Source organism: Amycolatopsis benzoatilytica AK 16/65 (assembly GCF_000383915.1).
Lineage (GTDB): Bacteria > Actinomycetota > Actinomycetes > Mycobacteriales > Pseudonocardiaceae > Amycolatopsis > Amycolatopsis benzoatilytica.
The window spans coordinates 832,622-889,067 of sequence record NZ_KB912942.1; the positions used below are offsets into that span (position 1 = coordinate 832,622).

53 protein-coding genes and 2 pseudogenes (2 of these 55 cut by a window edge) are annotated in these 56,446 nt (G+C 70.9%); 31 read left to right on the top strand and 24 right to left on the bottom strand.

Annotation, left to right across the window (positions count from 1 at the left end; all coding sequences use genetic code 11):
• Both AMYBE_RS0103900 and AMYBE_RS0103905 read right to left on the bottom strand, forming a co-directional pair.
• Positions 1-567: pseudogene (locus AMYBE_RS0103900) on the bottom strand (response regulator transcription factor); it reaches 151 nt to the left of the window's first position.
• A 673-nt stretch (positions 568-1,240) separates the two neighbouring features.
• Positions 1,241-1,804: a DUF3000 domain-containing protein gene (locus AMYBE_RS0103905; RefSeq protein WP_020658029.1), complete on the bottom strand. Its 564-nt coding sequence runs from the start codon at positions 1,802-1,804 to the stop codon at positions 1,241-1,243.
• A 155-nt stretch (positions 1,805-1,959) separates the two neighbouring features.
• On the opposite strand from AMYBE_RS0103905, the gene hemE reads away from it, so the two are divergent.
• The 4 genes from hemE to AMYBE_RS0103925 are packed head-to-tail and all read left to right on the top strand — an operon-like array spanning position 1,960 to position 6,561.
• Positions 1,960-3,042 (top strand): uroporphyrinogen decarboxylase, encoded by a 1,083-nt coding sequence (gene hemE, locus AMYBE_RS0103910; RefSeq protein ID WP_020658030.1) that lies wholly within the window; start codon positions 1,960-1,962, stop codon positions 3,040-3,042.
• Entirely contained in the window at positions 3,039-4,448 is a 1,410-nt protein-coding gene (gene hemG, locus AMYBE_RS0103915; protein WP_020658031.1) for a protoporphyrinogen oxidase, read from the top strand. Before hemE ends, hemG begins: the two co-directional genes overlap by 4 nt.
• A 47-nt stretch (positions 4,449-4,495) precedes the next feature.
• Positions 4,496-5,188: a hydrogen peroxide-dependent heme synthase gene (hemQ, locus tag AMYBE_RS0103920; RefSeq protein WP_020658032.1), complete on the top strand. Its 693-nt coding sequence runs from the start codon at positions 4,496-4,498 to the stop codon at positions 5,186-5,188.
• Positions 5,189-5,193: 5 nt separating this feature from the next.
• Entirely contained in the window at positions 5,194-6,561 is a 1,368-nt protein-coding gene (locus AMYBE_RS0103925) for a CoA transferase (RefSeq protein WP_027927353.1), read from the top strand.
• 34 nt (positions 6,562-6,595) lie between these two features.
• Here AMYBE_RS0103925 and AMYBE_RS0103930 read toward each other — a convergent pair whose 3' ends face one another.
• The 8 genes from AMYBE_RS0103930 to AMYBE_RS0103965 form a co-directional block, all read right to left on the bottom strand.
• Complete coding sequence (locus tag AMYBE_RS0103930; RefSeq protein WP_020658034.1) at positions 6,596-6,922, bottom strand: SCO6045 C-terminal-like domain-containing protein; 327 nt, start codon at positions 6,920-6,922, stop codon at positions 6,596-6,598.
• A complete protein-coding gene (locus AMYBE_RS0103935) occupies positions 6,919-7,722 on the bottom strand; it encodes an MbnB/TglH/ChrH family RiPP precursor modification enzyme (protein WP_020658035.1) in 804 nt (267 codons plus the stop codon). The genes AMYBE_RS0103930 and AMYBE_RS0103935 overlap by 4 nt, the downstream gene beginning before the upstream one ends.
• Positions 7,715-8,560 carry a TIGR04222 domain-containing membrane protein gene (locus tag AMYBE_RS0103940; protein WP_020658036.1) on the bottom strand — a complete coding sequence of 282 codons (846 nt, stop codon included), beginning with the start codon at positions 8,558-8,560 and terminating at the stop codon, positions 7,715-7,717. The genes AMYBE_RS0103935 and AMYBE_RS0103940 overlap by 8 nt, the downstream gene beginning before the upstream one ends.
• Before the next feature lie 34 nt (positions 8,561-8,594).
• On the bottom strand, positions 8,595-9,554 hold the full coding sequence (locus AMYBE_RS0103945; protein WP_020658037.1) for a TIGR04222 domain-containing membrane protein: 960 nt from the start codon (positions 9,552-9,554) through the stop codon (positions 8,595-8,597).
• 311 nt (positions 9,555-9,865) lie between these two features.
• Entirely contained in the window at positions 9,866-10,297 is a 432-nt protein-coding gene (gene msrB / locus AMYBE_RS0103950; protein ID WP_020658038.1) for a peptide-methionine (R)-S-oxide reductase MsrB, read from the bottom strand.
• Positions 10,298-10,316: 19 nt separating this feature from the next.
• A complete protein-coding gene (locus AMYBE_RS0103955; protein ID WP_020658039.1) occupies positions 10,317-10,622 on the bottom strand; it encodes a hypothetical protein in 306 nt (101 codons plus the stop codon).
• 72 nt (positions 10,623-10,694) lie between these two features.
• Positions 10,695-12,365, bottom strand: coding sequence for a serine/threonine-protein kinase (locus tag AMYBE_RS0103960; RefSeq protein WP_211226913.1), 1,671 nt, complete (start codon positions 12,363-12,365; stop codon positions 10,695-10,697).
• Between the two features lie 117 nt (positions 12,366-12,482).
• On the bottom strand, positions 12,483-13,157 hold the full coding sequence (locus tag AMYBE_RS0103965) for a TVP38/TMEM64 family protein (protein ID WP_027927355.1): 675 nt from the start codon (positions 13,155-13,157) through the stop codon (positions 12,483-12,485).
• 486 nt (positions 13,158-13,643) lie between these two features.
• Here AMYBE_RS0103965 and AMYBE_RS0103970 point away from each other — a divergent pair, with 486 nt between their 5' ends.
• Together AMYBE_RS0103970 and AMYBE_RS0103975 are read left to right on the top strand one after the other, a co-directional pair.
• Positions 13,644-14,036 carry a DUF6221 family protein gene (locus AMYBE_RS0103970; RefSeq protein ID WP_020658042.1) on the top strand — a complete coding sequence of 131 codons (393 nt, stop codon included), beginning with the start codon at positions 13,644-13,646 and terminating at the stop codon, positions 14,034-14,036.
• A 76-nt stretch (positions 14,037-14,112) separates the two neighbouring features.
• Positions 14,113-15,123 (top strand): MsnO8 family LLM class oxidoreductase, encoded by a 1,011-nt coding sequence (locus tag AMYBE_RS0103975; RefSeq protein WP_020658043.1) that lies wholly within the window; start codon positions 14,113-14,115, stop codon positions 15,121-15,123.
• 28 nt (positions 15,124-15,151) lie between these two features.
• Here AMYBE_RS0103975 and AMYBE_RS0103980 read toward each other — a convergent pair whose 3' ends face one another.
• Positions 15,152-15,808, bottom strand: coding sequence for a maleylpyruvate isomerase N-terminal domain-containing protein (locus AMYBE_RS0103980; RefSeq protein WP_027927356.1), 657 nt, complete (start codon positions 15,806-15,808; stop codon positions 15,152-15,154).
• Positions 15,809-15,850: 42 nt separating this feature from the next.
• Positions 15,851-17,443, bottom strand: coding sequence for a PucR family transcriptional regulator (locus tag AMYBE_RS0103985; RefSeq protein ID WP_020658045.1), 1,593 nt, complete (start codon positions 17,441-17,443; stop codon positions 15,851-15,853).
• Between the two features lie 115 nt (positions 17,444-17,558).
• On the opposite strand from AMYBE_RS0103985, the gene pruA reads away from it, so the two are divergent.
• Both pruA and AMYBE_RS0103995 read left to right on the top strand, forming a co-directional pair.
• A complete protein-coding gene (pruA, locus tag AMYBE_RS0103990) occupies positions 17,559-19,196 on the top strand; it encodes an L-glutamate gamma-semialdehyde dehydrogenase (RefSeq protein ID WP_020658046.1) in 1,638 nt (545 codons plus the stop codon).
• Between the two features lie 13 nt (positions 19,197-19,209).
• Complete coding sequence (locus AMYBE_RS0103995) at positions 19,210-20,139, top strand: proline dehydrogenase family protein (RefSeq protein WP_020658047.1); 930 nt, start codon at positions 19,210-19,212, stop codon at positions 20,137-20,139.
• Between the two features lie 100 nt (positions 20,140-20,239).
• Here the strand turns inward: AMYBE_RS0103995 and trxA are convergent, their stop codons facing one another.
• Positions 20,240-20,611, bottom strand: a complete 372-nt coding sequence (gene trxA / locus AMYBE_RS0104000) for a thioredoxin (RefSeq protein ID WP_020658048.1) — start codon at positions 20,609-20,611, stop codon at positions 20,240-20,242.
• Between the two features lie 93 nt (positions 20,612-20,704).
• Between trxA and AMYBE_RS0104005 the strand changes: the two genes are divergently transcribed.
• Positions 20,705-20,944 carry a DUF2630 family protein gene (locus AMYBE_RS0104005; RefSeq protein ID WP_020658049.1) on the top strand — a complete coding sequence of 80 codons (240 nt, stop codon included), beginning with the start codon at positions 20,705-20,707 and terminating at the stop codon, positions 20,942-20,944.
• 235 nt (positions 20,945-21,179) lie between these two features.
• Here AMYBE_RS0104005 and AMYBE_RS0104010 read toward each other — a convergent pair.
• From AMYBE_RS0104010 to AMYBE_RS0104045, 8 genes and pseudogenes are all read right to left on the bottom strand, one after another.
• Positions 21,180-21,494: pseudogene (locus tag AMYBE_RS0104010) on the bottom strand (zinc-binding dehydrogenase); the annotation flags it as partial.
• Positions 21,495-22,026: 532 nt separating this feature from the next.
• Positions 22,027-23,595 carry an alpha/beta hydrolase gene (locus AMYBE_RS0104015; protein WP_020658052.1) on the bottom strand — a complete coding sequence of 523 codons (1,569 nt, stop codon included), beginning with the start codon at positions 23,593-23,595 and terminating at the stop codon, positions 22,027-22,029.
• A gap of 114 nt (positions 23,596-23,709) precedes the next feature.
• Positions 23,710-24,783, bottom strand: coding sequence for an ATP-dependent DNA ligase (locus tag AMYBE_RS0104020; RefSeq protein WP_020658053.1), 1,074 nt, complete (start codon positions 24,781-24,783; stop codon positions 23,710-23,712).
• A gap of 26 nt (positions 24,784-24,809) precedes the next feature.
• On the bottom strand, positions 24,810-25,409 hold the full coding sequence (locus AMYBE_RS0104025) for an alkaline shock response membrane anchor protein AmaP (RefSeq protein WP_020658054.1): 600 nt from the start codon (positions 25,407-25,409) through the stop codon (positions 24,810-24,812).
• Positions 25,406-25,942 carry a DUF6286 domain-containing protein gene (locus tag AMYBE_RS0104030; RefSeq protein WP_020658055.1) on the bottom strand — a complete coding sequence of 179 codons (537 nt, stop codon included), beginning with the start codon at positions 25,940-25,942 and terminating at the stop codon, positions 25,406-25,408. The genes AMYBE_RS0104025 and AMYBE_RS0104030 overlap by 4 nt, the downstream gene beginning before the upstream one ends.
• Positions 25,942-26,328: an Asp23/Gls24 family envelope stress response protein gene (locus AMYBE_RS0104035; protein ID WP_020658056.1), complete on the bottom strand. Its 387-nt coding sequence runs from the start codon at positions 26,326-26,328 to the stop codon at positions 25,942-25,944. Before AMYBE_RS0104035 ends, AMYBE_RS0104030 begins: the two co-directional genes overlap by 1 nt.
• Positions 26,325-26,501 (bottom strand): hypothetical protein, encoded by a 177-nt coding sequence (locus AMYBE_RS44590; protein ID WP_020658057.1) that lies wholly within the window; start codon positions 26,499-26,501, stop codon positions 26,325-26,327. Before AMYBE_RS44590 ends, AMYBE_RS0104035 begins: the two co-directional genes overlap by 4 nt.
• A gap of 181 nt (positions 26,502-26,682) precedes the next feature.
• Positions 26,683-27,138, bottom strand: coding sequence for an Asp23/Gls24 family envelope stress response protein (locus AMYBE_RS0104045; RefSeq protein ID WP_020658058.1), 456 nt, complete (start codon positions 27,136-27,138; stop codon positions 26,683-26,685).
• A gap of 329 nt (positions 27,139-27,467) precedes the next feature.
• Between AMYBE_RS0104045 and zapE the strand changes: the two genes are divergently transcribed.
• Positions 27,468-28,511 (top strand): cell division protein ZapE, encoded by a 1,044-nt coding sequence (zapE, locus tag AMYBE_RS0104050; RefSeq protein WP_020658059.1) that lies wholly within the window; start codon positions 27,468-27,470, stop codon positions 28,509-28,511.
• Here the strand turns inward: zapE and AMYBE_RS0104055 are convergent.
• Positions 28,453-29,034 carry a phosphatase PAP2 family protein gene (locus tag AMYBE_RS0104055; protein ID WP_027927357.1) on the bottom strand — a complete coding sequence of 194 codons (582 nt, stop codon included), beginning with the start codon at positions 29,032-29,034 and terminating at the stop codon, positions 28,453-28,455. The genes zapE and AMYBE_RS0104055 overlap by 59 nt on opposite strands.
• 221 nt (positions 29,035-29,255) lie before the next feature.
• On the opposite strand from AMYBE_RS0104055, the gene AMYBE_RS0104060 reads away from it, so the two are divergent.
• Positions 29,256-29,606 carry a hypothetical protein gene (locus AMYBE_RS0104060; protein ID WP_020658061.1) on the top strand — a complete coding sequence of 117 codons (351 nt, stop codon included), beginning with the start codon at positions 29,256-29,258 and terminating at the stop codon, positions 29,604-29,606.
• A 167-nt stretch (positions 29,607-29,773) separates the two neighbouring features.
• Here AMYBE_RS0104060 and rocD read toward each other — a convergent pair whose 3' ends face one another.
• Entirely contained in the window at positions 29,774-31,012 is a 1,239-nt protein-coding gene (gene rocD, locus AMYBE_RS0104065) for an ornithine--oxo-acid transaminase (protein WP_020658062.1), read from the bottom strand.
• 185 nt (positions 31,013-31,197) lie between these two features.
• Here rocD and AMYBE_RS0104070 point away from each other — a divergent pair, with 185 nt between their 5' ends.
• The 13 genes from AMYBE_RS0104070 to AMYBE_RS0104130 all read left to right on the top strand — a co-directional run bounded on the left by AMYBE_RS0104070 (position 31,198) and on the right by AMYBE_RS0104130 (position 50,297).
• Positions 31,198-32,052, top strand: coding sequence for a PPK2 family polyphosphate kinase (locus AMYBE_RS0104070; protein WP_020658063.1), 855 nt, complete (start codon positions 31,198-31,200; stop codon positions 32,050-32,052).
• 12 nt (positions 32,053-32,064) lie between these two features.
• Complete coding sequence (locus AMYBE_RS0104075) at positions 32,065-34,176, top strand: S9 family peptidase (protein ID WP_020658064.1); 2,112 nt, start codon at positions 32,065-32,067, stop codon at positions 34,174-34,176.
• The gene (locus tag AMYBE_RS0104080) at positions 34,176-35,129 is read left to right on the top strand and encodes an LLM class F420-dependent oxidoreductase (RefSeq protein WP_020658065.1); all 954 of its coding nucleotides are present in this window, start codon (positions 34,176-34,178) and stop codon (positions 35,127-35,129) included. The genes AMYBE_RS0104075 and AMYBE_RS0104080 overlap by 1 nt, the downstream gene beginning before the upstream one ends.
• A 532-nt stretch (positions 35,130-35,661) precedes the next feature.
• Positions 35,662-37,188 (top strand): pyridoxal phosphate-dependent decarboxylase family protein, encoded by a 1,527-nt coding sequence (locus tag AMYBE_RS0104085; protein WP_020658066.1) that lies wholly within the window; start codon positions 35,662-35,664, stop codon positions 37,186-37,188.
• A complete protein-coding gene (locus AMYBE_RS0104090; protein ID WP_020658067.1) occupies positions 37,185-38,477 on the top strand; it encodes a lysine N(6)-hydroxylase/L-ornithine N(5)-oxygenase family protein in 1,293 nt (430 codons plus the stop codon). Before AMYBE_RS0104085 ends, AMYBE_RS0104090 begins: the two co-directional genes overlap by 4 nt.
• The gene (locus AMYBE_RS0104095; protein ID WP_020658068.1) at positions 38,474-40,267 is read left to right on the top strand and encodes an IucA/IucC family protein; all 1,794 of its coding nucleotides are present in this window, start codon (positions 38,474-38,476) and stop codon (positions 40,265-40,267) included. Before AMYBE_RS0104090 ends, AMYBE_RS0104095 begins: the two co-directional genes overlap by 4 nt.
• Positions 40,264-41,577: a type I glutamate--ammonia ligase gene (locus AMYBE_RS0104100; RefSeq protein WP_027927360.1), complete on the top strand. Its 1,314-nt coding sequence runs from the start codon at positions 40,264-40,266 to the stop codon at positions 41,575-41,577. Before AMYBE_RS0104095 ends, AMYBE_RS0104100 begins: the two co-directional genes overlap by 4 nt.
• A gap of 59 nt (positions 41,578-41,636) precedes the next feature.
• Positions 41,637-43,073: a Si-specific NAD(P)(+) transhydrogenase gene (sthA, locus tag AMYBE_RS0104105; protein WP_020658070.1), complete on the top strand. Its 1,437-nt coding sequence runs from the start codon at positions 41,637-41,639 to the stop codon at positions 43,071-43,073.
• 65 nt (positions 43,074-43,138) lie between these two features.
• On the top strand, positions 43,139-45,109 hold the full coding sequence (locus AMYBE_RS0104110) for an intein-containing Rv2578c family radical SAM protein (RefSeq protein ID WP_154676116.1): 1,971 nt from the start codon (positions 43,139-43,141) through the stop codon (positions 45,107-45,109).
• Positions 45,110-45,249: 140 nt separating this feature from the next.
• Positions 45,250-47,046: an aspartate--tRNA ligase gene (gene aspS, locus AMYBE_RS0104115; RefSeq protein WP_020658072.1), complete on the top strand. Its 1,797-nt coding sequence runs from the start codon at positions 45,250-45,252 to the stop codon at positions 47,044-47,046.
• A gap of 31 nt (positions 47,047-47,077) precedes the next feature.
• Positions 47,078-48,019, top strand: coding sequence for a DUF389 domain-containing protein (locus tag AMYBE_RS0104120; RefSeq protein ID WP_020658073.1), 942 nt, complete (start codon positions 47,078-47,080; stop codon positions 48,017-48,019).
• 58 nt (positions 48,020-48,077) lie between these two features.
• Complete coding sequence (locus AMYBE_RS0104125) at positions 48,078-49,265, top strand: hypothetical protein (protein WP_020658074.1); 1,188 nt, start codon at positions 48,078-48,080, stop codon at positions 49,263-49,265.
• Positions 49,266-49,439: 174 nt separating this feature from the next.
• Positions 49,440-50,297 carry an SGNH/GDSL hydrolase family protein gene (locus tag AMYBE_RS0104130; protein WP_027927362.1) on the top strand — a complete coding sequence of 286 codons (858 nt, stop codon included), beginning with the start codon at positions 49,440-49,442 and terminating at the stop codon, positions 50,295-50,297.
• Here AMYBE_RS0104130 and AMYBE_RS0104135 read toward each other — a convergent pair.
• The gene (locus AMYBE_RS0104135) at positions 50,263-51,018 is read right to left on the bottom strand and encodes a metallophosphoesterase family protein (RefSeq protein ID WP_020658076.1); all 756 of its coding nucleotides are present in this window, start codon (positions 51,016-51,018) and stop codon (positions 50,263-50,265) included. The genes AMYBE_RS0104130 and AMYBE_RS0104135 overlap by 35 nt on opposite strands.
• Positions 51,019-51,089: 71 nt before the next feature.
• Between AMYBE_RS0104135 and AMYBE_RS0104140 the strand changes: the two genes are divergently transcribed.
• The 7 genes from AMYBE_RS0104140 to alaS all read left to right on the top strand — a co-directional run.
• A complete protein-coding gene (locus tag AMYBE_RS0104140) occupies positions 51,090-52,475 on the top strand; it encodes a replication-associated recombination protein A (RefSeq protein WP_020658077.1) in 1,386 nt (461 codons plus the stop codon).
• Between the two features lie 119 nt (positions 52,476-52,594).
• Positions 52,595-53,140: a cupin domain-containing protein gene (locus tag AMYBE_RS0104145; RefSeq protein WP_020658078.1), complete on the top strand. Its 546-nt coding sequence runs from the start codon at positions 52,595-52,597 to the stop codon at positions 53,138-53,140.
• A gap of 37 nt (positions 53,141-53,177) precedes the next feature.
• Entirely contained in the window at positions 53,178-54,029 is an 852-nt protein-coding gene (locus AMYBE_RS0104150; protein WP_027927363.1) for an NAD(P)-dependent oxidoreductase, read from the top strand.
• 35 nt (positions 54,030-54,064) lie between these two features.
• Positions 54,065-54,394: a hypothetical protein gene (locus AMYBE_RS0104155; protein WP_034286741.1), complete on the top strand. Its 330-nt coding sequence runs from the start codon at positions 54,065-54,067 to the stop codon at positions 54,392-54,394.
• Between the two features lie 183 nt (positions 54,395-54,577).
• Entirely contained in the window at positions 54,578-54,982 is a 405-nt protein-coding gene (locus AMYBE_RS0104160; RefSeq protein WP_020658081.1) for a DUF948 domain-containing protein, read from the top strand.
• Positions 54,979-55,281: a hypothetical protein gene (locus tag AMYBE_RS0104165; protein WP_020658082.1), complete on the top strand. Its 303-nt coding sequence runs from the start codon at positions 54,979-54,981 to the stop codon at positions 55,279-55,281. Before AMYBE_RS0104160 ends, AMYBE_RS0104165 begins: the two co-directional genes overlap by 4 nt.
• A 75-nt stretch (positions 55,282-55,356) precedes the next feature.
• A protein-coding gene (gene alaS, locus AMYBE_RS0104170) for an alanine--tRNA ligase (RefSeq protein ID WP_020658083.1) crosses the window boundary here: on the top strand, positions 55,357-56,446 show its 5' end (the start). It continues 1,574 nt past the right edge of the window; the window shows 1,090 of its 2,664 coding nt (coding positions 1-1,090); it begins with the start codon at positions 55,357-55,359; its stop codon lies beyond the right edge, outside the window.

The window sequence follows — 56,446 nt, forward strand, 5'->3', positions numbered from 1 at the left end:
GCGACGAGCTGGAGCACCTCCACCTCACGAGCGGACAGCTCGCGCGGGGTGTTGTCGGTGCCCGCGACTCGCGTGCCGGTCGCCAGGACCGGGGCCACGCTCGGGTCGGCGTACACGCCGCCTTCGAGAACCCGGCGCACGCCGTCGGTGACTACCACCGGCGAAGCCGACTTCAGCAGGTATGCCTGAGCGCCGGCCTGGAACGCGGAGCGCACCGCGTACGGGTCGTCGGAGGATGCCAGGACCACCACGCGCGGCCAGCCGTGGCTACGGAGTTCCGTAACCAGTTCGATGCCGCTGCCGTCCGGCAGTCCGAGATCGAGGATCGCCAGGTCGCACGGGCCGGTGGCCTGTGCTCGCGCCCTCGCCTCGGCCACCGTGGCGGCCTCGTGGACAGTGCCCGCACCCATCTGTGCGAGTCGTGCTGAGATTGCCTCCCTCAACAGCGGGTGGTCATCGACCACCAACACGGAAAAAAAGTTCTTCCCGCGGGTGCGGAACCATGCTCGCCGGCAAAGCACCGGCTGGCGTGGATCGGACGGCCTGCGATAAGCCGACGGTAGCCACGTCACTACCTCCCTGGAGTCGGTCGTGCCCCCCGACCGGCACCGGGACCTTCGGCCGTTCAGCCGCGCCAGCTTTAGACCGAAAGTGGTGTCGTCCCAGGCACTGTAGCCGCCCGGACGCCGTTACGGGGGGATCGAACGGGTATCTATCCGAAACAGTTCGTCACTCAGCGCGGTCGTTGTCACACGATCGGACTAACGATCGGCAACTTGTTAACAACTGTCGAGCTCGCCGCGATGCACCTGAGTTACCGGCAATGAAACGGGCGTGCAGATGGCACGTGCACCTGCGGGTGCTGCCGGGGCGAGCCGGTCCGGCCGGTCGGTCCGGCCCGGAAATGGGCCTCGGCCGGGGCAAGATCACTTTCTTTCATGTTTCGCCGCGGGCGCGGCTCGTCCGGCCGTCCCCCAGCGGACGCCGCTGCGCAGGGTCCGGGAGCCGGTCCGGGGCGGTGACCTGGGGTTGACTGCCTGTGATCGCGCGCGGCCACGAACGGGCAGCCGTGGCCTCCCGGGCCGCTGACGTCCACCGTGGACGGTCCGCGCCAACCCGCGGAAACGTGCGCCGGCGCCGTCGGAGGCCGCCGGAGAGTGCTGCCGAGCGGTTCAGAACTCGCTCGTGCGCGCGTGCAGAGGCGCCGGACGGGCGGCCCGTCCGGGTGAACTTCGCGAAATCAGGAGCTCTGGCGCTGCTCGAACAGCGTGACGCCCACCGGCGGCAGCCCCACGACGCTCGCCATCACCTGGCAGAACGCGAGCCCGTGCGGCCCGAGCGCGCCGTCGGTCGGGGTCCAGGACGCCCGGAGTTCCAGGTCGTCGGTGCGCGCCGGCCCGGAGATGTCGCCGAACCGGGCCGAGGACGTCTCGGTGACCGTGCCGCCGAGCGCCTTCCACGCCGCTCCGGACGCCTCGAGCGCGTCGGTGAGCCAGGACCAGCCGACCGCGGGCAGGAACGGGTCGGTGGCGAGCTCATTGTCCAGCTCCGCGCGCACGTACATGACCAGCCGCAGCACGCCGTCCCAGCCTTCCTGGCCGTCCGGATCGTGCAGCAGCACCAGCCGGCCGGACGCCATCACGTCGGCCGGTCCGGACACGTCGCAGCTCAGTGCGTACGACCACGGCGCGAGCCGCTGCGGCGCGCGCATGGTTTCCAGCCGGATCTCCGGGCGGGGCCGGACGGCTTGCAGCGCCGCGACAGCTTCGCGGAAGAGCTCGGGCACTGGCGTCATCGCGGTCACGCATCGACTGTAGGGCGGCACCGCCCGGTTGCGGACGCAGGCGCGCCGAGCGAGGCTGGTGCGCCCCGGGATAACGGGCATCCCGGGCGATTGCCCGGGAGAAGGACCGAGGCTGGCCTGGGGCCGCCCGAGGGCATCCGGTCCGCGGTGGGACCATGGGGTTCGTGCCTCAGGTTTCGTCCGCGCCCGTCGGCGCCCCGCCCGTCCCGAAGCGCCGCGCTCTGCCCGGCTCCGCCTTCCTCGCCGCCGCGCGCGGCGAGCGGCCGGCGCACGTGCCGGTGTGGTTCATGCGCCAGGCCGGCCGTTCGCTGCCGGAATACCGCGCGCTGCGCGAGGGCGTTCCGATGCTCGACGCGTGCTTCGACCCGGAGATGCTCGCCGAGATCACCATCCAGCCGGTCCGGCGGCACGGCGTCGACGCGGCAGTGCTCTTCAGCGACATCGTGGTCCCGCTCAAGGCGGCTGGCCTCGACATCGACATCGTCCCAGGCACCGGGCCGGTCGTGGCCTCGCCGATCCGCGATGCGGAGGCGGTGCGCGCGCTGCCGAAGCTCGAACCCGATCAGGTCGCGAAGGTCGCCGAAGGCGTCGGGCTGCTGGTCGAGCGGCTGGGCGAGACCCCGCTGATCGGGTTCGCCGGCGCGCCGTTCACCCTCGCCAGCTACCTGATCGAGGGCGGGCCGAGCCGCAACCACGAGCACACCAAAGCGCTGATGCACTCGCAGCCCGAGGTCTGGCACGACCTCGCCGCGCGGCTCGCCGACATCGCTGCCACCTTCCTGCGCGCGCAGCTCGACGCTGGCGCGGACGCGGTGCAGCTGTTCGATTCGTGGGCCGGCGCGCTGTCCGAGCGCGACTACCGCGAGTTCGTGCTGCCGCATTCGGCTCGGGTGCTGGCGGTGGCTGGCGAGTACGACGTTCCCCGCATCCACTTCGGCGTCGGCACCGGCGAACTGCTGCGTGCGATGCGCGAGGCGGGCGCGGACGTGATCGGCGTCGATTGGCGGGTACCGCTCGACGTCGCGTTCGAGCGCGTCGGCGGCGATGTCGCGGTGCAGGGCAATCTGGACCCGGCGCTGCTGTACGCGTCTTGGCCGGTGCTGGAGGCCGAGGTGCGCCGGATCGTCGAGGAAGGCCGCGCCGCGCGCGGGCACGTGTTCAATCTCGGCCACGGCGTGCTGCCGAGCGTCGACCCGCAGGTGCTGACCCGCGTCGTCGAGCTGGTGCACTCGCTGTGAAGCAGGTCGCCGTCATCGGCGGCGGGATTTCCGGGCTGGCGGCGGCTTACCGGTTGCGCCGGCTGCTCGGCGACCAGGTCCAGCTCACGGTCTTCGAAAGCACTGCCGCGGTCGGCGGCAAGCTGCGGACGGCGGAGGTCGGCGGGGTCGGCTACGACGTCGGCGCGGAAGCGTTCCTCGCCCGGCGGCCGGAGGTCCTCGCGCTGGTCGAGGAGATCGGTCTGGCCGACCGGCTGGTGCATCCGACGAAAGCCCGCGCCAAGATCCACGCCGGCGGATCGGTCCAAGGGCTGCCGCCCGGCACGGTGATGGGCGTCCCGGCGTCCGCGGAAGCAGTTGCCGGCGTGCTGTCCGAGGACGGTCGGCACGCGGTCGAGAAGGAACGTTCGCTCGGCCCGGTGCAGCTGGGTTCCGGCGACGTGGCGCTCGGCCCGCTGCTGCGCGAGCGGTTCGGCGACGAGCTGGTGGACCGGCTGGTCGACCCGCTGCTCGGCGGGGTCTACGCCGGTGGCGCGGACGGTCTGGGCCTGCGCGCGACGATGCCGGGATTGGCCGGCGCGGTCGAGGCGGGCGCGGATTCGCTCACCGCCGCCGCCAAGTCACTGTTGCCCAAGACTCCCGGGACCGCGCCGGTTTTCGGCACGCTCACCGGCGGTCTGGGCGGCTTGGCCGAACGGCTGCTGGAGCTGTCCGGCGCTCGCTTGCGCACGTCGTCCACCGTGCGCGCGTTGTCCCGGACCGAATCGGGCTGGCGGATCGAATTCGGTGCGGCGGCCCCGGCGCACGCCCCCGCAGACAGCCCGGTCGACGTCGACGCGGTGGTCCTCGCCGTGCCTGCGCCTGCCGCGCGGAAGCTGCTGGACGGCGTCGTCCCGGCGGCGTCGGCCGCGTTCGGCGAGGTCGAACTGGCGTCGATGGCGGTCGTCGCGTTCGCGTTCCCGCCCGGTACCGAACTGCCCGATGCGTCCGGAATCCTCATCGGCGCGGGGGAGCGGGACGCCGAGGGCGTTCCGTACGCCTCGAAAGCGTTCACGTTCTCCTCCAACAAGTGGGCGCACCTCGGCGGCGACGGCCCGGTGCTGGTCCGCGGCTCGGTCGGCCGGTTCGGCGAGCCCGGCGTCCTGACCGAGGACGACGACGCGCTGGTCGCCGCCGTGCGCGCCGACCTGGCGCGGCTCGCCGGAGTCACCGCGCGGCCGATCGACCTCCTGGTCACCCGCTGGGGCGGCGGGCTGCCGCAGTACGGCACCGGCCACCTGGACCGGGTGGCGCGGATCGAGACCGCAGTGGCGGACGTGCCGGGTTTGGCGGTCGCCGGCGCGACGCTGCACGGAGTGGGACTGCCCGCGTGCGTGGCGACCGCGGACGCGGCCGCCCGGCGGATCGCGGACCAGCTGCTCGAGTGACCAGAGCCCCATGGCGACTTCCCGGCCCGGAGTGCCAGGATGGGGGTATGGCGCGGCTGAATTACAACGAACTCAACGACACCATCCGCTACACCACGTGGTCGGTCTTCCGGATCGAGCCGGGGAAGTTGGGGGAGGACCGCGGCGCCGCGGGCCGCGAGACGGCCGAGTACCTCGACGGGCTCGAGGCCAAGGGCGTCGTTGTCCGGGGCGTTTACGACGTGTCCGGCCTGCGCGCCGACGCGGACTACCTGATCTGGTGGCACGCCGAAGAGATCGAACAGGTCCAGGCTGCCTACACCGGCTTCCGGCGCACGCCGCTGGGCCGCGCGTCCACGCCGGTCTGGAGCCAGACCGCGCTGCACCGGCCCGCCGAGTTCAACAAGAGCCACGTCCCCGCGTTCCTGGCCGGCGAAGAGGCGCGCAAGTACATCTGCGTGTACCCGTTCGTCCGGTCCTACGACTGGTACCTGCTGCCCGACGAAGACCGCCGCAAGATGCTCGCCGACCACGGCAAGGAAGCGCGGGACTACCCGGACGTGCGCGCCAACACGGTCGCGTCGTTCGCTCTCGGCGACTACGAGTGGATCCTCGCCTTCGAGGCGGACGAGCTGCACCGGATCGTCGACCTGATGCGGCACCTGCGCAACACCGAGGCCCGCCGCCACGTGCGCATCGAGATCCCGTTCTACACCGGCACCAAGATCGCGCCGGCCGAGCTCGTCGCGGCTCTGCCGTAACGCCGGTGCAGGACGTACTTGCCGGGGCCTGGCAGGCGCTTGCCGGGGAACCGTTGCCCGCCGTGTCGCTGACCGGCGACGAATCTGTGCTGCCCGGGCCTTTCCGGGTCCCCGCGATGGCGACCGCGAGCATTGCCGCGGCCACCCTCTCCGCGGGTGAACTGCTGCGCCTGCGCGGTATCGAGCCCGGCACGGTGTCCGTCGACACCCGGCACGCGGCCGCCGCGTTCCGCAGCGAACAGCTGCTGCGCATCGACGGCGAGCCCGCGCCGAGCCCGTGGGGCCGGATCGCGGGCGACTACCGCGCGTCCGACGGCTGGATCAAGCTGCACTGCAACACCCCGCGGCATGAGGCGGCGGTCTGCTGGGCGCTCGGTGTTCCGGCGGTGCGTGACTCGGTGGCCAAGACAGTCGCGGCGAAGACGATGGCGGAGGTCGAATCCGCGGTGGTCACCGCGGGCGGCGTGGCCGCGTTGATGCGCTCGCGCGAAGACTGGCTCGCGCACCCGCAGGGCCGAGCGGTCGCCGAGCTGCCGCTGGCGGAACTGAACCGGATCGGCGACGCGCCCAAGCGCACGCTGTTCGATTCGGAGCGTCCGATGGGCGGTGTGCGCGTGCTGGAGCTGACGCACGTGCTCGCCGGTCCGGTCGCCGGGCGGGTGCTCGCCGCGCACGGCGCGAATGTGCTGCACATCGGCGCGGTGCACCTGCCGCGGATCCCGATGCTGACCATGGACACCGGGCAGGGGAAGCGATCCGCGTTCGTCGCGCTCGACACCGAGGGCGGTCGTGCGAAGCTGAAGAAGCTCATCGCCCGCGCGGACGTCCTGGTGCAGTCCTTCCGCCCGGGCGCGCTCGCCCGGATCGGATTCGGGCCCGAACAGCTCGCGGAGCTGCGGCCCGGCCTGGTCGTGGCCGACCTGTCGGCGTACGGCTGGCGGGGCCCGTGGGCTCGCCGGCGCGGTTTCGACAGCCTGGTGCAGATGTCGTCCGGCATCGCCGAGGAATACGCGACTGACACGCCGGCCCCGCTGCCCGCGCAAGCGCTGGACCACGCGACCGGCTGGCTGGCCGCCGCCGCGGTCATGACCGCGGTCCGCCGCACGGTGACCGAAGGCGGCAGCTGGCACATCCGGCTGTCCCTCGCCGGTACTGGCCGGTGGCTGGACTCGTTGGGCCGCAAGGACCCGGAACCGTCCGAAGTGGACTTCTCGGAAGTGCTGGAGACGGTGGACAGCGACTTCGGCCGGATGACCCGGGTGCGGATGGCCGGTGACCTGCCCGGCGCGCAGCCGTACTGGGACCACGCCTCGCACCGGCCGGGCGCGGATACCGCGGTCTGGTCGCCGGTGGTGCCGCACGCGGTTTCCTGAGCCGCGCTTGCTCGACCGTCGCTGCTGGGCCAGTTCAGCGGCGCAACCATCGCCGCCGCGGTCTGGCCAGCTCGCCCCGGGAGACGAGCCATTCCGCGAACGCGTCCGCGTATTCGCGGGCTCGAATGGACGTGGTTTTCGGGTTTTCCGCGGCATACGCGTCGAACAACGGCCGGTACCGTTCGCCTAGCGAGTCCGGCAGGTCTGGCCGGAGATACGCGACCAATCGCCGCCGCTTGGCGCGCAGCACGTCGGCTTCGACCCGCAGCCGCGACGGGTCGAAGCCGGCCGGCGCGGCGGCTCCGGTGAGCAGGCTGTCCAGCAGCGCGGCCTGCCGTGCCGCCAGTTCTTCGCGGCTCACCGCGTCACCGCGGTCCGCAGCGCGGCCAGTTCGGACGCCAATTCGGAATCGGTGGGGTAGTCGTCGTCGCGTTCCAGCAGCACGCCTGACGGATTCGTCCGGAGACGCAATTCGGCGAGCAAGTCCAGCACTTCCGGCAGCAGCGGATGTGCGTGCGTGTCGTGGTAGACGCCGTCGCGTTCGATCCCGCCCGCCATGTGCACGTACGCGAGCCTTTCCCACGGAATCCCGTCCAGGAAAGCGGCTGGATCGGTGCCGAGGTTCCGCGCGTTCGCGTACAGATTCGCCACGTCGACGATCAGCAGACAGCCGGTCCGTTCGGTCAGCTCAGTGAGGAATTGTTCTTCGGACAGCTCGGTTTCCGGCCACTCCAGCAGTGCGGCGATGTTCTCCAGCGCGATCGGTACCTCCACAATGGACTGTGCCAGCCGGACGTTGTCCACCAGTACGTCCAGTGCCTCGCGGGTGCGCGGCAGCGGCATCAAGTGCCCGGAGTCGAGCCCGCCTGCCCGGACGAAGCAGACGTGGTCACTGGCCAGCGGCGCGTCCAGGGCGCGGGCCAGTTCGGCGAGATGCTCCACCCGCGCGGTGTCCAACGGCTCCGCGCCGCCCAGCGACAGCGACACCGCGTGCGGCAGCACCGGCATTCCGCGCTCCTTCAACGCCAGCAGGCTTTCCGGCAGGTGCGGCGCGTGCAGGTTCTCCGCCACCACCTCGACCCAGTCGACGCCCGCCATCCGCGCGATCGACAGGTCCAGCTCCGGCCGCCAGCCGATGCCGATCCCCAGCCGGTCAACCACCGCAGCCTCCTCCGCCGCAACCGCCGCCGCCGCCTCCGCCGCAGGAAGACCCTCCGCCGGAAGAACCCCCGCCGCTCATGAGCGCTGCACTCGTCACGCCGTCCGGATACTGCGCGAACCCGCCCACTGCGACCAGCGAAGCCGCGCCGGCCACCAGTGCCGTGCCCAGGACGCCCGCGGTTTGCCGATCGGCCCGCGTGCTGTCCACCAGCGCTCGGCCGGCCTTCGTCGGGCGCGCTTTCGTCCGGTCGCGGGTGGAGAACGCGAGAACCGCCAGGATCGCGGTGACGACCAGGAAGACGTTCAGATTGCTGGTGGGCCGGTGCAGATGCGCGCCGTTCACCGACCGGATCGCTCCCACCGCGAACAGCGCCAGGAACGCCAACGCGATTCCGACCCGGTACCGGCCGGACACCACGACGACCAGGCCGCGCCGTTCGAGATCGCGGCCGAGTTCCTGTGTCGGCGGCAGGACGGCTTTCGACGCCCGCACCTGAGCGACCGTGCGAGAAGACTGTCCGACGGCCTCGTAGATCGCCGCTTCGATCGGAGTGGCGAGCAATCCCGAGGCGATCCGGCTGAGCCGCCCGCCGGAACTGGCGCGCAACCGGTTCTGTTCCAGCAACGCCGCGATCGCAGTGTCGACCACCCGGTTGGGCCCGCCCGCGAGATACGCGAACCGGTAGACGTCGAGCGGACTGGCCAGGTCGGCTTGCGTCCCGCCGCGCAATGCCAGTGCGACGCTCGGCCACAGCAGCCAGGCCACGCCCACTGCGACCAGTGCCGTTCCGTAGAGCAGCAGGAATTGCGGTCCGGAAAGACCCCACGGTTCCGCCATCGCGCCTCCTCTTCCCAACGCCAGCTTAGGGTTCCTACCCGCCGCAGCCGCTCCCGCCACCGCAGCTGCTGCCTCCGCCGCAGGAAGACCCGCTGCTGCAGGACGATCCGCTGCTGCACGACGAGCCGGACGACGAACCGCCGCTCCAGCCGCCTCCGCCGGACCACGCGCTGCCGCCGCTCAGCAGAGCCGCGCTGATCTCGTCGTCCGGGTAGAACGCGATTCCGCTCAGCGCCACCACCGTCGCCGCTCCGGCGAACAACATGCCGCCGCCTGGGTTCGCCGCGGCGAACTCCTCGGGACGTTCCTGCGCGGCTTTCGCGTCTTCGCGGGCTCGCGTGACGAGCGCGTGGCCGGCCTCGGTCGTCCTTGCCGTCTGCGTGCGCTTCCGCGTCGCGAACGCGATCACTGCCAGGAGCCCGGTGCCGATCAGCAGCGCCACCAGCCCGCCGATCGGCCGGTGCAGCTGGGATCCGTTGACGGCCCGGACGATGCCGATCAACAGCAGCAGGACGTACGCCAGCGCGACGCAGTCGCGGAAACCGCCGGCCGGGTCGCCGACAGTCACCAGGCCGTGGTCGTCGAGCCCGGCCCGGATCTTGGCCAGCTCCGGCTGCACCCACCGGGACGCGCGAATCTCCGCGGTCGTGCGCGACGTCCCCTGCGTCGCGTCGTGCACCGCGCGTTCCAAGCCGTGCAGATCCAGCCGGTCGCCGACCGCGGTGAGCTTGCCGCGGGTGCTCACCCGCAGCTCTTGGCGTTCCAGCAGCGTCGCGATCGCGGTGTCGACCGCGCGGGGCGCGCCGCCGGAGAGGTACGCGAGCTGGTAGACGGTCGGCTGCGCGAGCGGGACAGCCGGGCGCGTCCGCCCTTCTTTCTGCCGCCGCGACCGGACAACGCCCGGCCCGATGAGTTGCGCGAGCAGTACTGCCGCCACTGCCAGCCCGTAGACCAGCAGGAACTGCGGCCCGGAAATACCCCAGGGCTCGTCCACAGTGTGCCCCCTTTCTCCTGTGTCGCCGGACTTTATCCGTCCTGGTCAACGGAGCTTGTCGGCAGAACTGACGGGGCTGAGGTCCGTGTCGTTCCCGGATTTCAGCCCGGACGGAAGCCAGCACGAAGCCGTCTAACAGGTCCACGACCATCGCGGTCGCGGCTGTCGCCACGCCGCGAGTCGTCCATTCCATTCCGGGCCCCCTTCCCGTTGCGCGTTCGACGCTGGGCGGGTCGCCGGGGTTGCCTTCGCGGCAAAGAAAACCGCCCTCCCCGGAACAATCCGGGAAGGGCGGGCAGGAGAGATCCGGCTCAGTCGCCGGACTCCTCCGGGACAAGCTTCAGCGAAATCGAGTTGATGCAGTAACGCTGATCGGTCGGAGTGGCGTAACCCTCGCCCTCGAAGACGTGCCCGAGATGGCTGTGGCAGGACGCGCACAGCACCTCGATGCGCCGCATGCCCATCGTGCGGTCCTCGCGCAGCAGCACCGCGTCGGAGTCCGCCGGGTCGTAGAACGACGGCCAGCCGCAGTGGCTCTCGAACTTCGTGCCGCTGCGGAACAGCTCCGCGCCGCAGGCCCGGCACTCGTAGACGCCGGTGGTCTTCGTGTCGGTGTACTCGCCGGTGAACGGCCGTTCGGTGCCCGCCTGCCGAAGCACCGCGTACTCCTCGGGAGCCAGCTGTTCCCGCCATTCCTGATCGGACTTCACCACGCGCGGGGTGGTGCCGACCACGGGTTTCATACCTTTCACCCTCTCCACGTTACCTGGACAGGAAAGCGGCCGCGTGCACCGCGATGTCCCAGGCGGTGACCAGCAGCCCGAGCACGATCAGCACCACGACCAGCGCGGACACCCAGTACCGCAGCCCGCCGCTGCGATTGCTGGACTCGGCGAAATCGGCGACCTGGTCCAGGCACGCCTCGACGGTGAAGGTCGGCCCGGTGCGCTCCATGCGGTCGAGATGAGCGGCGAACGCACGGGCTTCCGGGTCGTACGGATCCAGCCCGACCAGGTCCTCGTGAAACCGAGGATTCCAGCCCGGCGGCGGAGCTCCGTTCTCGGCCATGCCTCAACGGTAGGCCATCAACGCGACTCGACCCACCTCTGCGGCGCGTGTCACTGGGCTGGCGGCAGGCGATCAGTCGCCTGAAGCCGATGCGTCCAGCTTGGTGTTGCTGTCAATGAGCAGCTGTCCACCGATCGCGACGATGTGATACGCGCGGCGGGTGCCGTTGAGCTCCATCGTGATGTTCAGCGACCCGTCGGGGTTGTTGCCGCCGTCCGCGAGCGCCTTCTTGTAGCTCTTGATGTTGTTGGTGTTCTCGGCCCAGTACGCCGTGTAGGCATCCTGGGTGCCGTAGACCGCCTGAGCCGCAGGCGTCAGCAAGTTCCAGCTTGCTCCGGGATTCGGATAAAAGCTGTCGGTGAGCAGGCGGCCAGCGGCACCGTAATCGGTGATCTTGCTCTCGGACGGCGTCTTTCCCAGCTCCGCGGGATTGGCAGAACTGCGAGGCGGGCTGGATTTGGGCGTCGTCTGACCTGCCGCGGGCTCTCCGCCCGGCGGCTGCGCGCTCGATCCGCCGCCGTTGTCCCGGCTGCTGCTCAACACCAGGAACACCACCAGCGCCACCGCGACCACCGCCGCGGCGCCGCCGGCGAGCATCGCCGTTTTCCGCTTCCGCGCCGCGGCGGCGGAAACCCGCTCGCCCGAGCCGGCTCCGGAGTAATTCGGCGCGGCCGCGGTCGGTGCCTGCCGAACCGGCGGCTGCGGACGCGGCGGCGTGCCCGGCCCGGGGTTCTGCGCAGGCGGCCCGCCCATCGGCATAAACGCCGCGGTCGGCGTCCGAGGCGGGTTCGACGGAGCCTTCGGCGTCGCACCAGCAGCACCAGCTGCCCCACCCGCCGCAGCAGCACCAGCCGCCGCCGGGGGAGTCGACCGCTGCCACGGCGTACGCGACCCGGTGCCCGATCCGCGACCGGACAGCAGCTGCTGCGTCGCAGCCGGTTCCCCGGTCGCCAGTGCGGCCAGCCGCTCCCGCGCCTCGGCCATGCTCGGCCGCTCGGAAGCTTCGCTGCGCAGCAAGCTCATCAGCAACGCGGTCGCCGGACCGGCTTGTGTCGGCGGGTTGACCTGCCCGTTCGCCGCCGCGTACAGCAGCGCGAGCTGGTTCGTGGTGTTGCCGTACGGCGTCTGCCCCTCGATCGCCTGGTACAGCGTCGCGCCGAGCGCGAAGACGTCCGAACTCGGCACCGGGTCCGCGCCCCGGGCCAGCTCCGGCGCGAGGTAGGCCGGAGTGCCGCCGATGAGACCGGTCTGGGTGAGCGTCATGTCGCCGGCCGCGCGGGAGATGCCGAAGTCGGTGATCTTCGCGGTGCCGGTCTCGTCGATCAGGATGTTGCCCGGCTTGACGTCCCGGTGCACGATCCCGGCGCGGTGCGCGGCGACCAGCGCGGCGGCGACCTGCTCGCCGATCCGCGCGACCTGGCCGACCGGCAGCGTGCCCTGTTCGGCGAGCACCGCCGACAGGCTCGGGCCGTTGAGGTACTCCATCACCAGGCACGGGTCGCCGCTGTGCTCGGCGACGTCGAACACGACGATCGCGTTCGGGTGCTGGAAGCGGGCGGCGTTCTTCGCCTCGCGCATCGCGCGCTGGCGCATGTTGTCGCGCTCGGCCTCGGACACGCCCGGCTGCGGCAGGATCTGCTTGATCGCCACCGACCGCTCCAGGCGCACGTCCACCGCGCGCCACACCACGCCCATGGCACCGCTACCAATGTGCTCGACGAGGCGGTAATGCCCCGCGATCAGCTGCCCGGTGTCGATGTCGTCCGCTCCTGACGAAAGTCCCGTGATCGTGGTCGTGCGCAGCACGGATACCCCTCGCGCACCCGAATGAGTGTAGCGGCAGGGAGTACCTGCCTGCCGTCAGCCAGCCGGTGCCGTCACCTCAGCGGCCTCCGGTTCGGCGGCGGGAACGCGCTTCCGCAGCACCCGCACCAGTCCCGCTCCGCCGAGAATGGCGAAGACCGCGTAGCAGGCGAGCAGCGCGGGCGGCGTGTCGCCGGTCAGCGCGTCCGCGAAGACCACCACCACGACCGTTCCCGGCACGCTGCCGAGCGCGGTTCCGGCAAGGTACGGAAGGAGCTTCACGGACGAAACGCCGCACAGGTAGTTCATCGCCGAGAACGGGACGATCGGGATCAGCCGCAGCGATGTGATGGCGAGCACTCCGCCGTCGGAGAGCCGGTCGTTGACCGCTCGCACCGGCGCGCGGTGCAGATGCCGCAGGATCAGGTCCCGCCCGAGCAGGCGGGCCAGCCCGTACGCCAGCGCGGCGGCGATCGTGGTGGCCGCCAACGCGATCACGATGCCCGGGATGCTGCCGACGAGCAGTCCGGCCGCCAGATTGAACACGGTGCGGGGGATGGGCGCCACTGTCAGCAACGCGTAAGCCACGAGGAGTACCAGCGGCGTCATCGGCGCGGTCGCCGCGGCCCACTGGCGCAGCTGCGACGGGCCCGGGATCGGCAGCCACACCGCAGCAGCCGCGAGAAGGGCTAGCACGACCAGGGCGATGATCAGCTTGGTTCTCCCGGACACGCCGCCACGGTACGGCACGCCCGGCTGCGGTGACGGCACGGCCAAGAACGGTGACCCGGTCGGATATTGGGTGGGGGAAAGCACCGTCCGCGTGTCCAGCCCGGCCGAGTGCTAGGCGCCAGCTGTGCGGCGAAGCCGCTCCGGCGAGGGTGGCGGCGAGCAGGCACAGTACCTCACGGTGGCCGATCTGTTGCTGTACGCAATTGGCGAGCGGCCGGCCACGCTGAAACGCTGTCGGCACGGCGTCGCTGGAGAGTGGTTCTCCGCCAAGCGCGTCCCGAACTGGCGTGACCGTTCGATAGCCGGCCGTGATCACTGTCGGTGATCAACTTCGGGAGAATTTTTGACGGTAGTCTTCGCAGGTCGCGCTGAGTTTTTCGAGATGAGTCGACGGCGAGTTCGGTGCCGGCTGGTAACGCGCCGGGTTCACGGTGCGACTATTGCCGGGGCCGGAGGGGGAGCCGGCCCCGGAGGAGGGAGGCTGTCGTGGACGACCTGATCGCGTTCCTTGCCGCGCGCGTCGGGCAACGGCAGGCACTGATCATGCAGGCGGTGCAGAAGGGGAAGGCCGGTGGGCCGCGCGACCGCGGCGAAACCAAGGTCGCGCTGGAACAGCGGGTGCGCTCGCTCGGCGATCTCGAACTCGACGTCGTCAACCAGATGATCAACGAGATCGAGGCGACCCGGCGGATCATGCTCGCGCACCGCACGACGGTGTCCGAGAAGGTTCCGGGTTTTCCCCTCTACGGCAGCGAGTACTGGTGCGAGACGTGCCACGTGCCCGCGGACGAAGCCGGCTCGAATTGGTGCTTGACCTTGCGATTGCTGGCGTTGCCGTACGCGGATCACCCGGACTACAGCGAACGCTGGCGGCCGTAAAGGCCCCCTTCGGGAGTTCTTCCCCGACAGCGGGGCGGACCGGTGGGGAATTCGCCTGGCTGGTCCGGTGTTGGCCATGATCGTGGACGTTCCGATTTCCGTGCTGGACCGCTCGCCCGTACGGCGGGGACGGGGGGCCGCGCAGGCGATCCGGGACACCGTCGAGTTCGCGCGCGAGATCGAAGCTCTGGGCTACCACCGGTTCTGGGTCTCCGAGCACCACGGCGTGCCCGGCGTCGCCGGTTCCGCGCCGGCCGTGCTCGCTTCGGCGGTCGCGTCCGCGACCACCCGGATCCGCGTCGGGTCCGGCGGCGTGATGCTGCCGAACCATCGGCCGCTGGTCGTCGCCGAGCAGTTCGGGATCCTGGCATCTCTGTTCCCCGGCCGGATCGATCTGGGCCTGGGCCGGTCGGTCGGCTTCACCGAGGGCGTGCGCCGGGCACTGGGCCAGGACAAGGACGCCGCCCACGGTTTCGACGCGCAAGTCCGCGAACTGATGTCTTTCTTCCGCGGCGACTACCCCGGAATGCACGCCGTCCCCGTCGAGGGCCAGTCCGTGCCGATCTTCCTGCTGGCGACCGGTGCCGGCGCGGCTCTCGCGGCCGAGCTGGGCCTGCCGCTGGTGATCGCCCCGGCTCGCGGCGAACGCGCGATGATCGACGCGATCACGCGCTACCGGGCGAACTTCCGGTCCGATGCGGCCGATCCGCGGGTCGTCGTGTCGACCGCCGTCGCGGTCGCTTCAACGGCCGAGAAAGCCCGCCGGCTGCTGGTTCCCGAGGCGTGGTCGACGGTGTATTCGCGCAGCCACGGGGTTTTCCCTCCGCTGTCGCCGGCGGAGGAGATCCTGGCGCTGCCGATGACCGACCGCGAGCGGCATCGCCTGGACGAGGTCCTCGCCGGACAGATCAGCGGCACGCCGGGCGAGGTCGCCGCCCGCCTCGCCGATCTGGTCGCCGCCACTGGAGCGGACGAGGTGCTGGTCAGTACCAGCACCTACGATCCGGCCGAGCGGGTGGAGTCGTTCGCCGCACTGGCCCGGCTCGCGGATCTGCCCGCCGGGCACCCGGTTTCGGTTGGCGCTTGAGACGCTCGGCGGCGGCTGGCCGCTAGTCTCACCCCAGAACCACCGGCAGCTTTCCCGCCAGGTCGCCCAGCATCGCCGTTTCGTCCTCGGTCGCGGACCGCCGCCCGGTCCGCACCAGCAACGCCGCTCGGTCGTCCAGCTCCGCGGGCAGCTTTTCCCCCAGCACCGTCTCCACTGTCTGCCGGGCCGCCGCCAGGCACTGCGCGCTCGGACCGTCCACACCGGACAGATAGGCGACCAGATCCAGGTGGTGCAACGTCGACTCCACCACGTACGTCTCGAAATAGTCCGCCACCGTCAGCACCTGGCCTCGCGTCTCGACCCGCGCCGCCCGGTCCGCGAGGACCGCGGCCCGTCCGGCGGCCGCGGCCAAGTCCTCGAAGTGGTGCACCAGCGACGCGCCCGACCGGTAGCATGCCGCCGACCGGCGAGTGAATTTGTCCTCGTCGGACAGTCCGGTCGGCGGTTCGCCGCCGAGCTCCCAGTACCCGGAGGCAGTGCGGGTCGGCTCGGCGCCGGTCGGCGTGGCGAGCGTGATGAGGACGTCTTGCGCGTCGATGATCAGGTGAAACACCAAGTCCTGGACCAGCCAGCCAGTACAGCCGGACGGGGTCAGCCACTGGCCGCCCTCGAGCGAGCGGACTGCCCTGCGAAGGTCATTCCAGGCGCGGGAGAAGAGGTCCACGCCGGCAGCCTAGCCATCACCCCCGGTCACGGCAGCCGATTTTCACAACCGCAGCAACAGTTCGGTGAGCAGCCGCTGGGCCGGGTCGGTCAAGTCGATTCCGGATACCTCCGAGGCGCGCCGGACCCGGTATCGCACGGTGTTCGGGTGGATGTTCAGGCTGCTCGCCGCCGCCCGGACGTCCCCGAAAGCGTTCAGGTACGCCAGCACCGCGGGCACCAGGATCGCGCCGTGCTCGGCGTCGTGCGCCGTCAGGTCCGCCAGCCGGGGATCTCGCAACCGCGGTTGATCGGCCAAGTAGGCCAGCACTTCCGACAGCAGGACGTCTGCCCGGACATCGGCCAGCGACGCGACATCCGACGGCCAGTGTCCGCGTGTCATCGCCATCAGGACCCGGTCCGCGTCGCCTCGGGACGATGCCGCCTCGGACAGTCGCGCCACGATGCCGCCGAGTGCTGCGCGTACCGGAGTGTCGAGGTGTTTCCGTGCTGCGCCAACGATTTCCTTTGCCAGTGCGAGCACTGCGGCATCCGAGTGTTCCGGCAGGTCGGGCAGCAGCGCGTACACGCGGCCGTTGAGCACGCTGACCAGCGCGGTCCGCCGATACGCCGCGGTGTGCACGGCGATCAGATGCACGAGTTCCGCACGGCGCAGCAACCGATCCGATGCGGCGGCCGACTGCTGCCTAGCGAGCGTGAACGCCAGTACCTGCGCCGGACGTGCCGGATCCGCGCCGATGTCGTCCGCGACCGACTCGGCGTCCACGCGTCCTTCCAACAGCCCGGCAAGCAGGTCTTCCCGAAGCCGCAGCTGCGGATCGGGCAGCGTCCGAGCGCGAATGAGCTGCGGCGCCAACGTCCGGCTCGCGCCGAGCAGCGCCACTTCCGCTTGCTCGGTAAGGGGTTTCGCGCCTTCCTGGACCCAGATGGTGCCGAGCGGCTGCGAACCCGCGTGAATGCCGGCGGCGATGCGCCGGCGGATCCCGAGATCGGGCCGCTCGTCGACGCGCACGATCCCTTCCCCGGCGCGCAGCCGCTGATAGACGCCCCACTCGCGAAGCATCGCGAGGTACCGCTCCGGCCCTTCTCGGCCCAGGATCGACAGCCGGCGCAACTCGTCCACCTCGTCGCCGCCGCGCGAGTACGCGAGTACGCGGCTCGCGGTGTCCTCGATGCTGACCAGACCGCCGGTCAGCGTCGCGATGGTCTGCGCCAGCGCGAAGAGGTCGCCCAGCACCTCGCCGGTCTCCGCTTCGCCTCCGGCACGCGCCGCGTCGACCACCCCGCGCGCCAGGGCTTCGACCTGTTCCCACCGTGCTTCGGCGCCGACCGTAAGCAACGCGACGCCCGCGTCTGCTGCGACCTCGATGCCGCCTTCGCCCTTTACGGCTACCGCAGCCGCTCCGCCGCGTCCGGCCGCGCGGATCGCCGCCGCCGCGGATCGGCCTCGTGCGCCGATGACCAGCACCAGGTCGCCGGGATGCGCCTCCGGCGGGTCCTCCGGGTCGAGAATCACCACGTCCTGCACCGGGACGCCCAGTCCGCGCGGGGCGACCAGCACCCGGACGAGCGGCTCGCCGAGGGTCGCGAGGACGTGCCGCAGCGACGCGCCGGAAAGCGGTTCGTCGGCGGTCACCGGATAGGCCGATCGAACAAAACCATATCGACGATTCTAGCCGCTCGAACAAACACCTGAACGGCCTACGGAGTTATGTTTCGGGCAACGACCAGTAACCAACGAGGGAGCCGCCGTGGACGCCGTGACCCAGACCCCCGCCCCGAAGAACGAGCCGGTGCTGACGTACGCGCCGGGCAGCGCCGAGCGCGCCGAGCTGGAGGGTGCGCTGAAGAAACTGGGTCAGGCCGGTCCCGTCGACCTGACGGTCACCGTCGGCGGCGAGCAGCGCGCGGGCGGCGGCGAGAAGATCGACGTCGTGCAGCCGCACAACCACGGCCATGTCCTCGGCACCATCCAAAGCGCGACCGGGCAGGACGCGACCGACGCGATCGCTGCCGCCGCGAAGGCCGCTCCGGAGTGGCGCGCCCTGTCCTACGACGACCGCGCGGCCATCCTGCTGCGTGCGGCCGATCTGCTGAGCGGCCCGTGGCGCGCGACGCTGAACGCCGCCACCATGCTCGGCCAGTCGAAGACCGCCACCCAGGCCGAGATCGACTCCGCGTGCGAGCTCGCCGACTTCTGGCGCTTCAACGTCAAGTTCGGCCGCGAGATCCTCGATCACCAGCCGGTCAGCTCGCCGGGCGTGTGGAACCGCATGGAGCACCGTCCGCTTGAGGGCTTCGTCTACGCGATCACGCCGTTCAACTTCACCGCGATCGCCGGCAACCTGCCGACCGCGCCCGCGCTGATGGGCAACACCGTGCTGTGGAAGCCGTCGCCGACGCAGAGCTTCGCCGCGCACCTGACCATGCGGCTGCTCGAAGAAGCCGGCATGCCGCCGGGCGTGATCAACCTGCTGCCGGGTGACGGCAAGGCCGTCTCGGAGGTCGCGCTGACGCACCGCGATCTGGCGGGCATCCACTTCACCGGCTCCACCGCCACGTTCCAGCACCTGTGGGGCACTGTCGGCGCGAACATCGCCGGCTACCGCAGCTACCCGCGCCTCGTCGGCGAGACCGGCGGCAAGGACTTCGTGCTCGCGCACCCGTCCGCGGACATCGACGTGCTTCGTACCGCGCTCGTCCGCGGCGCGTTCGAGTACCAGGGCCAGAAGTGCTCCGCTGCTTCGCGGGCGTACGTGCCGCGCAGCATCTGGGAACAGCTGAAGGACGGCCTTGCGTCCGAGACCGCCGCGCTCAGCTACGGGGACGTCACCGACCTGTCGAACTTCGGCGGCGCGGTGATCGACCGTCGTGCGTTCGACAAGCACGCCTCGCTCTTCGAGCGCGTGAAGAACGACAGCGAGGTCGAGATCCTCGTCGGTGGCACTGCGGACGACAGCGTCGGCTACTTCGTGCAGCCGACTGTCCTCGTCTCGACCAACCCGAAGCACGAGATCTTCAGTACCGAGTACTTCGGCCCGATCCTGTCCGTCTACGTCTACGACGACCGGGATGACACCGCTTTCGACGCCGTCCTGCGGCTGGTCGACGAGACCGCCTCGTACGCCCTCACCGGCGCTGTGATCGCGAACGACCGCACGGCCGTCGCGAAGGCGTCCGAGGCGCTGCGGTTCACCGCGGGCAACTTCTACGTCAACGACAAGCCGACCGGCGCGGTCGTCGGCCAGCAGCCGTTCGGCGGGGCGCGCGCCTCGGGCACCAACGACAAGGCCGGCTCGGTCTTCAACCTGCTCCGCTGGACGAGCCCGCGCTCGATCAAGGAGACCTTCGTGCCGCCGACCTCAGTGCGTTACCCGCACCAGGGCTGAGAGGAGAACCGTCATGCTGCGTGCCCCGTTGCTCGCCGCCGCTCGTTCCCAGCGGATGCGTGCGCTGGTCGAGGCGGTTCCGGTGACCCGGTCCGTCGTGCGCCGGTTCGTGTCCGGCTCGGCTACCGCCGACGCCGTGCGCGCCGCTCGGGAGCTGGCCGCCGACGGCCGGAAGATCACCATCGACCACCTCGGCGAAGACACCACGGACGCTGCCCAGGCCACCGCCACCGTGCAGGCGTACGAGGAGTTGCTGACGGCACTGTCCGAGCAGGGGCTCGCCGAAGGCGCCGATGTCTCGGTCAAGCTGTCCGCGGTCGGGCAGTTCCTGCCGGGTGACGGCGAAGGCGTCGCGCTGGAGAACGCGCGAAAGATCTGTGCCGCTGCGGAAGCGGTCGGGGCAACCGTGACGCTGGACATGGAAGACCACACCACCACGGACTCGACGCTCGGCATCCTCCGCGAGCTGCGTGCCGAGTACCCGTGGGTGGGCGCGGTCCTGCAGGCGTACTTGCACCGCACCGAGCAGGACTGCCGCGACCTGTCCGGCCCTGGGTCGCGCGTGCGGCTGTGCAAGGGCGCGTACGCCGAGCCGGAGACGGTGGCGTTCCAGGACAAGGCCGAAGTGGACAAGTCCTATGTGCGGTGCCTGCGCGTGCTGATGGCCGGGCAGGGCTACCCGATGGTCGCGTCGCACGACCCGCGGATGATCGCGATCGCCGGCAAGCTGGCGGCGGACGCCGGCCGGACCGCAGGCGACCACGAGTACCAGATGCTGTACGGCATCCGGCCGGAGGAGCAGAAGCGGCTGGCCGCCGAAGGCGAGACGGTGCGCGTGTACGTGCCGTGCGGCGACGAGTGGTACGGGTACTTCATGCGCCGGCTGGCCGAACGCCCGGCGAACCTCGTGTTCTTCCTGCGCGGACTGGTCACCCGGTCCTGACCGGACTCGCCGTCCGGACTTGACGACAGCAGAGGCCCGGCACCCTTTCGGGTGCCGGGCCTTCGTCTGTTCCCCGGGTCTTGCGCTTGTGCTCGCCAGGTCAGGCTTGCTTGGCCTGCTCGGCGGCGGCGGCCTCGCGAACCTTGTCCATGTCGACCTCGCGCGCCTGCCGGATGACGTCTTCCAGCGCGGCCTCCGGCAGAGCACCCGGCTGGGAGTAGATGAGAGTCCGGTCCCGGATCACCGCGAGGGTCGGGATGGACCGGATGTTGAACGCGGCGGCCAGCTGCTGCTGGTCCTCGGTGTCCACCTTGGTGAACGCGATGTCGCCGTGCTTCTCCGACGCCTTTTCGAACACCGGTGCGAACTGGCGGCACGGGCCGCACCAGCTCGCCCAGAAATCGATCAGCACGAAATCGTTGTCGGTCACGGTCTGGTCGAAGTTCTCCGCGGTCAGTTCGACTGTGCTCATGTCCGGTTCAACGAGCGAGCCGGGCCGGGAATTCCCCGGGACGGGGTAGCGTCCCTGTTCGGTGACCGTTGTTCCTTGTTCGTGGAGGTCGATGTGGCTGACGGGATTCTCGGGCGGATCGATGAGCTGATCGCTGAGGAGAAGGAGTTGCGAGGACGGGCGGTCGGCGTCGGGCTGTCCTCGGACGAGCGGGGACGGCTGGCCAGGGCCGAGGAGGAACTGGACCAGTGCTGGGACCTGCTGCGGCAGCGGCGGGCGCGGGTCGAGTTCGACGAGGACCCCGACGACGCCACGGTGCGTTCGGCGCGGGAGGTAAAGGGCTATCGGCAATAAGAGCATGTCTCACCCGGTGCTGTCGCGAGGCATCGGTGGCGGGCGACCAGGTTGCCGGTCTGTCCGTGAAGGGCCCCTTGAAGGAATCCAAGTCCCTGAAGGGGCCTTGCCCGGACGGGACCTGGCGGGCCGTTCGGTACGTGGCCACCTCAGCCAAGCTCTAAGCCGTGGCCCTCGATCGCGCTCGCGGTTCGCCGAGGAAGAGGTGCCTCGGCGAACCGCTGCCGCAGGTCTTTCAGACAGTGATCACCCGGCGGCCCCGGGTATGGCCGGATTTGCTGTCTCGATGCGCGGCCGCGGCGTCCGCCAGCGCATAAATCTTTTCGTTCGGGATATGCAGTTCGCCGTTGCCGATCAGCCGCACCGTCTCGGCCAATGCCGCGGGCATGTCGCCGGGGGTGCCGGCGAAGCGCACGCCGCGGTCGGGTGCGGTCAGATCGGCGATAGAGACGACTTTGTCCGGGACGCCGGTCAGCGCGACGAGTTCTTCGATGACATCGGAGCCGGACAAGTCCAGTGCCGCGTGCATGGCGCCGAACGCGCGGACGCGAGCGGGTCAGCCTCGGCGGTGGACGAGGTTTTCCGGCTGATCGACGCCGCTTGGGCGGCGGCCCGTCCGGCGGTGGCTCGCTAGGAAAGCTCGCTAGGAAAGCCGGACTCGCGGCGGTCCTTCGCGGCTCGCCGTACGGCGGCTGCGGCAGTTCGCCGTCCGGTGGCTGTGCTGCGCGAGATTCTGTCGTTTCCGCTACTCTCGGTGATCTTCTTACTCTCGAGTGGGTGAGGCGGTAAGGCCGAGTTGAGTGATGCGGAATCGAACAGGCGTTCGACAAGCTGGTGAGGTGTCCGAAACGACCTTCCCGGTGGAGCAGCCCCGCCTCCGCCCTCTCAGACAGCCGCGGGGCACCCGCCGGCAGACCTCTGTCCGACAGCTGCTCCACAGCGATCGACCACGGTTCAGCTTGCCGCGGCACCTGCTGGGCGTCGCGTCTGGAGTGCTGATGAAGGCGGCGCGCGCCGTACCCGCGGTCGTTCTATCGTTCAGCAGGCCGGCCCCGGCCGCCGACCGTTCCCGCTCTGGCAGCTCAGGCGGGGCAGAGCGTCCCGCCGTCCGGGATCTTGCCGTCGACCAGGAACGCCTGCGCGGCGGCTGTGACACAAGGAGACTGTCCGACTGCGCCGTGCCCGACACCCTGCCATGTGATGGTGACCGCGCTGGGCATCTGGTCGGCGGCCCTGGTGGTGCCGATTCCCGGCGTCACCGGGTCGGTCGCGGTGGCAGCGACCAGGATGGGCGGCGCGCCCGGAGCGCCGGCAGGCGGCAGCGGCTCGCGGCGGACCGGCCAAGCACCGCACCAAGCGAGTTCCTGGGCGACCGCCACGCCGAACTGCGGGTACTTGGCGCGCATCGCGTCGGCGGCGCGGTCCAGCTGGTCGGCGGGCAGCCGCGTGGCGGAGTCGTTGCAGCGGGTCGCGATGGTGCCGCCGATGCGTGCCGTCCGGCCGTGGAGGTCGGCCAGCGCCGGATCGACGAACCCGGCCAGCGCGGTCACGTCGCCGTTCTTGGCCGCGGCGAGCGCGTCGGCGAGCGCCGTCCAGTTCGACCGGTTGGCGAGGCCCAGGTAAACCGCGTAGGTCGCGACGCCGGGGTCCATCGTCACGCCGTCCGGGGTGTCCACCGGAGAAGTGCGGAGGCGGTCGGTCACCGTTTTGAGCGCGGCCTTCGCGTCGCCCAGCGAGCAGCTGCGGGCGGCGCAGTCCGCGGAGAACGCGTCGAAGGTGGCCTGCGCGCCAGCGGCGACCGCGTCCAGGACCGCCGCGCGATCTTGACCGGGGTCCGGCACGCCGTCCAGCGCCATGCGGCCGACCTGCGCCGGGTAGCGCACCGCGTAGTCCGAAAGCACTTTCGAACCGTCTCCGCGGCCCAGCGCGTTCAGCCGGTCCATGCCGAGCTGACGGCGCAGCTGGTCGAGATCCCCAGCAGTACGCCAGCTGTCCAGCGCGGTCTTCGCGGTGTCGAGGTCGAGCGAGCACTGCTGGCCCGCGCGGCGGGAGGCGTCCAGGACGTCGCCGAGGCCGCCCTGTGCCGGGTCCGCACCGAGCAGCGCCGAACGCACCTCGAGCGGCACACACTGGACGATGCCGGACTGTCCGGTGCCACGGCGGTCCACGCCGATCAGCGAAAACTTCTTCAAGAAGTCCGGCGGCAGCTGGGTGGCCAGCCGCGCGGCGAACAGCGAACCCGGTTCGCCGCCGACGTCGTTCACCACCACCAGCGGAATCGGTCCGTCTCCGGCCTTGAGCACGAAGATGCGGGCGAGCAGGTGCTGGGTGTCGTCGGGAGCGTCGAGCGGCGAGTTGATCCGCGCGCAGGTGAGATGCAGCGAGTCGGGCAGGGCCGGCTCGGGCATCCGCTGCCGGGTTTCCGCGTCGCAGTTGGCCCAGCGCAGGCTGGTCTTCTTGGGCTCGGCCAGCGGCGGCAGCGGCACCGCGGCGGAGCTCGGCGGGGGAGCGGCGCCAGGGTGCCCGTCGTTGTCGATCACCGCGGGCCGCACCGACGGTCCGGTGGTGCACCCGGCCAGCGCGAACACCCCCAGCGTCGCCGCCGCCAGCCGGGCGCGCAGACGGGAACGGCTGGGGGAACGGCGGTGCACGGGCTGATCCTCACGTCTACTCGGCGGAACTCTCGGACGAGCTTGGCACGGCCGATGTGGGAAGCCAGTGAGCGGGTCCCGCGGCGTGTCCGGCCCGCGCTGGCCCGGCCCGGGTCAGTGCGTCCGCACGACCTCGCCCCGGAACACCGCCGAAAGGTCGTACCGCGCCGGCTCGTCCAGCTGCGCGTAGCCGCACGAAGCTGGTTCCCGGTCCGGCCGCCAGCGCGCGAACTGGGCGGTGTGGCGGAAGCGCGAAGGGTAGCCGCCCTCGGTGTGCTCGTACGAAACTTCCACCACGCGCTCCAGCCGCAGCGGCACCCACGGCTGTTCCTTCGAGCGCCAGCGTGTGACGCCGCCCGGAATGCGCTGGCCCTCGCACACCTCGTCGCCCAGCCACGGATGGCCCGCCCCGTCGCTGATCAACGGAGCCAGCTCCTGTGCCAGTTCGCGCCGGCGCGCGGCAGGGAAAGAGCCGACGACGCCCACGTGGTGCAGCAGCCCGTTGCCGTCGTACAAGCCCAGCAAGAAGGAGCCGACGGCTTCGCCCGGTCCGCCGTCCACGTGCCAGCGCAGACCGGCCAGCACGCAGTCCGCGGTGCGGGAATGCTTGTACTTGAACAAAACCCGCTTGCCCGGCGCGTACGGCTCGTCCAGCGGTTTTCCGATCACGCCGTCCAGCCCGGCGCCTTCGAAAAGCTCGAACCAGCGCCGCGCGGTGTCCGGATCGGTCGTCGCCGGGGTCAGGGCGATGCCGGGCAGCCCCGCCAGCCGCTCGCGCCGCGCCGAGGTCGGTTCAGCCACCAAGGACTCGTCGCCGATCGCGAGCACATCGAAGGCCACGAACTGCGCGGGCGTCTGTTCCGCGAGGAGCTGGACCCGGCTGTCCGCAGGGTGGATGCGCTCGGTCAGCGCGTCGAAGTCGAGCTTGCCGTCCCGCGCGACGACCAGTTCGCCATCGAGCACGACCCGGTCCGGCAAGGTTTCCCACAGCGCGGCGAGCACTTCCGGGAAGTACCGGTTCAACGGCTTTTCCGCGCGCGACTGCAAGGTGATCTCGTCCCCGTCGCGGAACACCAGGCAGCGGAACCCGTCCCACTTCGGCTCGAACAGCAGACCGCCGGAATCCGGGATGGCCTTCGCCGGCTTCGCGAGCATGGGCTTGATCGGTGCCTGCACAGGGAGGGCCATGCGGGCATTCTCGGGGAAACCCGGGGTCAGCGCACGCGTGCCGAGCCCGCCGTGTCGAGTTCGATCCGCACCGCGGTCGGCAGCGTCTCCACTCCAAGCGAATTCCGGGCTCTGGTCAGCACAAACGAGTCCAGCTCTTCCCACACCTGCCGAACCTCGGTGCCTTCCGCCAGCCAGAGCGTGATCCGGACAGCGGGTTCGGCCACCGTGCCGACCGATCGAACCCGCGCGCGGGTAACGCCTTCGAGGCTTTCCGCGTCGGTCTGCACCGCGCCGGCCAGCGCGCCGCCCGTGACGGTCAGCTCCGCGCCGACGGTTTCGTCCAGTCGCAGGTCCGGGCGGCGTTCCGGGCGCAATGAACGGAAGAACCACCGCAAGCCCAGCACCAGCAACAGCACCCCGAGCACGACCGCACCGATCCGCGCGTACAGCGCGTGGCCGCTGAGCCAGTCGACCGCGATCGGGTCCAGCACGGGCCGATGCCCGCGGAACTGGCCTAGCCAGCCCATGCCGACCACCAAAGCGCCGGCCCCGGCCAGCACCGCGAGCACTCCGACCAGAGCGGTCAGGGTGCGCTCACCACGGTACGAACGTCCTTGCGCGCGACGCGCAGCCGAAACACTCATCGTCGGTCCTTCGGGGAGTCGACCACCACGGAGACTTTCGGCCGACGCTGCAGGGGGAGATCGTCCAGCACGCCAGCGACGGTCTCCAACAGCCGCGGCCGCAACTGTTCCTCGTTCTCCAGCCGGCTTGTCGCGCGCACCCGCACCCGGCGGGCGCTGGCTGTCACAGACGCGCCGCGCACGTTGTCCTGTGCGCGGACCGCCACGCCCACCATCCTCGCGAGCGCCCGCGGCGAAGTGCTGACCGTGATGCCTTCCGACGGGTCCGTCATCCGCACGGCGCGGTCCCCGGCGCTCAACGCCAGCAGCACCAGGACGACCCCGGCCACCACGACGATCCCAGCGGCGATCCGCACCGGCGTGCTGGTCCAGTCGACCGCGGCGAGCTCGGCCTTCCATCGCGGCCAGGGCACCAGCAGAGGTGTCTTGCCCGGCTGCCACCAGGACCATCCGACCTCCAGCGCCAGCAGCGCGCCGCCGGCCGCGACGGCCAGCGCTAGCAACGTGGACAGGAGCCGAACGAGGACGCGCATCACTGCACCCTCGGCCGGAGGTCCGGCAGCAGCGCGGTGACCGTCACCGCCACCGAACGCACGTGATAGGAGGTGATCCGCTCGACTTCCTCGACCACTCTGTCGCGCACCTGCCCGGTCACCTCGCGCACCGGCGCCGGGTACCGCAGCGCGAGATCGAGCGACAGATCGACGTCGTTGTCCGAGCCCCCGACTTTGGCGGACGTACCAGAGGTCCCGGTGCTGACCCCCGCGACGCGACGCTCGGCCGGCACGGTGCCCGGCACCTGGTCGGCGGCGTGCTGGGCGACCTTGCGCACGACGGTCTGCGCGATGCTGAGCGAACCGCGCTCGGCCGGCTCGGGCAGGTCGGTGCGGGACGGCGCGGCCTCGACCGCCTGGGTCACTTGTCCCGGCCCTTCCCGAACAGATCGCTGAGGTCGAGCTCGCCGTCGAGGATCCGGCCGACCACGAGCCCGATGATGCCGACCGCGAGAGTCACCAGAAAGGCGGTGAATCCCTGAGTCGCGGCCAGGCCGAGAATCAGCCCGGCGAGAATCCCGGTCTGCGTAGCGTTCAACGTGCGCCCTCCTGGGATATGCGTGCTGCGAATGCTGTGCGGGTTGCCGCCTCGGCGGCAGTGTCCGTGCCTGGGCCGCCGGTGCCCGCGGTCCGAGAGCTGTGCCGTTTCTGCCGGGCCCGGCCTTGCCGCGCCGGTCCCTCCGCACCAGGCGGCCGCACCGGCAACACCGGCTTCCCGGTCACTCGACCCGGCTCGACTCGGGCTCGTCTTCCTCGCCCGGCAGGTGGACGTCGTTCACCGAGATGTTCACCTCGACCACGTCGAGCGCAGTGATCTGCTCGACCGCGGTGATCACGTTGCGCCGCACTTCGCGGGCAACCTCGGCAATCCGCGCGCCGTACTCGACGACGACGTCGAGGTCGATCGCAGCCTGCTTCTCGCCGACCTCCACCGAGACCCCAGCGGTCGAAGTCGCCCCGGAGCCCGGAATCTTGTCCCGCAGCGCGCCAAGAGCCCGCGACACCCCGCCGCCGAGCGCGTGGACGCCCGGCACCTCCCGCGCAGCCAGCGCGGCGATCTTCTGCACGACCAGCGAAGCGATTGTCGTGCGCCCAGCGGTATCTGCTTGTTCCACCGCGGCAAGAGCAGCGGAAGGGACAGCGGTCGGTGCGTCGGGCCGGTTCGGGGTCGGCATGGTTTCTCGCTCCCTGTAGCAGTCGTGGCGCGTCCAGTGTCACCGTGCGCGGCGCTCGGCGCCGGAGACGTGCCCACCAGAACGATGTCCCGACCGGGCGAAAACTCACGGGGCATCACCCAAATGGGTGAGCGCGCTGTGCTGGGACGACGACACATCGCCAGGGCTGCCGCCCACGACGCGAGACAACGCCCGCGCCAGCCGGTGACAGTCGACACACGCACCCCTCGCCGACCGCGTTCCGCGGCCCCGGAACCCCCTGCGACCGGGCGATTCGCCGACCCGGGCGCGCCGCGGCGGCCGAACCGGTCCGGATAGGCTCTCCGACCATGCCCGCAGCTGCCCTGACCGACCGGTTTCCCGAGCTCGGGCCCGACGAGCTGATCGCGTCCCTCGTGCCGCCGCCCCGGTTCGGCGAGGCCCGGTTCTCCACCTACCTGCCCAACCCCGACGAGCCCAGCCAGGCCGCCGCGGTCGAGGCGTGTTCCGCGTTCGCGTCGCGGATCGGCGCGGCGAAGGCGAAGAAGTCGCGGCTGCGCACGCTGTTCGGCGGCGGGGCGGCGATCCCGGACGGGCCGATGGGGCTCTATCTCGACGGCGGGTTCGGAGTCGGCAAGACCCATCTGCTCGCTTCGACCTGGCACGAGACGCCCGGCCCCAAGGCGTACGGCACCTTCGTGGAGCTGACCCACCTCGTCGGCGCGCTCGGATTCGGCAACGCGGTCGAGCGGCTGTCCGAGCACCGGCTGCTCGCGATCGACGAGTTCGAACTCGACGACCCCGGCGACACGACGCTGGTCAGCCGGCTGCTGCAGGAGCTGACCGACGCCGGCGTGTACGTCGCGGCGACGTCCAACACCCTGCCGGACAAGCTCGGCGAAGGCCGGTTCGCGGCGGAGGACTTCCTGCGCGAAATCCAGGCGTTGTCGCGGCGGTTCGGCGTCGTCCGGGTCGACGGGCCCGACTACCGGCACCGCGGCCTGCCCGATGCGCCGCCGCCAGTCAGCGACGAGGAGCTGGACGCTTCCGCCGAGGCTCGCGAGGGTTCCACTTTGGACGACTTCGGTGCGCTGATGGCTCATCTCGAACGGCTGCACCCGTCCCGTTACGGGAAGCTGCTCGACGGCGTACAGCGAGTGCATCTCAAGCACGTGGCCCCGGCACCGGACCAGAACGTCGGCCTCCGGCTCGTCGCGTTCGCGGACCGGCTGTACGACCGCGCGATCCCGCTGGTCGTCTCGGGAGTGCCGTTGCCGGAGCTGTTCGGCGAGGAGATGCTGAACGGCGGTTACCGCAAGAAGTACTTGCGCGCGATCAGCCGCTTGACTGCGCTGGCTCGCGACGCAGTGACAGCGCCGCCCGCAACGCGGTGACGACGCCGGTGGCGAAACACGCGCCGCCGGCGATGTCGGTGAGGTAGTGGTAGCCGAGACCGATCATGCCGACGGCTCCGCACCCGAGCAGAACCACGCTGACCAGCGTTGCGGCCATCCTCAGCCGAACCAGCAGCACCACGACCACGAGTACCGCCACCAGACTCACTGTGTGGCCGCTCGGATACACGAGCGTGCCGCCCTTCCACCGGTCGAAGACGGGTTTCAACGCCCAGGTGTTCAGCGCGACCGCGAGCACCGGCCCGGCCACGGCCAGCACTGCGTCCCGCCGTCGGTGCAGGTACAAGCAAATCCCGGCGATGACGGCGATCGCGGGGATCAGCACGTACGGCTCAGTCGGCAGCACCAATGCGTTGAGCAGGCCGGTGCTCAACCCGTCAACTCTCCCGTAAGCCCAATTGTCCAGCGCACCAGGCGGATTCGGCGAGACCAGCAGGCCCACCGCCACCGCCACGAGTACGCACAAAGCAGCGAAGAGGGCAAGCGCTCGCCTCGCGTTCACGGAGCCGAGCCTACGTCAGCGAGTCGCCCTCGACCTGACTCATCGGTCTAGCCCGCGCCCGAGTGCTGCGGACTGCCGAATAGTCCGTGCCGAGTGGTCGCAGCTGACCTTGTCCGGCAGTCAGGAGCGGCCCGGAGACGATCGGGCCCGCCGCCTCCGGCCCCGCGTCGTGCACTCTGCCCGGCCCGAGGCCAGCAGCCGCAAAATGACATGATCGCCTGATGTCCCTGTTCTCCCGCCGTCCCGCCAAAAGTCCTGCCGGTCCGTTTCGGTTCCGGATTTCCGAGATCTACCAGATCCCGATGCGTGGCGTCGTGGTCACCGGGACCGTCACCGACGGGACGGTCCATGCCGGTGCCAGCGCGCTGATCCACTTGCCCAGCGGCGCTCGCGAGGTGGTGGTGACCCGGATCGAGGCGGCTCGCCGCAAGCGCCAATCCGCGGAGGCCGGTGCCGAAGCGGGTCTCTACCTGTCCGGACTCGGCGGGGCCGACATTCCCGTCGTTCCCAGCGGAGACGGCCAGCAGCAGGACAACACCGGGCTGAGCGGAGTCGAAGTCACGTCCGCATGACCTCCCGGGACAGCTGGCTGCGGCCCGCCCCGCCTGGGCGGCGCGCCGTAGTCGCCAAGGCGGGGCGGGCGCGGCATCGAGGTCGCCGTCCGCGTCGGGCTCACCGCAAGGCCGCCGAACAGCAGGGAGCGCCGCCGCCTCGAAGGGCGGCGGCGCATCCGGTCAGATCAACGCTGGACGACCTTGGCGATCGCGTCGATGCCGCGGTCCAGTTCGGCTTCGGTGATCACCAGCGGCGGCGCGACGCGCAGCGTGCGGTCGTGCGTTTCCTTGCACAGCACGCCCAATCCGGCGAGCGCCTCGGACGCTTCCCGCCCGGCCGGACCGTCGGATGCGATGTCCACCCCGGCCCACAGGCCGCGTCCGCGGACTTCGGCGACGCCGTTGCCGACCAGCTTCGCCAGCCGTTCGTGCAGGTGCGCGCCAAGCTCAGCAGAGCGCCGCTGGTATTCGCCGGTCTGCAGCATCCGCACCACGGCACGCCCGACGGCGCAGGCGAGCGGGTTGCCGCCGAACGTCGAGCCGTGTTCGCCCGGCTTCAGCACGCCCAGAACGGCACGGCTGCCGACCACCGCCGACACCGGGACGATGCCGCCGCCGAGTGCCTTGCCCAGCGTGTACAAGTCAGCGCGGACCCCCTCGTGCTCCAGGGCGAGCACGGTGCCGGTACGCGCGAGACCGGATTGGATTTCGTCGGCGATCATCAGCACGCTGTTTTCGTCGCACAGCCGGCGTACTTCGGCGAAGAAGCCGGGCGGCGGCACGATCACGCCGGCCTCGCCCTGGATCGGCTCCAGCAGCACCGCTGCGGTGCGCGGCGTGATCGCCGCTTTCAGCGCTGCGGCGTCGCCGTAGGGCACCTGGACGAAGCCCGGCGTGAACGGGCCGTAGTCGGCGCGGGCGGTTTCGTCGTCGGAGAACGAGATGATCGTGGTCGTGCGGCCGTGGAAATTCGACCGGGCTACCACGATCTCGGCGGTGCCCGCCGGCACGCCCTTCACCTGGTAGGCCCACTTGCGCGCGACTTTCACCGCCGACTCCACGGCTTCGGCGCCGGTGTTCATCGGCAGCACCATTTCGGTGCCGGTCAGCTCGGCCAGTTCGCGGCAGAACAGGCCCAGCTGGTCGTGATGGAACGCGCGGGAGGTCAGCGTGACTCGGCCCAGCTGCTCGGTCGCGGCGGCGATCAGTTCCGGGTTGCGGTGGCCGAAGTTGAGCGCCGAGTAGCCGGCCAGGAAGTCCAGATAGGACTTCCCGGCGACGTCGGTCACCGACGCGCCGGAAGCCTCGGCGATCACGATCGGAAGCGGATGGTAGTTGTGCGTGCTCCATTGCTCGTCGAGTGCGATGAAGTCGTCGGCGGAGGCGGGCTGGGCGGTCCCGGCAGGCTGGGCGGACGCGGTCATGCGTTCAGGCTAGAGGGCGTTCCCGGGGAGTTCAGCCGGGAAACGTTGCTTTTCCCCGTTGTTCGTTGCGCAATCCGCGGGTCGGACCGGCGAATCGCTGCGCGGCTCGCTCGACTGGATGACACTGGCTCCCGGCCCGCGAGACGGTCCCGGGGATCGGGCGCGGATGCGGTTATCGTCCCGGGATGGCGAAGAAGCAGCAGAACGGGAACCAGGTCCGCGACGCACTCCGGGTGAACGGCGAACTGCCGGACCCGGCTTCCTCGCCGGTGGGGCCGGAGAAGAAGGAGAAGGGCGGCAAGAAGCTCGCGACGGCGGGGGAGCGGCTCGCCTCCCTGCAGGAAGCGCTGTATGCCGAGGGCGCCGGCGGCGGCGAGCGCAGCGTGCTGCTGGTGCTGCAGGGCATGGACACGTCCGGCAAGGGCGGCACCGTCGGGCACGTGCTCGGCCTGGTGAACCCGATGGGCGTGCAGTACTCCGGGTTCAAGAAACCGACGGCCGCCGAGCGCAGGCACGACTTCCTGTGGCGGATCAAGCGCCGCCTGCCGACTCCGGGCCACCTCGGCGTGTTCGACCGGTCGCATTACGAGGACATCCTCGTGCCGCGCGTGCTCGGCCAGCTCGGCGCGGCCGAACGGCGGCAGCGCTACACGCAGATCAACGCCTTCGAGAAGGAGCTGGCGGACAACGGCACCACGGTGCTGAAGGTGTTCCTGCACATTTCGCCGGAGGAACAGCTGCGCCGGCTCACCGCGCGACTGGACCGGCCGGAGAAGCGGTGGAAGTTCGACCCGTCGGACATCGAGGCGCGGCGGCAGTGGCCTGCGTACCAATCCGCCTACGAGGACGTGTTCAAGCGCACCTCGACCGGCCATGCGCCGTGGTTCGTCGTGCCCGCCGACCGCAAGTGGTACCGGAACTGGGCGGTCGCCGAGCTGCTGATCGAGACGCTGACCGAGCTGGACCCGCAGTTCCCCGAGCCCGGTTACGACATCGAAGAGCAGCGCATCGCGCTCAAGGGTGTTGACGTGACCGGCTGATCGTCTGAAAGAGTGCTCGGCGTGACCGATTCCGCTCTCGAAGACGTTCCGTTCCTCCGCCAGCAGTCCCGCACCCAGCGGTTCACGCTCGGCTCGCCCAAGGCGTTCCGGGTCTCCCCGGACGGCGCGCGGGTGCTGTTCCTGCGCAGCGCCACCGGCGCCGATCCGCGGCACAGCCTGTGGTCGTTCGACCTCGCGACCGGCGAGGAAACGAAGCTGGTGGACGCCGCCGAACTGGTCTCCGGCGAAGAGGACCTGCCGCCCGAGGAGCGGGCGCGGCGCGAGCGGGCCCGCGAGACCGGCGGCGGCGTGGTGGCGTTCGGGGTGGACGATGCGTTCACCGTCGTCACGTTCACCTTGTCGGGCAAGCTGTACACGCTCGACCTCGCCAGCGGCGAGACGCGAGTGCTGGTCGACGGCTCGGTGATCGACCCGCGTCCCAACCCGGCTGGCACGCACGTCGCGTACGTGCGCGAGCGACGGCTGCGCGTGGTCGAGCTGGCGTCGGGCGACGACCGGGTGCTGGCCGGCGAAGACGGCGAAGACGTCACGTGGGGGCTCGCGGAGTTCATCGCGGGCGAGGAAATGGACCGCACGCGCGGGTACTGGTGGGCGCCGGACGGGCGCAGCCTGATCGTGGAGCGCGTGGACAACGGGCCGGTGCCGCGCTGGACGATCGGCGACCCGGCGAACCCGCAGCAGCCGGCGAATGTCGTGGCGTACCCGTCGGCCGGCTCGCCGAACGCCGAGGTCTCGCTGGCCGTGTTCGGCCTCGACGGCAGCCGCGTCGACGTGGCGAGGGGCGACTGGGAGTACCTGGCCACCGTGCACTGGTCGGCGGGCGGGCAGCCGCTGCTGGCCGTCCAGCCGCGGGACCAGAAGCAGCTGGCGGTGCTGGAGCTGGACCCGGCAGACGGTTCGCTGAACGAGCTGCACGTCGAGACCGACGAGCACTGGGTGGAGCTGGTTCACGGCCTCCCGGCGTGGACCGCGGACGGCAGGCTGGTGGTGGAGAGCGCTGCGGACGGCGATCACCGGCTTCTCGTCGACGGGAAGCCCGTTACGCCGCAGGGGATGCAGCTGCGCGCAGTGGTGCACGTCGGCGAGGAAGTCCTCTTCACCGCTTCGGAAGACGACCCGACGCAGATCCACCTGTACCGCACGGAAGGCGGCGAAGTACGGAGGCTGTCTACTGCCGACGGCGTACACGTCGGTGCAGGCAGCGCGGCGCTGACGGTCCTTTCTTCGTGGAGCCTTGAGTACAGCGGTCCGAAGGTGACCGTGCTGCGAGACGGGGTCGAGGCAGGCTCGATCAGCACGGCGACGGTGGACCCGGAGATCGTGCCTAACCTGACCTTGCTCACGCTCGGCGAGCGTCAGCTGCGCGCGGCGTTGGTGCTGCCGCGCGGCTACGAAGCCAGTGAAGGCAGACTGCCGGTGCTAATGGACCCGTACGGCGGCCCGCACGCACAGCGTGTCCTGCAGAGCCGCAACGCGTTCCTCGTGCCGCAGTGGCTTGCAGATCAGGGCTTCGCAGTGCTGATTGTCGATGGTCGCGGTTCGCCGGGCCGGGGGCCGGCCTGGGAGAAGGAGATCGCCGGGAAGCTCGCTGACGTCACGCTCGCAGACCAGGTCGACGCGCTGCACGCGGCCGCCGCGCGCTATCCCGAGCTGGACCTGGACCGCGTCGCGATCCGCGGTTGGTCGTACGGCGGCTACCTGTCCGCGCTCGCCGTGCTTCGTCGTCCGGACGTCTTCCACGCTGGTGTCGCGGGCGCGCCCGTCACCGACTGGTCGCTGTACGACACGCACTACACCGAGCGCTACCTCGGCAAACCGCAGGACGAGCCGGCGAGCTACGAGCACAACTCGCTCATCGCGGACGCTGGCGAGCTTTCGCGCGCACTGTTGATCGTGCACGGTTTGGCCGACGACAACGTCTTCCCGGCGCACGCGCTTCGGCTCTCGTCGGCGCTGCTGGCGAAGGGCCGCCCGCACGGGTTCCTGCCGCTCGCCGGTGCGACGCACATGACGCCGCAGGCCGAGGAGGTCGCGGAGAATCTCATGCGGCTTCAGGTCGACTGGATCCATCGCGAACTGGCCGAGGCCGGGAAGGAACGCTGATGTCCCGCTGGGGTTTGACGATCCCGCTCACCGGGGTCCCGCTGGTCGAGCACCGGGCGCTGATCGAGGAGCTGCCGGATCTCGGGTACACCGACGCCTGGAGCGCCGAGACCGCGGGGACAGACGCGTTCACGCCGCTGGCTCTCGCGTCGCAGTGGGCGCCGCAGCTGCGGCTGGGCACCGCGATCGTGCCGGTGTACACGCGCGGGCCGGGACTGCTGGCGATGAGCGCGTCGACCCTGGCGGAGCTGGCTCCCGGCCGGTTCGTGCTCGGCATCGGGGCGTCGTCGCCGGTGATCGTGGAGGGCTGGAACTCGGCGGAGTTCGCCAAGCCGTATCAGCGCACCCGCGACACGCTGCGGTTCCTGCGTTCGGCGTTGGCGGGGGAGAAGGTGACCGCGGACTACGAGACGTTCTCGGTCGGCAAGTTCCGGTTGGAACGGGCGGCCGACCCCGCGCCGTCGATCATGCTGGCCGCGCTGCGGCCGGGGATGCTCCGGCTGGCGGCCGAGGAGGCGGACGGGGCGATCACGAACTGGCTGGCCGCCGCCGACGTGCCGAAGGTGCGCGAGGTCGTCGGCCCGGACGTCGAGCTGGCGGCGCGGATTTTCGTCTGTCCGACCGAGGACGCCGCGGCGGCGCGCGGGCTCGGCCGGATGCTGATCTCGTCGTACCTCACCGTGCCCGCCTACGCCGCGTTCCACGATTGGCTCGGCCGCGGCGACCAGCTGCGTCCGATGCACGAGGCATGGGCGGCCGGCGAACGGAAGAAGGCGAACGAGGCGATCCCGGACGAGGTGGTCGATTCGCTGGTGATCCACGGCAGCGTCGAGTCGTGCCGGGAACAGGTTCAGTCGTATGTGGACAACGGGCTGACCACCCCGGTGCTGGCGGTGCTGCCGACCGGCGGCGACGTTTTCGAGCAGGTGCGCGGCCTGGCCCCGGCACGCTGAGCCGCGATCCTCGCGGGATCGCGCACTGCCTCCGGCCCGCTCTGCCCCCCCGCCCGCTCCGCCCGAAACCACTCCCGCGAGTTCGCGCTCCGCCTCCGCCCCACTCTGCCCCGGCACGCTCGATCCGGAACCACTCCCGCGAGTTCGTGCTCTGCCTCCGCCCCACTCTGCCCCGGCACGCTCGATCCGGAACCACTCCCGCGAGTTCGTGCTCTGCCTCCGCCCCACTCTGCCCCGGCACGCTCGGTCCGGAACCACCCCGCGAGATCGCGCCGATTTCTGGACTGAGCGATCCGCTCGGCCCCCAGGCCGAGCGGATCGGGAAGGAAGAAATCGGCTAACGGCGATCTCGCACGCCGCGGCGAGCCGCGGCAATCAAACACAGCAATCAAACACGGCTGGCCGACGCGTGGGACCGGCTGTGCCCAGCATGCTGGGGGCGCGGGTACCCACCCGGTCGTGGACTGTCGGTGGGTATCCGTATCGTTGCGGAGGGTAAGGTAGGCAAGGGTACCCTAAGAAAGGCGGTTCCATGGCGGATGCGCCCTCGGCCTCGGCAGGCGCGCCGGGCCCCCAGCTCTCCTCGGCGGAGTGGCTGGCCGGCGGACCCGGCGGCGCGGACCGGCTGGCCCGGCTGCTTCCGGCGGCCCTGCGCGGAATGGCGGCCGGCACGGCGGAGCGCGGCGGCCCGGTCCCGGCCGGTGGTCCGGTCGCGGTGGCGGCTTCGCTCGCTCGCGCGGCGGACGCCGGTTCGCCGGACGGATCCGTCGCCGCCGGCGGCCTCCCGAAGCACGGTGTCGGAGCGGAACAAGCGCTGGAAGAACTCGCGACTCTCCTGGCGGCCGGGTCGGCCGATCCGGCGGATCCGGCGTGCGCGGCGCACTTGCACTGTCCGCCGCTGGCGGTCGCGGTCGCGGCTGACGCGGTGGCGTCCGCGCTGAACCCGTCGATGGATTCCTGGGACCAGGCGCCGGTGGCGAGCGAGATCGAACGGCAGTTCACCTCCGGCATCGCCGGGCTCTGCTACCCGGACGCCGCGCGTCCGGACGCGGTCGTCACGTCCGGCGGCACCGAGGGCAACCTGCTCGGCCTGCTCCTGGCTCGGGAATCGGGGGTCACCCGGCCGGTCTGCGGCGCGAATTCGCACCACAGCGTCGCCAGGGCCGCCTGGCTGCTGGGCCTCCCCGCGCCGGTCGTGGTGCCGTGCGCGGACGACCGGATGGTCCCGTCGGCGCTCGCCGAGGCTCTCGCGCCGCTCGGTGCGCAGGCGGTCGTCGTGGCGACCGCGGGCACCACGAACACCGGCCGGATCGATCCGTTGCCGGAGATCGCGGAGATCTGCCGTCGCACGGGTGCCCGTCTGCACGTCGATGCCGCATATGGCGGCATGGCGCTGTGCAGCGAAACGCTCCGCCGTCGCGTGGCCGGGCTGGAACTGGCCGATTCGGTGGCCCTTGACCTGCACAAATTCGGCTGGCAGCCGGTCGCGGCCGGGGTGTTCGCCGCTCGCGCGGAAGCGGATCTGCAAGCGCTCACCGTCCGCGCCGAGTATCTGAACGCCGATGACGACACTGAGGCCGGTCTGCCGGATCTGCTCGGCCGATCGCTGCGTACGTCGCGCCGGCCGGATGCGTTCCGGATGGCCGTCACCGTGCGCGCGCTCGGCACGTCCGGGCTTGGTGCGCTGGTGGAACGCTGCTGCGCCAACGCCTCCGCTGTGCACGAGATGGTCAGCGCCCATCCCGCGCTGCGTTCATGGGGCGTGCCGGAGCTGTCCACAGTGGTCTTCCGGCCGCTGGCGGCGGACGAGCTGGCCGGGCTGGCTGGCGACGATCTCGTCGCGCAGGTGCGCCGGAGGTTGCTGGAGGACGGCACCGCGGTGGTCGGCCGCGGCGCGTTGCCGACCGGTCCGGACGGTGCGGCCCAGCTGTGGCTCAAGCTCACTTTGCTGCATCCGCACACGTCGCCGGCCGACTACCGGGCGGTGCTGGACGCGGTCGCGGCGAGCGCGGCGGACCTTCGGGCGAACGTCGCGCGGGAAAGCCCGGTCGCCTCGTGAGGCGCTACCACCTCGCGGGCGTCGGGATCGGCCCGTTCAACCTGTCGCTGGCGGCGCTGGCGGACCCGCTCGACCACCTGGACGTCGTGCTGTTCGACGCGCGGCCGGAGTTCCGCTGGCATCCGGGTCTGCTCCTGGACGGCGCGACGCTGCAGGTGCCGTTCCTGGCCGACCTGGTGACCCTGGTCGACCCCACCAGCCGCCATTCGTTCCTGAACTACCTGCGCGAACGCGGCCGGCTGCTGCCGTTCTATTTCGCCGAGCGATTCCACCTGCCGCGCGCCGAATACGACGACTACGGCCGCTGGGCGGCGGAACGGCTGCCGTCGTGCCGGTTCGGGCACGAGGTGACCGGGCTGCGCTGGATCGGCGGCGAAGAAGCGTTCGAGCTGACTGTCGCCGGGTCCGAGCCGGTGCTGGCCGAGTCGGTCGTGCTCGGCGTCGGTACCCAGCCGAGCGTGCCGGAACCGTTGCGACCCTTGGTGTCCGCGCCGGACGTGCTCGCCCTGCACGCGGCGGACTACCTCGCGTTCCGGCCCGAGCTGCTCGCCGCGGACCGGGTGACGGTGGTCGGTTCCGGGCAATCGGGCGCCGAGGTGTTCCTCGACCTGCTGCGCTCGAGGTCCACTGTGGACGGATTGCGCTGGCTCGCGCGGACGCCGGCGTTCGCGCCGATGGAGTACTCGAAGCTCGGACTGGAACACTTCACCCCGGACTACACCGCGTACTTCCACCGTCTTCCGGAACCGGTCCGCGACCAGTTGCTCCCGACGCAATGGCAGCTCTACCAAGGGATCGACGCCGAAACGATGGCGGAGATCCACGACGAGCTGTACCGCAGGAGCATCGGCGGCGGCTGGCCGGGCGCGGTGCTGACCCCCGGCGTCGAGGTGGTGTCCGCGACCGGCGGGGACGAGATCGAGCTGGGCCTGCGGCACCTCCAGCAAGGAACGGCCGCGACCCATCGCACGTCCGCGGTGGTCGCCGCGACCGGCTACGCGGACACGCCGACCGGTCCGTTGCTGCACGGGCTCGGCGACGCGGTGCACCGCGACGAGCGAGGGCGGCTCGTGATCGGCGCCGATTACCGCGTCGGGCTCGACGTGCCCGGCGCGTTGTTCGTGCAGAACGCGGAGCTGCACACACACGGCCCCGGCGCGCCGGACCTCGGCCTCGGCGCGTGGCGGGCCGCGGCGATTCTCAACGAGGTGTGCGGAAAACCGGTCTACGACCTGCCCGAGCGCACCGCCTTCACCACGTTCGGCCTTGACCAGACGGAGGACCAGTGACCCTGACCGACGACGCCGCTTGGCGGGCCGCGGGCTCGCTCGTCACGCACAAGATGCTCGGCGAGCTGTCCTACGAGGCGATGCTGGTACCCCGGCCCGGCGAACCGACGCAGGCCGGGCACCGCAGCTGGCAGCTCGACCTGCCCGGCGACGTCTCGTACCGCTTCGAAGCCCGCCGCGGCGCGTTCGAGTCATGGACGGTCCTGGCGGGCAGCGCGAGCCGGGTTCACCGCGAGGTCGAGACTCCGGCGGACGATCCGCGCACGCTGGTGGTCGATGCCCGCGAACGCCTTGGCCTGACCGGGCTCAGGCTGGCCGACGTCCTCGCCGAGCTGACCGCGACGGTCGCCAACGAAGCTACCCGGCTGCGCCGCGCCCCCAGCGCGGCCGCACTGTCCAAGATGGACTACAACTTGGCCGACGGGCACCTCACCGGGCACCCGCGGCTGGTGCTGAACAAGGGCCGCGTCGGCTTCTCCGCCCGTGACCGGGCCCGCTACGCGCCGGAGTCCGGCGCGGACATCCGGCTCCGCTGGTACGCCGTGCACCGGGACCTCGCGCAGTTCCGCAGCGTGGCCGGCCTGGACGCGGAATCCTTGCTGCGCGAGGAGCTGGACGCCGAAACCCGGGCCGAATTCGCCGCGCGTACCGCGAAACTGGGCGATCCGGCCGAATACCTCTGGGTGCCGGTCCACCCGTGGCAGGCCGACGAGATCATCGGCACGCTCTACGCCGCCGAGCTGGCCGTCGGCCGGATGGCGGATCTGGGCGAGAGCAGCGACGTGTACCGTCCGCACCAGACGGTCCGGACGCTGGCCAACCGCTCGGCGCCGAGCCGGCGGGACGTGAAAACCGCGGTGTCCGTGCGCAACACCCTCGTCTACCGCGGTCTGAACTCCGCCGCGACGCTCGCCGGGCCGTCGGTCACCGAATGGCTGCGCCGGATCGACGCCGCGGACCCGCTGCTGTCCGAGAAGTACCGCTTCGAGCTGCTCGGCGAGGTGGCGAGCGTGTCCGTCCGGCATCCGCTGTTCGGCTCGCTCGAGGAGCTGCCGTACCGGTTCCACGAGACCCTCGGCGCGTTGTGGCGCGAGCCGCTGGCCGCTCGCCTCGACGAAGGCGAACAGGCGATTTCCTTCGCTGCCCTGCCCTACCGCGACATCGCCGGTGAAACCGTGCTGACCAGGCTCATCACCCAGTCCGGCGAAGGAACGGAGGCGTGGCTGGCGCGGCTGTTCGACCTGCTGCTCACGCCGCTGCTGCAATGGCTGCTCCGGTACGGCGTCGGCTTCTGCCCGCACGGGCAGAACCTGGTCCTCGTGGTCGACCCGGCTGGCCGGCCGCTGCGCGTCGCGATCAAGGACTTCGCCCAGGGTGTCGACCTGATGGACGAAGACCTGCCCTGTTACGCGGATCTCCCGCCGGAAGCCGACGCGGACATGCTGCGCTGGCCCGCGCACCTGCTCGCGCAGTCGCTGTTCAGCTCGGTCTTCTCCGGGCAGCTGCGGTTCTGGGCGGAGATCCTGCTGGACGACCTGGGCTTCGCGCGCAGCGAGTTCTGGGCGCTGGTGCGCGAGGTCGTCGGCCGCTACCGCGACGAAAACCCGGACGTGGCCGGGCGGTTCGACGCCTGCCGGCTGTTCGCGCCGGACGTCGAGCGCGTCACGCTCAACCGCGAACACTTCGCCGGGCAAGGCTTCGACAAGGTCGAACGGGACGACGAGTTCGACGTCCGCTGGGGCCGGGTGCCGAATCCTTTGCACCGCCCCGATCCGGACGGCGTGTGGTGACGCCGTTCGACCGCCCGCTCGGGCCGCGCTCGCTGGCCGTGCGTGCCGAAGCGGGCGCTGCGGGCGCTGCGGTGCTGCGCCGGGTGCTGGCCGAGGACGGCGCCAGGTTGCTGCTGCTGGTCCCCGATCCGCACGCCCGATTCGCCGCGGTGGAGCTGGCCGCGCCGTTCGCCGCCGAGGTCTTGGACCGCGGGTACGGCGTCTGCAGTTACGTCTTCGCCTGGACCCCGGAGCGCGAGCCATTGCCGGAGACCGAACAGCTGCGGTCCTACCTCGGTGGCTTCGGTGACCTGCGAGTCCGGCTCGACGCGGCGACCGCGTTCCCGCTCGGCGATCGCACCTGGGCGGTGGTCGGGGACGCCGAGCTGCCGTCCGGCGCACCGGCCGGGCTCGCTCCCCGGACCGTCCTGCGGGAGCAGCTGGCAACGCTGGAGAAACACGGGCTGGTCCCCTCGATCGGGATCGAGCACGAGGTCGTTTTCCGCACTGCCGAAGGAACTCCGCTCACCGGGCACGGCGTGGACTACGCCGTCGGCGGCACCGAACGGCTCGCTCCGCTGCTGTCCGACCTGCGCTCGGCGACCGCGGGGCTGGGCGTCGAATCGGCACGCGCGGAGTGTCATCCGGGCCAGTACGAAGTGGTCCTGCGTCATCGCGACGCGCTCGCTGCCTGCGACGACGCCTTGCTGCTGCGGCTGCTGACCCGCCGGGTGGCCGCGCGGCACGGGGTGCAGGCCGACTATTCGGCCGCGCCGGAACCGGGCCAGGGCAACTCGGGCCATGTCCATCTGTCGCTGTCCGCTTCGGACGGTCCGGTCGGGTTTCCGTTCGCGCTGGGCGCTTTCCTGGCCGGGGTCCTGCGCGATGCCCGAGCCTTGTCCGCGGTGTGGGCGCCGACCTGGAACAGCTATGTCCGGCTGCGCACCGCCCCGTTCTCGCCGCGCGAGCTGCGCTGGGGCCCGGACGATCGCACCTGCGCGGTCCGGCTGTGCGGCACGTCGTCCGCGCCGCGGCTGGAGTTCCGGTTCGCCGGAGCGGACGCGCAGCCGCATCTCGTCGTCGCCGCGCTGCTCGCCGCGGGCGCCGCCGGGCTTGCCGACGAGCTGACGCCGCCCGCGGACGGCGTCCCGGTCGGAGAGCTGGCAGCGTCGCCGTGGGAGGCGTTGGCGCTGATAGCCGAGGGGCGCGTGGCGAAATTGCTCGGGGAGGAGGTGGCTGCGCAACAGGCCGCGTTGCTACGCGAAGAACTCGACGCCGCGCTCGGGTCGGTGACGGATCTGCAGCGCCGCCGGAGCGCGCTGCGGTCCTGACGGTTGAACTGTCGGGGTACGGCCGGCGCCGACACGGCCCGCGAGACTTGCGCGGACCGATGCGGTTGCGCAGGCTCTGGTCGGTGAGCGAATACGAGTACGACCTCATCGTCATCGGTTCGGGTCCGGGAGGACAGAAAGCCGCCATCGCGGCGGCGAAACTGGGGAAGAAAGTAGCGGTCGTCGACCGGCACGACATGGTCGGCGGCGTGTGCGTGAACACGGGCACTATCCCGTCGAAGACGCTGCGCGAAGCCGTGCTGTACCTGACCGGCATGAACCAGCGCGAGCTGTACGGCGCGAGCTACCGGGTCAAACAGGACATCACTGTCGCCGACCTGATGGCTCGGACGCAGCACGTGATCGGCCGCGAGGTCCAGGTGGTGCGCGCGCAACTGCTGCGCAACCACGTCGACCTGATCCGCGGCATCGGTTCGTTCGCCGACCCGCACACCGTCCTGGTCGACGGCAAGCACCGAGGCGACCGGCGCACGATCACCGGCGACTACGTGGTGATCGCGACCGGCACCCGCCCGGCGCGCCCGGACCACGTCGACTTCGACGCCGCCCGCGTGCTCGACTCGGACGAGATCCTGGCGCTGGAGTCGATCCCGTCGTCGCTGGTCGTCGTCGGGGCCGGGGTGATCGGCATCGAGTACGCGTCGATGTTCGCCGCGCTCGGCTCGCGGGTGACGGTGGTCGAACAGCGCGACCAGATGCTCGACTTCTGCGACCCGGAGATCGTCGAGTCGCTCAAGTTCCAGCTGCGCGACCTCGGCGTCACGTTCCGGTTCGGGGAGAAGGTCGCGAACGTCGCGGTGTCCGACGACGCCACTGTGACGACGCTGGTCAGCGGCAAGCGGATCCCGGCGGACGCGGTGATGTACTCGGCCGGACGGCAGGGCATGACCGGTGAGCTGGGGCTGGAAAACGCCGGCCTGGCCGCGGACCGCCGAGGCCGGCTCGAGGTCGACGAGCACTACCGGACGTCGGTCGAGCACGTGTACGCGGTCGGCGACGTGATTGGCTTCCCGGCGCTCGCCGCGACGTCGATGGACCAGGGCAGGCTCGCCGCGTACCACGCGTTCGGCGAGCCGGCGCACGACATCGGGGCGCTGCAACCGATCGGGATCTACACGATTCCGGAGATCTCCTACGTCGGCGCGACCGAGGCGCAGCTGACCTCGTCGTCGGTGCCCTACGAGGTCGGCATCGCGCGGTACCGGGAGCTCGCGCGCGGGCAGATCTCCGGGGACAGCTACGGGATGCTGAAGCTGCTGGTGTCGACCGCCGACCGGAAGCTGCTGGGCGTCCACGTGTTCGGTACCGGCGCGACCGATCTGGTGCACATCGGCCAGGCCGTGATGGGCTGCGGCGGCACGGTGGATTACCTGGTGGACGCGGTGTTCAACTACCCGACGTTGTCGGAGGCGTACAAGGTCGCGGCGCTGGACGCGACGAACAAGATCCGGGCGCTCGAGCGGTTCGGCGGCTGATCCCGAAAGGTCCGCCTCGTTCGCTCGAGGGGTGTTCGAACATATGTTTGACAGCGGTTTAGAACATGTGTTCGACTGGTGGGGTGCGTTGGGAACAGTTGCGAGCGGGGAAGGAGGAGACGCTCCCCGGTCTCGGTGCGTTTGGGGAGGTCGTGCGTTCGGTACGGGCTCCCGAGTTCGGCGGCGTCACCTTTCACGAGGTGCGCGCCCGGTCGGTGCTGAACCGGGTGCCCGAGTCGTCCGCGGTGCCGTTCCGGTGGTCGGTGAACCCTTATCGCGGGTGTTCCCACGCGTGCACCTACTGCCTCGAAGGCGATACGCCGGTGCTGATGGCGGACGGCCGGGCCAAGCCGATCGCGGACCTGCGCGTCGGCGACCGCATCATGGGCACCCGCGGGCACGGCGTCGCGCGCCGGCTCGTGCCCACCGAGGTGCTCGCGCACTGGACCACGGTGCGCGAGGCGTACCGCGTCGCGCTGGACGACGGCACGCAGATCATCGCCGGGCCGGACCACCGGTTCCTGAGCGCGCGCGGCTGGAAGTACGTCACCGGCAGCAAACTGGGCGCCGCGCAACGCCCGCGACTGGAGGCGGGCACCGAGCTCGTCGGCGGCGGCCGGTTCGTCCGGACCCCGGACGACACGCTCGGCTACCGGGCCGGCTACCTGTGCGGAATGCTCCGGTCCGGCGGTTTCGCCGCGGAACCGGACGCGGCCGCGCGAGCCTTGGCCTACCTGCCGGATTTCGGCTCGTCGGTGGGTTTCATGCGCATCCCGCCGGAACCGGACGCGCACTGGTCGCGCGGTTTCCTGGCCGGTTTGTTCGACCTCGCGGGCGGCTACCGGCGCGGCACGCTGTCCATCGCGCACGACGAGAACGAAGTGGTGGACATGCTGTTCGCCGCGCTGGACCGGTTCTCGTTCGGCTACGAGACGGTCGGCCACCGGCAGCACCCCGGCCGCAGGCAGGCCCGGCTCACCGGCGGAACCGCCGAAGTCCTGCGGTTCCTGCACCTGGTGGACCCGGCCGTCGAATGGAAGCGTTCGCTGGAGGGCACCGTGATCGGCGGCGTCCGGCGCACTGTCACCAGCGTCCTGTCGCTGGGCCTGGAACTGCCGCTGTTCGACATCACCACCGGCACCGGCGATTTCATCGCGGACGGCATGGTGTCGCACAACTGCTTCGCCCGCAACACCCATACGTACCTGGATTTCGACGCCGGGCACGATTTCGACAGCCAGGTCGTGGTCAAGATCAACGCGCCAGAAGTCCTTGCCGCCCAAGTGAATCGACCGAGCTGGCAACGGGAACCGGTCGCGATGGGCACCAACACGGATCCGTACCAGCGCGTCGAGGGCCGCTACCGGCTGATGCCCGGCATCATCCGGGCGCTGGCGGATTCCGGAACGCCGCTGTCGATTCTCACCAAAGGCACCATGCTGAGCCGGGACCTTCCGCTGCTGGCGGCGGCGCGCCAGGACGTACCGGTGCATCTGGCAGTATCGCTGGCGCTGCTGGACGGCGAGCTGCAACGCCGGCTGGAACCCGGCACGCCCAGCCCGCGCGCCAGACTCGACCTAATCCGCAAGGCCGCCGCCGCCGGACTGCCGTGCTCGGTGATGGTCGCGCCGGTGCTGCCGTACCTGACCGATTCGCCGGACGCGCTGGACCCGCTGTTCGCGCAACTGGCCGAGGCTGGCGCGACCAGAGTGACTGTGCTGCCGCTGCACCTTCGACCGGGCGCGCGAGAGTGGTTCGCGGCCTGGCTGAAGCGGGAGTACCCGGACCTGGCCCCGCGGTACCGGCGGCTGTACGCCCGAGGCAGCTACGTCGACCGGGGCTACCGGGAACGGCTGGCCACGGTGGTGGCGCCGCTGCTGCGCCGGCACGGGTTGGATCCGCGGGCTCCCCGGGCGCACTCGGAGACCCGGGCGCCGGCGGAGGGAGCGGGGGAGAAGGGCGTGGCGCTGCCGGAGCAACGCGACGCGGAAGCGGGACAACGAGCCGGAGAAGCGGAACAGCTGCGGCTGCTGTGACCCGCCCTCTCCGCCGCCCGACCCAAACCTGCCCGCACCCCCCGGCACCGGGTTCGTTAGCCTCTGTACTCGGCGAAAACCGCGTTCGGCACCGGACGCCCGCCGCACCGAATCTCGTGGACCTAGGGAGAGCAGTCGCAGTGCTCCGCACTCATCAAGCCGGCACCCTGCGTGCCGGGCAGGCCGGTCAGACCGTCACCCTCACCGGATGGGTGGCCCGGCGGCGCGATCACGGCGGAGTCATCTTCATCGACCTCCGGGACGCCAGCGGGGTCGCGCAGGTCGTCTTCCGCGAGGGCGAGATGGCCGAGCGCGCGCACGCTCTGCGGTCGGAGTTCTGCGTGAAGGTCGTCGGCGAGGTGTCGCGGCGGCCGGAGGGCAACGCGAACCCGGACATCCCCACCGGCGAGATCGAGGTGCTGGCCACCGAACTGGTCGTGCTGTCCGAGGCCGCTCCGCTGCCGTTCCCGATCGACGACCGGGTCGAGGTCGGCGAAGAAGTCCGGCTCAAGTACCGCTACCTCGACCTGCGCCGCAGCGGCCCGGCGGCCGCCATCCGGCTGCGCAGCGAGGTCAGCCGGGTGGCTCGCGAGGTGCTGCACGCGCAGGACTTCGTCGAGATCGAGACGCCGACGATGACCCGGTCCACCCCGGAAGGCGCCCGCGACTTCCTCGTCCCGGCCCGCCTCAAGCCGGGCTCCTGGTACGCCCTGCCGCAGTCGCCGCAGCTGTTCAAGCAGCTGCTGATGGTCGGCGGCATGGAGCGCTACTTCCAGATCGCCCGCTGCTACCGCGACGAGGACTTCCGCGCGGACCGGCAGCCCGAGTTCACCCAGCTCGACATCGAGATGAGCTTCGTCGAGCAGGACGACGTGATCGCGGTCGGCGAAGCGATCGTCACGGCGTTGTGGAAGCTGGTCGGCCACGAGATCGCCACCCCGATCCCGCGGATCACCTACCGCGAGTCGATGGCCAAGTACGGCTCGGACAAGCCGGACCTGCGCTTCGACCTCGAGATCACCGAGCTCACCGACTTCTTCTCGGACACGCCGTTCCGGGTGTTCCAGGCCCCCTACGTCGGTTCGGTCGTGATGGCCGGCGGCGCTTCGCAGCCGCGTCGTCAGCTCGACGCGTGGCAGGAATGGGCGAAGCAGCGCGGCGCGAAGGGCCTCGCCTACGTACTGGTCAACGAGGACGGCACGCTCGGCGGCCCGGTCGCCAAGAACCTCTCCGAGACCGAGCGCGAGAACGTCGCGGCCGCCGCGGGCGCGAAGCCCGGCGACTGCATCTTCTTCGCCGCCGGCAAGGTGTCCGCCGCGCAGCCGCTGCTCGGCGCGGCGCGCGAAGAGATCGGCCGCAAGCTCGGCCTGATCGACGAGGACGCCTGGTCGTTCGTCTGGGTCGTGGACGCACCGCTGTTCGCGCCGGTCGAGGACATCGGCGACGACGTCGCGGTCGGCTCCGGCAAGTGGACCGCGGTGCACCACGCGTTCACCTCGCCCACCCCGGAGTGGGTCGACAAGTTCGAGCAGGACCCGGGCAACGCGCTCGCCTACGCCTACGACCTCGTCTGCAACGGCAACGAGATCGGCGGCGGCTCGATCCGTATCCACCGCGAGGACGTCCAGAAGCGCGTGTTCGCGCTGATGGGCCTCGGCGAGGAAGAAGCCCAGGAGAAGTTCGGCTTCCTGCTCGAAGCGTTCCAGTTCGGCGCGCCCCCGCACGGCGGCATCGCGTTCGGCTGGGACCGCATCGTGATGCTGCTGGCCAAGGCCGACTCGCTGCGCGACGTCATCGCCTTCCCGAAGACCGGCGGCGGCTACGACCCGCTCACCGCGGCACCCGCGCCGATCACCGCGCAGCAGCGCAAAGAGGCCGGCATCGACGCGAAGCCGGCGGTCCCGCAAAGCAAGCCGGCTGCCGCTCAGGAGAAGTAGTGGCAGGCGGCCGACCGGACGGGGCGGCGTAGTGCTGCACCTCAGGGCAGTTTGCCCGCCGGAGAGCACTGACGAAACGCTGGAACTGCTGCAAAGCCACCCGGGCGCGGCGCACCTGATCGTGCACCGCGGGGCGGCCGTCTCGCCGCCGGGCGACCTGATCGAGGCGGACGTCGCGCGGGAGGCGGCCGACGAGATCGTCGACGGCCTGTGCACGCTCGGTCTCGACCGCACCGGCGGCATCACGATGGAATCGCTGGACACGGCGCTCTCCGATGCCGCCGACGCGGCCGAGGAAGCTGCCCCCGGCGAAGGCGCGGACGCGGTCGTCTGGCAGGAGCTGCTCGGCCGCACCGGCGAGGAATCGCGCTGGAACGCGACGTTCCAGGCGTTCCTCGCCATCGCGTGCCTGCTCGCCGCGGTCGGCGTGCTCACCGACTCGTCGGTGACCATCGTCGGCGCGATGGTGGTCGGCCCGGAGTTCGGGCCGCTCGCCGCGATCGCCGTCGGGCTGGTCCTGAGCCGCTGGGACTTGGTGCGCCGCGCCGGGGTCGCGCTGGTCGGCGGCTTCCCGATCGCCATGGCGATCACGCTGATCGGCGTGCTGCTCGGCGGCACCGCCGGGTTGTTCGACCCGCACGCGATCCTCAGCAACCACGAGGTCGATTTCGTGTACCAGGTCGGGCCGGCGTCGTTCGTGGTCGCGCTGCTCGCCGGAGCGGCCGGAATGCTGGCGATGACGTCGGCGAAATCGGCGGCGCTGGTCGGCGTGTTCATTTCGGTGACGACGGTGCCCGCGGCGGGCTACGCGATGGTCGCCGCGGTCGCCGGACGCTGGGACCGGGCCGGGTTTTCGCTGCTGCAGCTGCTCGTCAACCTCTTCGGAATCGTTCTTGCTGCGGCCATTGTGCTGATCCTCCGGCGGCGCAAGCAACGTTCCGGCGCGTTGCTACGTCCGCTTTCCCGAGGGTGATTCCGGTACTCGGAGCGTGGTGGTCATGGTTGCTCAGTCACGAGTAGGGTCGGTGACAATGACAGTCGACACCTCTTCCGCCGGCGACGCCGCAGTCCAGGCGGAAGCCGGGGAGCTCGCCGTCGCCGCGGCCGTCGCGGCGGGCGAGGCGGTGCTCACGCGCAGGTTCGGCAGCGCGATCACGCTGGTTTCGCCCGAGCACCTGTCCGGAAGCGGGCCGGCGACGGTGGTCCGGGCCCGGGTCGTGTCGTCGTCGTTCGCGCTGCCGCGGACGCTGGTCGTCAAGCACTATCCGGAGCCGCCGGAGCCCGGCTGTGCTGACCCGTTCGCGCAGGAAGCGGTCAGCTATCAGCTTTTCACCGCGCTGTCCCCGGACGAGCGGATGTGCCCGGAGCTGCTCGCGCACGACGGCGGGCACCGCGTGCTGGTGATCGAGGACCTCGGCCGCGCGCCGACGCTGCGGGACAAGCTGGCGGCCCGTGATTCGAGGGCGGCGGAACGCGCGTTGCTGTCGTGGGCACGCTCGCTTGGCCGGTTGCACGCCAGCACGGCCAGCCGCGAAGCCGATTTCAACGCGCTTTTGCGGCGCCTCGGCGGGCCGGCGCGATCCGGAGACGATCACCTGGCCGGTCTTGCCGACGACGTGGAGCGGCTGCTCGGCGACCTGCTGGACGTGCCAGTGCCGGAGGCGGTCCGGGAACGGGTCACGGAGGCCGTCGCGCAGGCTCGCTCGGCGGCGTTCCGGGCGTTCAGCCCGGTAGAGCTGTCCCCGGAGAACAACCTGATCACCGGCGGCGGGGTGCGGTTCCTGGACTTCGAGCGCGGGCGGGTGCGCACCGCGCTGGTCGACGCCGCTTGCCTGCGGTTGCCGTTCGCGGCGGATCCGCGGGCGATGGCGTTGCCCGCCGGGATGAGCGAGGCGATGATCGCGGCGTGGCGGGCCGAGGTCGTCGAAGTGTGGCCGTCGTTCGCCGATGACGTGGAGCTGGCTCGGCAGCTCACGATCAGCGAGGTGCTGCACGTGTGGGCGGTCACCCGGGAGCTGCTGCCGGAGCTGGACCTGCGCCGGCACGCGACACCGGTCAGCCGGGAAGCGGCGCTGGTGACCTGGTGGCGGGAGCTGGCCCGGCACGCCGGGTACTCGCGGTTGACCGAGGTCGCGGAGCACGCCACGAGGGTGGCGGCCGCGTTGGCGGCCCGGCTGGGCCCACACGCTGATCTCGCGTTCTACCCCGCGTTCCGCTGATCTGCCGTGAAGGGAACATTGAGGGACTCAGAGTCCCTCAATGTTCCCTTCACGCACCTGCCTGGGTGGGCAAAAGCGGCATAGCGGGCAGCCGATGGGCGCGGTACCGGAAAGTTCCCGGCTCCGTCCTTGTGGCGTTACCTGGTCATCACCAGGGGTGAGTTTCGGTGCCGGATGGTCTTGGGCGTGACCGTGATCAGTGTCGGAGTCACCCCAGTCCCGAAAGCCGCCCCCGTCGTCCGCGAGAGGCCCGCGCCCGAGCCGCGTCGTGCCGAACGGCTGGTGGTGCTCGGGGATTCGACAGCCGTCGGCCTCGGCGATCCGTTGCCGGAGCGCGGCGGATGGCGTGGCGTGGGGCCGCTGGTCGCGGCCGCGCTCGGCGTCGGCGAAGACGGTTACCTCAACCCGTCGTTCAGCGGCGCTCGGATGGGGTGCGTCCGCACCGGCCAGCTGCCCGCCGCGCTCGCGCATCGGCCCGATGTCGCTTTGGTGATCGTCGGGATGAACGACACCTTGCGGCCGGACTTCGATGCTGAGCGCATCGCTGCCGAGCTGACCGCGATCGTGCGCGAGCTGTCGGCAATCGGGACCACCGTGCTGCCGGTCCGGTTTCATGACCACAGCAAGGTTTTTCGCCTCCCGCCGTCGTTGAAGCGCGCATTGGGCGCGCGCGTCGCCGAGCTGAACGCGGCGATCGACGGCGTGGTCGAGACCGAAGGCATCGCGTGTCTCGACCTCGACGCGTTGCCGGGCGCCTACGACCTCACGGTGTGGAGTGTCGATCGGCTGCATCCGTCTGAGCTGGGGCACCGGCTGCTCGCGCAGGGCTTCGCCGGACTGGCGGCCGAGGCCGGTTTCGCGGTGCCGGAACCGGTGAGCTTGACGTGTTCCGGCGGCGTCGAGCCGAGCACTGCCGGACACCTCGGCTGGCTGGTCGCGAAGGGCGTGCCGTGGCTGTGGCGGCGCGGACGCGAGTTCCTGCCTTACGCGGCGGTGATCATGTGGCGTTCGTTCCGCGAGCGCGTGGGCTGAAAACCCGTAACGCTTCCGCATCTGACGCTGGATTCCGTACGTAGAAGTCGTTCCAGTCGTGGATTCCTGGGTACTCCGACATCTCGACGAGCTGCTGGCAGGCTGCCTCGACGTCGTAGGCAGTGCGGCGCAGTTCGACGCCTGGGCCGAGCCGGGCCCAGTGCGCGCCCGTTGTGCCGTAGGGCATTCCGACACTGCCCGGGTTGACGATCCGGCAGCGGTCGGCCAGTCGCAGGAACGGCATGTGCGTGTGGCCGCACACCACCGTTTCGGCAGTGACGCCGTCCAGCACTTCGGCCCACCGCGAAAGCGGGCTGTCCACCAGGACGACCTCTTCGTCGTCGCGCGGGGTGGCGTGGCAGAACAGCACTTCGCCGAGGCCGTCCACCTCCAGTGTCGCGGTCAGCGGCAATCCGGCGAGCAGCTTCACCTGGTCCGGTCGCAGTCGCGTCGCCGACCACGGGCCGATCGGGTCCGGGATCTTCGTTTCGCCGCCGCCGGCCAGCGTGACCAGTTCGCGGTCGGCGTTGCCGCGCACCCACACCGCGCGGTCGCCGAGCGAGACCAGCCGGTCCAGCGTCTGGCAGGGCAGCGGGCCGGCGGCGAGATCGCCGGACAGCACGATCAGGTCCGCGGCCAGCACGTCGGGCTCGGCGAGCACCGCGTCGAGCGCGGGCAGCACGCCGTGGATGTCGGACAGCACCGCGACCGAAGACACCATGCGGCCAGTCTGCGCCTCGATCGCGGGCCGGGCGAACGGGATTGTCGGAGGGGTCGGTTACCGTCGTCGGCGTGGCACAGGACGAACTCTTCACGGTGAACCCCGACGCGGGGCCGCCGCCGGAACCCTCCGGAGCGAACCAGGCCGAACCGCAGGCCGACCCGGCGACCTCGCCGCTGGCGGTCCGGATGCGGCCGCGCACGCTCGACGAGGTGGTCGGACAGCAGCACCTGCTGCGCGAAGGGGCTCCGCTGCGCCGTCTGGTCGAGGGCGCCGCGCCGGCGTCCGTGCTGCTCTACGGTCCGCCCGGCACGGGCAAGACCACGCTGGCCAACCTGGTCTCCATCGCGACCGGCCGCCGGTTCGTCGCGATGTCCGCGTTGTCCGCGGGGGTCAAAGAGGTGCGCGGCGTCATCGAGGAAGCCCGCCGGCGCCGGTTGTACAACACCGAGAACACCGTCCTGTTCATCGACGAGGTCCACCGGTTCTCCAAGACCCAGCAGGACGCGTTGCTCGGCGCGGTCGAGGACCGCACGGTGCTGCTGGTGGCGGCGACCACGGAAAACCCGTCGTTCTCGGTGGTCTCGCCGCTGCTGTCGCGGTCTCTGGTGCTGCAGTTGCGGCCGCTGACCGACGACGACATCGTGGCGGTCCTGGAGCGCGCGCTGACCGACGAGCGCGGCCTGGGCGGCGAACTCGCTCTGACCGACGAGGCCCGCGCGCACCTCGTCCGGCTCGCCGGCGGCGACGCCCGCCGTGCGCTCACCGCGCTGGAAGCCGCCGCCGACGCGGCGTCCGCGACCGAGAACAAGACCATCGACCTCGCCGTCGTCGAGTCCACAGTGGACAAGGCGGCGGTGCGCTACGACCGGGACGGCGACCAGCACTACGACGTCATCAGCGCGTTCATCAAGTCGATCCGAGGTTCGGACGTCGACGCCGCGCTGCACTACCTGGCCCGGATGATCGAGGCGGGGGAGGACCCGCGGTTCCTCGCCCGCCGGCTCGTCGTGCACGCCAGCGAGGACGTCGGCCTGGCCGATCCGACCGCGCTGCAGGCAGCGGTGGCGGCCGCGCACGCGGTCCAGTTCATCGGGATGCCGGAAGGGCGGCTCGCGCTCGCGCAGGCGACCATTCACCTGGCCACCGCGCCGAAGTCGAACGCCGTGGTCACCGCCATCGACACCGCGCTGAGCGACGTCCGCCGGGGAGCGATCGGCACCGTTCCGCCGCACCTGCGCGACGGGCATTACGCGGGTGCCAAGCAGCTCGGCAACGCCCAGGGCTACCGCTACCCGCACAACGTCCCCGAGGGCGTGCTGGCGCAGCAGTACCCGCCGGACGAGCTGGTCGGCCGTGATTACTACGAGCCCACCCAGCGCGGCGGCGAACGCACGCTCGCCGAACGGGTGCCGCGGCTGCGCCGCACCATCCGGGGGGAGCGGCCGGCGAAGTAGCCGGGCCGTCCCGATCGCTGGAACCCGCGTGAACGTCGCCACTTTCTTCCGTATAACGGGCTTGGGGGGAACATCCGGAACGCAGGCCGGTTGATCCTCGTCGAGGAGAGGGGGCGGCGATGACGCTGCTGACCGTGTGGCCCGACGACCAGCCCGGCCACGTTCTGCTGCGCACCGAAGACGCCGGCGCGATCACCGCCGAGCTCGCCCGGATCGGAGCCGGGTTCGCCCGCTGGCCGCTGAGCGGAGCGGGGACCGGCGAGGCCGAGCTGCTCGCGCGCTACCGGGACCGCATCGATTCCCGCATCACCGGCCCCGGCTACCACGCGGTCGACGTCCTGTCCGGCGAACCGGGCCTGGCCGAACGCAGCGCGAACGGCGCCGAAGACCGGTTCTTCGTGCACGGCTCCGCAGTCTGGTACCTGCATACCGGCCGCGAAGTGCACGCGGTGCTGTGCGAGCCCGGCGACCTGCTCACCATTCCGGCGCACGTCCGGCACTGGCACGACGGCGGCGTCCGGCCGGACCATGTGACGATCCGCGTCCGGCATCCCGCGGAAGCGGCCGTCGCGGCGCTGCCGGGGGTTGCCTCGACCACGGACTTCGCCAGCTTCGAGGCGCTGGCCGCCAGCCGCGTAGGCACCTGGCCGGTGCTGAGCCGCTGAGGCTGCCGCGGCGATCGGTTGGCGGCACCATGGGGCCATGACCACTGTCGCATTTCTGGGCACCGGAATCATGGGCCGTCCGATGGCCGCCAACCTCGCCCGCGCCGGGCTGGACGTGCGCGCGTGGAACCGCACGCGCGCCAAGGCGGAACCGCTCGCGGCGGAAGGCGTCGCTGTCGCGGGCTCCGCCGCCGAAGCGGTCGAAGGCGCGGATCTCCTGGTCACCATGCTCGCCGACGGCCCGACCGTCGCCGAGGTCTTCTCCGGTCTCGCGCTCAGCCCCGGCACGGCCTGGTTGCAGACCAGCACCGTCGGCATCGACTGGATCGGCCGCCTCTCCGAAGCCGCCGCGGCAGCCGGCGTTCCGTTCGTCGACTGCCCGGTGATGGGCACCAAGGTCCCGGCCGAACAGGCCCAGTTGCAGGTGCTCGCCGCGGGGCCGGAGGAACTGCGGGACCGCGCGACGCCGGTGTTCGACGCGATCGGCTCGCGCACCCGCTGGCTCGGAGCCGAACCCGGCATCGCGACCCGGCTCAAGATCGTCATGAACGCCTGGATCCTCACCCTCACCAACGGCACCGGCGAAAGCCTCGCGCTGGCCCGTGCACTGGGCGTCGACCCGGAGCTGTTCTTCGACGTCATGGCCGGCACCGGCTTCGACGTTCCGTACGCGCGGATGAAGGGCCCGATGATGCTCGCCGGCGATTACCCGGCCAGTTTCCCGGCGTCGCTCGCCGCCAAAGACGCGCGGCTCGTCGTGGAAGCCGCGGGCGACCAGATCGACGTCGCCGGCGCGGCTGCCGCGCTCGCGCACCTCGAAGCCGCCGTCGAACGCGGCCACGGCGACGACGACATGGCCGCGGTGTACGAGGGAATCGTCAAGAAGTAAGCACCGACGCGACCCGGTCCGCGCCGATGCCGGAAATGAGCAGGCGTTCCTTCGCGTTCCCGAGCAACCGCGCGGTCCCACGGCCTGAAGCCGCCGTCTCCGAAATCTCCGGTGACCGTGAAGCAGAGGCCCCGGTAGTAGTCGCGGCCGCCCTGGCGGTCCGGATCGTCCGCGACGGCCAAGTCCGGCAAGGCCGCCCGCAGCTCTTCGACCACTCCGGCGAACGGACTGTCCAATATGGTCATCCGCAAGCCGGCGCCGGCGGCGCGCACCGCGGCGGTCAGGAACCGGACGTGCTCCCCCAGGTGCTCGCGCTCGAAGGCCAGACTGCCCCGATGGCGACCCGCCGCGACCCAGGTCCGTGAAGGGCCCCTTGAGGGAATCTGAGTCCGGCAAGGGCCCCTTCACGGCAGTTCCGCCGTAAAACGAACCGTTTTCCGCCCGGGCGGCTGCGCTGGGTGACCGCAGCGGCGGGGGGTCCCCGCCGAAGGGCGGTGCAGGCGGTAACCTCACACCACCTAAGACCCCGCACCACCCGAGGAGGGCCCGTGTCGGCAGGGCAGATCGCCGCGCTGATCGCCGCAGGAGCTTTCGTACTGCTGGTCTTGCTGCTGGCGATCCCGTTGCTCAAGCTCGGCCGGACGCTGGACGAGGCGACCATCGCGATCCGCAAGGCGCACGAGAACAGCGACCCGATCCTGATCGGGGCCAACGAGACGATCACGCACGTCAACACCCAGCTCGAGCGGGTCGACGGGATCACCGCGAACGCACAGGCGGTGAGCGGCAACGTTTCCGCGCTGTCGTCGGTGTTCACCGCGACGCTCGGCGGCCCGCTGGTGAAGACCGCCGCGCTGTCCTACGGGATCAGCAAGGCGATCCGCGCGCGCCGCAAGAAGCAGGACGCGAAGGCCGCCAAGGCGCAGCGCCCGGCCCGCCGGAGGAAGAAGTGAAGCGCCTGTTCTGGCTGGGCGTCGGGGTCGTCACCGGGGTCGTGCTCAGCCGCAAGGCCACCGAAACCGCTCGTCAGGCCACTCCGGCAGGGTTAGCATCGAACCTGGGCGACGCCGTGCGGGAACTCGCCGGCGCCGTCGGCTCGTTCGGCGCCGAGGTGCGCGCCGGGATGAACGAACGGGAACAGGAGCTGCACGACATGGTCGAGGAGCGGACCGCGCCCGCCGTCCCGCCTTCGGGTTCGGGCAGGCACGCGGCAGCACGCCCCGTCCGGCGAGCTCGCCGGGCGGAGGGCTGATCTCCGCGCGCCTTCCGCCGCCGCCGAACCCTGTTCCCTCCCGGCCGAAGCCGGAACCAGCACAAGGACGTACCCGTGGACACACACGAGATCACTGACCGCTTCCTGCGCCACTTCGAAAGCCGCGGCCACACCCGCGTGCCGAGCGCGCCGCTGATCCTGGACGACCCGAACCTGCTGTTCGTCAACGCGGGCATGGTCCAGTTCAAGCCGTACTTCCTCGGCGAGGCCCCGCCGCCGTACCCGCGCGCGACCTCGGTGCAGAAGTGCGTGCGCACGCCGGACATCGACGAGGTCGGCAAGACCACCCGGCACAACACGTTCTTCCAGATGGCGGGCAACTTCTCGTTCGGCGACTACTTCAAGGAAGGCGCGATCGAGAACGCCTGGGAGCTGATCACCAAGTCCCAGGACGACGGCGGCTTCGGCCTCGACCCGGACCGGATCTGGGCGACCGTGTACGAGAAGGACACCGAGGCGGCCGGGCTGTGGCGCAAGCTCACCGGCCTGCCGTCGGAGCGGATCCAGGTCCGCGACGGCAAGGACAACTACTGGGACATGGGCGTGCCCGGTCCGTGCGGCCCGTGCTCGGAGATCTACTACGACCGCGGACCGGACTACGGCCGCGAGGGCGGCCCGGTCGCCGACGAGGACCGCTACATCGAAATCTGGAACCTCGTCTTCATGCAGGACATCCGCGGCGACCTGAGCCCCAAGCTGGGCCACCCGCCGATCGGGGAACTGCCGAAGAAGAACATCGACACCGGCATGGGCGTCGAGCGCGTCGCGACGATCCTGCAAGGCGTCGAGAACGTGTACGAGACCGACCTGGTGCGCCCGGTGATCGGCCGCGCCGAGGAGTTCTCCGGCCGCCGCTACGGTGCCAACCACGCCGACGACGTGCGCTTCCGCGTCATCGCCGACCACGCGCGCACCGGTGTGCTGCTGATCGGCGACGGCGTCACCCCGGGCAACGACGGCCGCGGCTACGTGCTGCGCCGGCTGCTGCGCCGCATCGTGCGCTCCACCCGCCTGCTGGGCGTGCAGGAGCCGGTGCTGCAGGAGTTCGCGAAGGTCGTCAGCAACACCATGGGCCCGACCTACCCCGAGCTGGTCAGCGACTTCGACCGGATCTCCGAGGTCGTGCGGGTGGAGGAGGAGGCGT

What these genes read in the sequence shown, in the direction of transcription:
- sthA (WP_020658070.1), top strand. Translation starts at nt 41,637, where the DNA reads ATGCGGTTGCGCAGGCTCTGGTCGGTGAGCGAATACGAGTACGACCTC.
- AMYBE_RS0104060 (WP_020658061.1), top strand. Translation starts at nt 29,256, where the DNA reads ATGTCCCTGTTCTCCCGCCGTCCCGCCAAAAGTCCTGCCGGTCCGTTT.
- AMYBE_RS0104085 (WP_020658066.1), top strand. Translation starts at nt 35,662, where the DNA reads ATGGCGGATGCGCCCTCGGCCTCGGCAGGCGCGCCGGGCCCCCAGCTC.
- AMYBE_RS0104155 (WP_034286741.1), top strand. Translation starts at nt 54,065, where the DNA reads ATGAGCAGGCGTTCCTTCGCGTTCCCGAGCAACCGCGCGGTCCCACGG.
- AMYBE_RS0104150 (WP_027927363.1), top strand. Translation starts at nt 53,178, where the DNA reads ATGACCACTGTCGCATTTCTGGGCACCGGAATCATGGGCCGTCCGATG.
- rocD (WP_020658062.1), bottom strand. Translation starts at nt 31,012, where the DNA reads ATGACCGCGTCCGCCCAGCCTGCCGGGACCGCCCAGCCCGCCTCCGCC.
- AMYBE_RS0104125 (WP_020658074.1), top strand. Translation starts at nt 48,078, where the DNA reads ATGACAGTCGACACCTCTTCCGCCGGCGACGCCGCAGTCCAGGCGGAA.
- AMYBE_RS0104110 (WP_154676116.1), top strand. Translation starts at nt 43,139, where the DNA reads ATGTGTTCGACTGGTGGGGTGCGTTGGGAACAGTTGCGAGCGGGGAAG.
- AMYBE_RS0104070 (WP_020658063.1), top strand. Translation starts at nt 31,198, where the DNA reads ATGGCGAAGAAGCAGCAGAACGGGAACCAGGTCCGCGACGCACTCCGG.
- AMYBE_RS0104025 (WP_020658054.1), bottom strand. Translation starts at nt 25,409, where the DNA reads ATGAGTGTTTCGGCTGCGCGTCGCGCGCAAGGACGTTCGTACCGTGGT.
- AMYBE_RS0104045 (WP_020658058.1), bottom strand. Translation starts at nt 27,138, where the DNA reads ATGCCGACCCCGAACCGGCCCGACGCACCGACCGCTGTCCCTTCCGCT.
- trxA (WP_020658048.1), bottom strand. Translation starts at nt 20,611, where the DNA reads ATGAGCACAGTCGAACTGACCGCGGAGAACTTCGACCAGACCGTGACC.
- hemE (WP_020658030.1), top strand. Translation starts at nt 1,960, where the DNA reads ATGGGGTTCGTGCCTCAGGTTTCGTCCGCGCCCGTCGGCGCCCCGCCC.
- AMYBE_RS0104145 (WP_020658078.1), top strand. Translation starts at nt 52,595, where the DNA reads ATGACGCTGCTGACCGTGTGGCCCGACGACCAGCCCGGCCACGTTCTG.
- AMYBE_RS0103940 (WP_020658036.1), bottom strand. Translation starts at nt 8,560, where the DNA reads ATGGCGGAACCGTGGGGTCTTTCCGGACCGCAATTCCTGCTGCTCTAC.
- AMYBE_RS0103955 (WP_020658039.1), bottom strand. Translation starts at nt 10,622, where the DNA reads ATGGCCGAGAACGGAGCTCCGCCGCCGGGCTGGAATCCTCGGTTTCAC.
- zapE (WP_020658059.1), top strand. Translation starts at nt 27,468, where the DNA reads ATGCCCGCAGCTGCCCTGACCGACCGGTTTCCCGAGCTCGGGCCCGAC.
- AMYBE_RS0104130 (WP_027927362.1), top strand. Translation starts at nt 49,440, where the DNA reads ATGGTCTTGGGCGTGACCGTGATCAGTGTCGGAGTCACCCCAGTCCCG.
- AMYBE_RS0104030 (WP_020658055.1), bottom strand. Translation starts at nt 25,942, where the DNA reads ATGCGCGTCCTCGTTCGGCTCCTGTCCACGTTGCTAGCGCTGGCCGTC.
- AMYBE_RS0103975 (WP_020658043.1), top strand. Translation starts at nt 14,113, where the DNA reads ATGATCGTGGACGTTCCGATTTCCGTGCTGGACCGCTCGCCCGTACGG.
- AMYBE_RS0104135 (WP_020658076.1), bottom strand. Translation starts at nt 51,018, where the DNA reads ATGGTGTCTTCGGTCGCGGTGCTGTCCGACATCCACGGCGTGCTGCCC.
- msrB (WP_020658038.1), bottom strand. Translation starts at nt 10,297, where the DNA reads ATGAAACCCGTGGTCGGCACCACCCCGCGCGTGGTGAAGTCCGATCAG.
- AMYBE_RS0104080 (WP_020658065.1), top strand. Translation starts at nt 34,176, where the DNA reads ATGTCCCGCTGGGGTTTGACGATCCCGCTCACCGGGGTCCCGCTGGTC.
- AMYBE_RS0104020 (WP_020658053.1), bottom strand. Translation starts at nt 24,783, where the DNA reads ATGGCCCTCCCTGTGCAGGCACCGATCAAGCCCATGCTCGCGAAGCCG.
- hemQ (WP_020658032.1), top strand. Translation starts at nt 4,496, where the DNA reads ATGGCGCGGCTGAATTACAACGAACTCAACGACACCATCCGCTACACC.
- AMYBE_RS0103995 (WP_020658047.1), top strand. Translation starts at nt 19,210, where the DNA reads ATGCTGCGTGCCCCGTTGCTCGCCGCCGCTCGTTCCCAGCGGATGCGT.